This is a genomic window from Arthrobacter bambusae, from assembly GCF_030812595.1.
Taxonomy (GTDB): domain Bacteria; phylum Actinomycetota; class Actinomycetes; order Actinomycetales; family Micrococcaceae; genus Arthrobacter; species Arthrobacter bambusae_B.
In genome coordinates this window covers 57,672-115,342 of the sequence record NZ_JAUSSZ010000005.1, presented here as the reverse complement: position 1 = coordinate 115,342, position 57,671 = coordinate 57,672, and the positions used below count along the sequence as shown (strand labels likewise).

Genomic DNA, 57,671 nt, shown 5'->3' with positions numbered 1-57,671 from the left:
CTGCAGACCGCGAAGTTGCTCCTGGACGAAGCCGCGGCACGTGGCGAGATCGTGGAGCAGGCTGGTTCCTGGATGTTGTCCGGACCGATCCGCATGGACGGTTCGCAAGCGCTCGAGCTGACCCGCCACCGGCTTGAGGGCTATTCCGTGCCACAGCGGCAGGTGGTGGACCTCTTGGCGGTGGGGGAGCCGATACCCCTGGCGGTCCTCGAACAACTAGTCCAAAAGCGGGCGATCGAAGCGCTGCGGGCTGACGGAACGATCCGTGTCCAGAAGGACAACCAGGAGGCGGCGACCCTCAGTCACGCCATCGAGGGGAGGTTGGCCCGGCAACAGCTCGGACCTGCAAGGATCCTCGAACTCCACCGGAGCATCTACGCGGCGTCCTCACCCGCTGGTGATGACTCGCTCTGGACGTTGTTCCGTCGCGTGGACCTCGAACAGGCAAGCGGCTTGACGGTGCCCGACGCCGATCTTTTGGCGGTGGCCGTTGCCGCAAACGACGTTCACGACCACCGGAGGGCGCGGCGGTCCGCGGAGGCGGTGAGGACGCCGGAACTCGGACTGGCCGCAGGTGTGGAGCTGGCACGCGCCCTTTACCAGACAAGGGATTTCCCGGGGGCCGTGACGATCCTGAAGGGTTTGGTGGCAAACACTCCCGACGTCCTGAGTTTGGACTTCGCCCACGCCGTGTGGCTTCTGCTGCAAGCGCTCTTGCCGACAGCTCCCGGAGCCAGCGGGCTGCAGGCGGTCCTCCAGGATGCCCGACGACGGCTGGAGGATGCCGCCGTCGGCATCGCGCCGGGCGAGGCCGCCTATTCCGGCTATGCCGCCGTCCGTGACGAACTGGATGTCCTCCAGCTTTATCTGGATGCCCAGAATGGCAGCTGGCCTTCAGCCAGCGGTGAGCTGTTCCAGAGGCTTTGCCATAGCCAGTTGGTCGATCCCGGATCGCCTAGCGAACGCCATCCAATGCCGCCTACCCAGGCCGGCGTGCTGTTGATGGCGCTCGTCTCCCAAGGGCTGGCCGTCAGCGGACGGTTCGCGGACGCCGTCGCCCTCTCGACCCTGGCCCTCGAGGCCTTGGGGCGGCTGCCACGGTGCCCTGTGGACTTCCACTCCGCTGTCTTGACGATCCACGGGTCCAATCTGATCTGGCGCGGGCAATGGGGTGGCCCGGAGATGTTCTGCGCCGGCAGTTCCAGCTACAGCAACCGGATGAGCTATTTCGGTGGGTCTGCGCATCTCTACAGGGCGCTCGTGCTTGCCAGGCAGGGGAGCCTGGAACTGGCGTGTGAGCAGTTCCGCCAGGCCAAGGCCCGGCTGGATGAGGCCGACCCCGACGGGCTCCTGCCACCGGCTCTCGGAGGACTTGCTGCGGCTGCCTGGTTGCTGGGCGATGTCAACCAAGTACGTCGCGCCTTGGCGGCCTACGATTCCCGGGCCAGCAGCGGGAACTACCTTGCCTCGCAGCTCGCCGAGAGCTACTCGTCCGCCGCCCGGTCAGTGCTGCTTGGCACGGAACACTCGCACCGGAAACTGCTCCAGCTTGCCGGTTCTGCGGCCAAGAAGGGACACCGGGCGCTCGAAATGTTGAATCTCGGCCTGGCCGCCCGTACCGGAAGCAGGGGATACCGGCAGTTGGGCGCGGGGGTGTCGGAGCTGGTGTGGAGTGTCGAGTCAGGCATGCCGTCGGGAGAGGAAGCGGGACAGGAAATGGGAACAGGACAGCTAAGCACCAGTGAGCCTCAGCAGGCGTTTGACCAGGAGGAAGCTTTCGCTTTTGACGAGCCCCGCCCGGTGGGTCCGGAGCCCGCGTCCTCGGCCCTTCCCGGCGTCGTCAAGCTTTCCCAGCGTGAACGCGAGGTGACTGCGTTGGTGGCCTCCGGGCTGAGCAGCGCCGAGGTGGCTGCTCGGCTGGGCATCGCAGTGAACACCGTCAACGCCCACCTGCAGAGGGTGTATGGCAAGCTCGGAGTTTCGCGCCGGCAGAAGCTTTCCGAACTATGGGACGAACTGGCGAAGCCGGAGGAGGAGTAGGGCCGGCGGCCAGCGGATGAAGGCAGGCACGCGGATTGGTGGGACAATTACTAGGTGACACCGCCACTCGCGGCGGTCAGCCTCTGGCGAGTGCCATGCAGCCCTGACAACATGCAGCCCTCACAACACGTAGTCCTCACAAGGAGCACCCGTTTTGACAATGGTTTCCACCCCCGCGTGGGGAGATGCCCAGGTTTCCGCACTCGATGACGATGAAGTCCGTCGTATCCGCAACGACTTCCCCGTTCTTGAGCAGGAAATCAATGGCAAACCGCTGATCTACCTTGACTCGGGAGCCACCTCGCAGAACCCCCGGAGCGTGCTCGAGGCCGAGCAGGAATTCTATGAGCAGCGGAACTCCGCCGTCCATCGCGGAGCGCACCACCTTGCGGTCGAGGCCACCGACGCTTTCGAAGACGCTCGTGCCACGGTGGCGCGTTTTGTGGGCGTGCAGGACGATGAGCTGGTCTGGACGGCCAACGCCACAGCAGGACTGAACCTCCTGGCCTATTCGTTCTCGAATGCCAGCGTGGACCGGGCAGCCGGGGGCGCGGAGCGATTTGCCCTGAAGCCGGGCGACGAAGTGCTTGTCACCGAAATGGAACACCATGCCAACCTGATCCCTTGGCAGGAACTGTGCCGGCGGACCGGGGCGACACTCAAGTACATTCCCCTTGACGACGCCGGCGCGCTGCGGCTCGAGGAGGCGGCACGCCTCATGACCTCGCGCACCAGGATCCTGGCCTTCACCCATACTTCCAATGTGCTGGGCAACATCAACCCCGTGGACGTGTTGGTCCGGATGGCACGCGAAGTAGGCGCCTTGGTGGTCCTTGACGCTTGCCAGTCCGCGCCGCACCTGCCCTTGGACTTCAAGGCCCTGGACGTGGACTTCGCCGTATTCTCAGGCCACAAAATGCTCGGGCCCACGGGGATCGGCGCGGTCTACGGACGCCGCGAACTGCTCAATGCCATGCCGCCGTTCCTGACCGGCGGTTCCATGATCACCACGGTGACCATGGAAGAAGCCCGATACCTGCCCGCACCCCAGCGTTTCGAGGCCGGAACCCCGCCTATTTCGCAGGCGGTGGCGCTCGCTGCCGCAGTAAACTACCTCAGCGAAACGGGAATGCGCAGGATCGCCCTTCGTGAGGCCGAGCTCGGCCAAAGGCTGGTCACGGGCCTCAGCGCCATTGACGGCGTCCGTGTGCTGGGACCCGGGCCGGGGGAAGAACGGACGGGCCTTGCCGCATTCGACGTTGCCGGAGTGCACGCGCACGACGTCGGGCAGTACCTCGACAATCTAGGCATAGCTGTCCGGGTGGGTCACCACTGCGCCCAGCCCTTGCACCGCAGGCTGGGCCTAAGCGCTTCCACCCGGGCCAGTACGTACCTGTACACCACTTCAGAGGAGGTCGACCTGCTGGTTGAGGCCGTTGCCCAGGTCAGGCCCTACTTCGGGGTAACGGCTTCTGGAGCCGCATCATGAGCGGCCTTGACTCCTTGTACCAACAGTTGATCCTGGAGCACTCCAGGGCCCGCACCGGCGCAGACCTTGCCAGCCTTCCGGACGTCGCGACAGGCGAGCCTGCTACGGGACAAGGCCTCACGGGACAGAGCCACCAGCTCAATCCCGTTTGCGGGGACGAGATCACCCTCCGGCTGAGCCTGGGCACCGCCGGGGACGGACAGGCCGTCACGGAAATCCACTGGGACGGTGAGGGCTGTGCCATTTCGATGGCGTCGGCGTCCATCCTCAGTGAAATGGCGCCGGGTATGTCGCCGCTGTCCTTTCGCCACATGATCGATCACTTCCGGGAATTGATGCGTTCGCGGGGCAAGTTGGAAGCGGATGAGGAACTGCTCCAGGACGCTGCCGCCCTTGCCGGAGTCGCCAAATATCCTGCCCGGGTAAAGTGCGCGATGCTTGCGTGGGTTGCCGCGGAGGACGCCTTGCACCAGGCCGAGGCGAGCCAAACGGCGTTCCGGGCTCTCTAGTGCGGGTAGGGCGAGGTCGAGTAGCGACCACTCTATTTTGGGCACGGGGCCGGACTTAGCCTCGAAGCATGATCACCTTGGAGAGCAGGCGCGAATGGCGCCGGAGCCAGCATCGGGTCCGCCGGGCGGAATTCGTGGTTGTGGGATTGTTGTTCGTCCTCGTCGCCGCGACAATTCTCGCCGCGGTCGCGGGACTGATGCAGTAAGGCCGAATGCTCCACCGCAGCCATGCTGCGGCGTTCACGGCTGTCTATATGAAGTTGGAAAAGGTACCAGGCAAATAGTACGAGGCAATTAGTACCAGGCAAATAGTACGAGGCAATTAGTACGAGGCAATAGCGCGAGGCAAATAAAAGAAAGCTCGGACCCGGAAATCCGGGCCGAGCTTTTTTTGTACCGTTGGCCTGGTCATCGCATCATTTGGGTACCGCTGCGATGAGAACCGAAATCGACATGATACCGAGAATTGCCCAAACAAAGATCAAAGACCAGTTCTTCGCTTGGGCTTTCCTGTGGGCCCCATGCCACACTCGTTCCATACTATTCGCGTCCATAGCAGCAAGGTATTCCTGCCGATACCGCCCAAACAGCGTGCCGACCACCCTACTTGGACGGCTCATTACTCCATTGGAAATATCGGCTACTCGTATCATTCCCACCATGGCATTTCCTGGGTGTCCGCGTACAAAACCCGGAGAAGCGCAACGGTTCGGAGTCTCAAGGGAAGAACGATAGGCTGTTCCAGCGCATCCGGAAGTGCTTAGGCGCCTGGCCAAGGCAGCCGCTGCGCACCTGTTAGGGAAGGACCGAGTGTTGAAGATTCTGGTGCAAGGCGACCTGGGCCAGGTGGCCTACCACGTAGGTGACGAGGCAATGGCAATCGCAGCGGCCGATGAACTTCGGGCCCGTTTGCACGCCGGAATCGTCCTCCTCACCCGGGACCCGGAACAGACCCGGGAACTTTACGGCATGGACGCGATAGACACCTTGGTGTTCCCTTGGCCGCCAGCGGAGCGGAGCAGGCACTTGGAACTCGTCCGCAGGGCGGCTCGCGGCGACCGGACCGCCTTAGCCGCAGAAGATTCCGTGTGGCGGGTCATCGACGAAGTGAAGTCGGCCGACGGCGTGCTGATCGCGGGCGGCGGCAACATGAATTCATTGTATGGATGGTTGCTCTATGAACGCGCGGCGTTGGGCCTCATCGCAAAGGAACTGGGCAAGCCCTTGGTTGTGAGCGGCCAGACCTTCGGTCCCACGCTGCTGCCGCAGGACCAGCACATTCTTCACGAGCTCTTGGATTACGCCGCATTGGTGGGCGCGCGGGAGCCATCGTCTTATGCGCTGGGCTTCCAGATGGGCCTGGATTCAGGGAAATTGACGAGGGTCCTGGACGATGCCAGCTTCCTTGCCCCGCACGGGCCGGCCGATGTGAAAGGTCCAGGCGCGGAGGAATTCGAGTTTCCCACCGGACCTTACATTGCGGCGACCTTTGGTCCCGAATCCTGGCGGGACGGCACCCGCAGCCTAGCGAAGCTGGGAGAAGTGTTGGACCGGGCCGTGGAGCTGACAGGGCTTCCCGTGTATTTGGTCCCGCACGTGGGTCCTCTTGGCCAAGATGGCCAGGGCGGTGACCACGAGTCCCATGAGACAGTTCTGGCACACTCCCGGAGCGGTCGGATTCGACTGTGCCCGGTACTTCCGGCTCCCGCAGCCGCGGCATTGACCGTGGGAGCAGAACTGGTGCTGACAAATCGCTACCACCCTGTGGTCTTCGGCCTTGCGGCCGGCGTGCCCGTCGTTGCGCTCGCGAATGACTTCTACTCGGACGTGAGACTGCACGGAGCCATGGACAACTGGGGCGTGCAGGACTGGGCCTTACCGCTGAGCAGCCTCGACATCGGCGGTTTCGACCTTGCCATCGCCGAGGCGTGGGCGAGGCGCACGGAGTTCCGGGAACACCTTGAATCGCTGCGTCCCCGGATACGCGCCGTTCACGAGAACTGGTGGGACGCCGTCGCAAGCATCTTCTCGGCGGCTGGGGCCGAAGCAGCGAAGGGGCTGGAAGACGTCGTGACGCTAGGGTCGGACTCGGAGTGGGCCAAGCAGGCCAAGGGGCAACGGCTCCAGTTCCGTGCCCTGAGCGGCGGAATCGCCCGCCTATGGACGGAGTGGGACGATGTCCGCTCGCAACGCGATCTGCTGTTGCATGAAAGGAATGAAGCGCTGGACGAAAGGGAACGAATCGTGCAATCACGATCATTCAAAGCTGCTTCCGTGTTGCGTAAAGGCGCAAGCGTGCTGCGCCGTGTTTCGGGAGGTCGTCGATGAACGCCCAAGCCCGCGTCGCCGTCGTCGTACGCACCAAGAACCGGCCTGTCCTCCTGCGCCGGGCGCTCGAAGACATCTTTGACCAGTCCTTCGAGGACGTTGCGGTGGTCGTCGTTAACGATGGCGGTGATCCTGTTCCCGTGGATGCGCTCGCGAGGACCTGGGACCACCTTCCCGCCGGCAAGCTGACGATCCTGCACCACGAGGCCAGCAAGGGCATGGAGGCAGCGTCCAACGCGGGGATCTACGCCACGGACTCGGAATTCATCTCCATTCATGACGACGACGATCGCTGGCACAGGGACTTCCTGAAGAAGACTGTGGGCTTCCTCGACGAGTCGCCGCAGGCCCAGGGAGTAGCTGTCCGCACGGATATCGTCTACGAGGAAATCCGTGGCGGAGTCATCGAGCAGACCGGCTCCCACGGGTTTGAGCACGAACTTCGTGCGATCACCCTGTCCGACATGCTTCGCAGCAACCGGGTGGTGCCGATTTCCTTCCTCTACCGCCGTTCCATCCTCGAACGGATCGGCAATTACAACGAAGCGCTGGACGCCGTAGGAGACTGGGAGTTCAACCTCCGTTTCCTCTCGGTATCCCCGATCGAATTGCTGGACGGCGAGCCCCTCGCCTATTGGTGCCATCGACCGGCAGAGCGCGGCGACATGGGAAACAGCGTCATAGCCGGTGCCGATGACCACCAAAAGTTCGACCGCTATGTGCGTGATGTCTATCTTCGCGAAGAGGCCGGCAAATCCGGATACGGAACCTTGCTCTATTTAGCCCAGATGCACGCCCAGCAAGAGGGAGCGATCCACGAGTTGCGCGGGCTGGCCGAGCGGATCAATTCGAGCGTGGATGAGCTCGGGCGACGGCTGGGGTCCTTGGAGGAAACCGTCCTGAACAGGACAAGTTTTTCCGACCTTGCGAGAAGGCCGGCCCGGCTGACCGGCAGGATCCTCCGGCTCCTGCGGGGCAAGCGGTAACAGCCGGCTCCTCGCCGAACGACCCGGTGCGATGAACATGTGGGACCAGGTGGGTCAGGCGCTGGTAAAGACGTCAGGCACGCCATCGCCGTCGTCGTCCCTTTGCTCCTCTCGCGCCAAGCGGCGGTAGTGCCGGTTACGGGCTTTAAGCACGACGGCGGCGAGCACCGCCGCGGCGAGGGAACCGGCGAGGATGGCCACTTTCGCGTGGTCATCGTGCTGGGAGCCGGTACCGAAGCCGAGCTCGGAAATCAGGAGGGAGACGGTGAAACCGACGCCCGCCAGCATGGCCAGCCCCGCGACGTCGATCCACGCGAGTCCGTCGTCCAGCCGTGCGCGGGTGGTCTTTGTGACAAGGAATGTGGTGCCGAAGACTCCGGCGGCCTTGCCTGCAACGAGGGCCAGGACAATGCCCAGAGCCACCGGATCGCGCAGCGCAGCTCCCAGGCCCTCCGCGCCACCCAGAGCCACGCCTGCGGAGAAGAACGCGAAGACAGGCACCGCAAAGCCGGCAGAGAAAGGACGCAAGCGGTGTTCGAAGCTTTCGGCGAGCCCGGCCGCCGGCTCACCCTTCTTGCCGGAAGCCGCGACCGGCACGGCAAATCCGAGCAGGACCCCGGCCACGGTGGCGTGGATTCCCGAGGCATGGACGAAGGCCCAGGTGGCTGCGGCCAAGGGGAGTAGCAGGTACCACTTCCGGACGCGCCTCTGGACAAGGAGCGTAAAGAGGGCGAGGGGCACGGCCGCGGCCAGCAGCATGAAGGGCTCAAGGCCGCTCGAGTAGAAGAACGCGATGATGCCGATTGCAATCAAGTCATCCACCACTGCGAGGGTCAGGAGGAAGGTCCGCAAGGCCGCAGGCAAATGTGTGTTGATGACCGCGAGCACGGCCAAAGCGAAGGCGATGTCAGTGGCCGTTGGGATCGCCCAGCCCTTGAGTGTCTCCGCGCCCGGGCCGAGGTTGATCACGATGTAGATGAGCGCGGGGAGGAGCACCCCGCCCACTGCTGCCGCCACCGGGACAATCGCCTTTGCGGGCTGCCGCAGTTCCCCCGCCACGAATTCACGCTTGAGTTCGAGCCCCGCGATGAAGAAGAAAACGGCCAGGAGCCCATCGGAGGCCCAATGACCCAGGCTCAGTTCCAGATGCCAGGGAGCGTAGCCGATCTTGACCTCGCGCAGCGCGAAGTAGCCACGGGCAAGGGGTGAATTTGCCCAGACGAGCGCGGCCACCGTGGCGGCGAGCAAGAGCGCGCCACCAACGGTTTCGGTGCGCAGGATGGCCAGGATCCGTTGGTACTCGGGGAAGCTGGAGCGGCTGAAAACCCTGGACGGGGCAGCGGGTTGCCGGCGGTTCGCCATGTGGCTCCTTGGGAAGCTGAGGGTCGACAAAACTGTTGCCGACCAGACTTCCCGGCGCACCTGTATTCCATTTTAGCGGGCGTTACGTGAGCAGGGCCGTGATCCCGATGACTGCAGTCGCGAGTCCCAGCACCATCGAGATGGTGACCAGCACGACGTGGACCGTGAGGAATTTCGTGGCTTTCCCCTCGGCGTCGCGGGCACGCGGGTCTGCCATGACGCGGCGCAGGAACTGCGGCCAAACAATCAGGGACCACGCCCCCGCGACGATCAGCACAATCGACAGCCCGGCAGCCAGCTTCACGCTAGTGGCTTTCGAGCCAGGCCTGGGCCTGCTGGGACTGGATGTTCAAAGCCTTGCCAACCATCGGTTCGGCCGCGTCGGCGATCTTGCCACCGAGGAACGGAACCGACGAGGTGACGGCACCTTCGAGGTCGACGCGGGTGTTCCCGCCGTCCGCCACCAGGTTCTGCACTGCGGTCACATCAAGCGGAGCGCCCGAGATCTTCAAGGAGATGTTGCTGGTCCGGGAGCCATCGGCCGCTGGGGCGTCCCATTTTTCGGTTTGGGTGACGGTGAGCTTCTCGCCCACGAACTTGCGGGCGATCTCCGGGAGGCGCGTGGTGGGCAGCGTGCGGACCGTGATGGTGGTGAAAGCGCCAGCGACATCACCCTCGATCTGGAATGATTCCAACGTGCCGCCGACATACTCGCTCGTGTGACGCAGGAAGTCTTCGTCGATAAAAGTGGCGACTACGCGGTCGACGCCGTAGGGCAGGGTGGTGGATGCGTTCAGGGCCATGGGGGTCCTCCGTGAATATCTCGGTTGAAAGCTCTTGCGGCTCCCAAACATCCTACGGTGTGCTCGGGGTAGGCTAGGAACGCCCCGGGATTCGAGAGAATTTCGGGTTTTCGTGCTGCTTTCCCCTATCCGACGTCCCTCTTCCGAGGAGTGCCATCAATGAGCCCCAAAGGCCAACCGTCAGCGGTCAACTCCGGAACCAGCCCTGCCGGCACCGTCCCAGCCCTTGATGGTCTTCGGCGTGCCCTGGGTGAGGACCGGACGTTCGCACGGGTCAGGCCCGAGGCTTCGCGGCCCTTCAGCGAACGCAGCAGCGACTACCAGATCAGCGCCCCCGCCGGCTTGAGGGCGGCACTGCTAGCGGACATGGCCGACGGCCTCGCCTCCCAAAATCTTGAAGCCAGCGCCGTGGTGTTGGCAGTGACGGCGACCGGCCGCGAAGCCGAGGACCTTACCGCGGCCTTGGCCGCCTATCTCCCGGCGGACTCGGTGGCTGCCTTCCCCAGCTGGGAAACCCTGCCGCATGAAAGGCTTTCCCCGCGCTCGGACACGGTGGGCCGCAGGCTCTCGGTCCTTCGCCGCCTGGCCCACCCGGAGAGCTCGACGGCGGGTCCCTTGCGGGTGGTCGTGGCGCCAGTCCGCGCAGTGGTCCAGCCGGTCGTGGCAGGCCTGGGGGAACTGGTCCCCGTGACGTTGCGCGTGGGGCAGGAAATGCCCTTCAGCGACGTGGTACGCCGCCTTGCCGATGCCGCCTATTCGCGCGTGGACATGGTGACCCACCGCGGCGAATTCGCCGTCAGGGGCGGTATTTTGGACGTTTTCCCTCCTACCGAGGACCACCCGATCAGGGTGGAATTCTTCGGGGACGAGGTGGATCAGATGCGGTGGTTTGCGGTGGCGGACCAGCGTTCGCTCTCCGGACCGGCCGTGCACCACCCGAGCGAATTGCACGCCCCGCCTTGCAGGGAGATCCTCATCACGCCGTCGGTCATGTCACGGGCGGCCAAGCTCAAGGCTGACATGCCTGCCGCCGCGGACATGCTGGAAAAGATCGCCGGTGGCATCGCCGTCGAGGGCATGGAGTCCCTTGCCCCGGTCCTGGTGGACGCCATGGTGCCTTTCGTAAACCAGTTGCCGGCCGGTTCGATCGGCGTTGTCATTGAGCCGGAGAAGGTCCGCACGCGCGCGCATGACCTCGCGGCCACCAACGAGGAGTTCCTCGAGGCGGCCTGGTCAACGGCGTCCGACGGCGGAACGGTGCCTTTGGCATTGAACACAGCTCTGGCTTCGCATGCGGCCGCCAGCCTCCATGAGGCCAGCTTCCAGTCCCTGACGGACACCCGGAGCGCGGCGCTGAACCACGGTGTCTCTTGGTGGTCCATCACCTCGTTGGCCACGGACGAAGAACTGGTCCTTGATATCGACGTCTTGAACCTGCAGGCCCGTGAACCGCGCGGCTACCAAGGCGACGTTGCGGAGATGCTCGACTTCATCGGCTCCCACGTGCGTGACCAATGGCGCATCGTGGTGGCCACGGACGGACCCGGGCCCGCCCAGCGCCTCGCCGAGTTGTTCCATGATGCCGACATCCCGTGCTCCCGGGTGGATTCCCTGGACCATGAACCGCAGGCCGGCATCATCGAGGTGACCACTGCCGCCGTCGGACGCGGTTTTGTCCTGGACGGACTCAAGCTGGGGCTGCTCACAGAAGCGGACCTCCTGGGACGCACGTCGGCGGGGTCCACGAAGGACATGCGGCGCATGCCCTCCAAGCGGCGCAACGCGGTGGACCCCCTCCAGTTGCACGCGGGCGACTTCGTGGTCCACGAACAGCACGGGATCGGGAAGTTCGTGGAGCTGATCCAGCGCAAGGTGGCTGGCTCCTCTGCCGGTCCCTCCGGGGGAGACGCCGGCCTTCGGGAGTACCTCGTCCTCGAGTACGCGGCGTCCAAGCGCGGTGCCCCCGGCGACCGGCTTTTCGTACCCACTGACCAGCTCGACCAGGTGACCCGCTACGTCGGGGGCGACACGCCCTCGTTGAGCAAGATGGGCGGAGCCGACTGGGCGAGCACCAAGTCCAAGGCCCGCAAGGCCGTCAAGGAAATCGCGGGGGAGCTCATCAGGCTGTATTCGGCGCGTATGGCCTCGCGCGGGCACGCCTTCGCTCCGGACACCCCGTGGCAGCGGGAACTTGAGGAAGCTTTCCCGTATGTGGAGACGCCGGACCAGCTCACCACTATCAACGAAGTCAAAGCCGACATGGAGCGCGAGATTCCCATGGACCGGCTGGTCTCCGGCGACGTCGGCTACGGAAAGACCGAAATCGCGGTCCGGGCTGCATTCAAGGCCGTCCAGGATGGCAAACAGGTCGCGGTACTGGTTCCCACCACGCTGCTGGCACAGCAGCACTATGAGACGTTTACCGAGCGCTTCTCCGGATTCCCCTTGCGGGTCAAGCCGCTGTCACGGTTCCAAGGTGCGAAGGAAGCCAAAGAGACCATGGAGGGAGTCAAGAGCGGCTCCGTGGATGTGGTCATCGGCACGCACCGGCTGCTGTCGAAGGACTTCGAGTTCAAGGATCTCGGTTTGGTGATCGTCGATGAAGAGCAGCGCTTCGGTGTGGAGCACAAGGAAGCCCTCAAAAAGATGCGCACCAACGTGGACGTCCTGGCCATGAGCGCCACTCCCATCCCGCGCACCTTGGAAATGTCCCTCACGGGGATCCGCGAAACGTCCACGCTGGCCACGCCTCCCGAGGAACGGCACCCCGTGCTGACGTATGTCGGGCCGTTCACCAACAAGCAGACCTCCGCGGCGATCCGGCGCGAACTCATGCGCGAGGGCCAGGTGTTCTTCGTCCACAACCGAGTGTCCTCCATTGAGCGCATCGCCGCCCAGATCCGGGAACTCGTCCCCGAAGCCCGCGTTGAGGTGGCTCATGGGCAAATGTCCGAGAGCCGCCTGGAAAAGATCATCGTGGACTTCTGGGAGAAGCGCTTCGACGTCCTGGTCTGTACCACCATCATTGAGACCGGCCTGGATATTTCCAATGCCAACACCCTGATTGTGGACGGCGCGGACAAGTACGGCCTCTCCCAGCTCCACCAGCTGCGCGGCCGCGTGGGTCGTGGCCGCGAACGCGCCTATGCCTACTTCCTGTATCCATCCGAGAAGCCCTTGGGCGAAGTGGCGCTCGAACGGCTCAAAGCCGTGGCAACCCACAACGAGCTCGGGGCGGGAATGCAGTTGGCCATGAAGGACCTCGAAATCCGCGGCGCAGGCAACCTCTTGGGCGGGGAACAGTCCGGGCACATCCAAGGCGTCGGATTCGACCTGTACATCCGTTTGGTGGGTGAAGCCGTGGCTGAATACCGCGGCGAGGCCGAGGAGAAGGCAGCCGAGATGAAGATCGAGCTGCCCGTCAATGCCCACTTGCCGCATGACTATGTACCGGGCGAACGCCTGCGGCTGGAGGCCTACCGGAAACTGGCCGCCGCCATCACCAACGAGGCGATCGACGAAGTGTTGGCCGAACTCGTGGACCGCTACGGTGAGCCGCCGCTGCCGGCCCAAAACCTCATTGCCGTGGCCCGCTTCAGGGTGGGCGCCCGCGAAGCCGGGCTGTCCGACGTCGCGCTCCAAGGCAACTTCATCCGGTTCTCGCCCGCCCAACTGCCCGAATCCAAGGTCATACGGCTCAACCGGATGTACCCGGGCTCGCAGATCAAGCCTGCCCTCGACGCCGTGCTCATCCCCAAGCCCAAGACGGCGAGGATCGGCGGCCGCGACCTGCAGGACGCCGAGATCCTGGAATGGGCCAACACCGTGATCGAGGCTGTATTTTCGGCTTCGCCGGGTTCGCCGGGTTCGCCGCGAACGGCTGGCTGAACCGATGATGGGAGGACATCACGCCGCGTCGGGAGCCGCGGCGTGGATAGCTATTGCTTCAACCGGCCCGTACGCCTTGGGCTGGTACCCGCTGGACGCCACCGGAATCCTCATCGGTGCGATGACGACGGCGGGAACCGCACTCGTGTGCGATTGGGACCACCGCGCGAGCACCATCGCCCACTCGCTGCCGCCGCTGTCCAACGTAATCGCCGTCGGGATCGAGAAGGCCAGCGGGGGACACCGGCAGGGAACCCATTCACTGTTGGGCGCCTCGGCGTTCGTGGTGCTCGCCGCCATGGCTGCCCAGTTCCAGCTGGATACCCCGGTAGGCCGTTTGTCTGTCGGGGCGGGGCTGTTGTGCATGTTCATGGTCAACCTCGCCGCCAAAGCCCTCAAGCTGTTCCCGAAATCGGGGTGGATCTCCAATTGGGTGTTCGCTCTCGCTATCGCCGGGCTGGTCACATGGTTTGCTCCGCACCAATGGAGCTGGCTGCCCTTGGCCATGCTCACCGGCGTCGTAGTCCACATCGTCGGCGACATGATCACCACCGGGGGAGTGCCGCTGCTGTGGCCCATCGTCATCAAGCCGCCGAAGTTCTGGCGCAAGCTGCCCCTGGTCAGCGGGATCTGGCGGTCCAACGGTGCGTTTTCCATCCCCTTGCTGGGCAAGGCCGGTTCGCGGCGGGAGTGGCTGGTCCTGACTCCCGTGAGCGGCTACGCCATGGTTGGGCTCGGCCTGGCGGCGTGGGCGTTGCTCCGAAACAAGTGGCCGGCACTCCTGGCCCTCGTGGTCGGGTTGGGTGGTTGACGGTGGAATCTAGAACTTCGACTGGCCACCTGTGCTGACGGTTCCCACCGCGTTGCCTGCCTTGTCCGCTGCGCCCGGTGCCGGAGTGTAAACCGGAGTAGCCGGTGATAGGCCAGTTCCCGCCGCACCACCCGAGCCGTCGGTGTTGAAGGTGATGACCAAGGTTCCCGTGGACTGGGTCCAGGCCATGGTCGCCGCGAAGGTCCGCGCCGCGGTGCCTGTGTTGTAGGGGGCATTGAGGGAGACGCTGCCAAATGCGGGTGCCGTGCAGCTCGGGCTGAAGAATGTCAGTACGTTGCCCGTGCTGATGCTTGCAGTGCCTGCGACGCTCTGGGTGGCGGAGGTGGAATTCCAGGCACTGCACAGGGTGTGTGCGTCCATGTCCGTCGAAAAGACGATGGAGAGGGTGTCTCCTTTATCGGCTGTCTTTGCCGTGCCGCCGTTGGCCATCGTGACGGCGCTGACCGTCGGGGCTGTTGTGTCGATCGTGACCGTCTGGGTCTGGGAGTCGCTGGGGTTCCCTGCGACGTCCGTCGCGGAGTAGTAGACCGTGTGCGTGCCTTCGCCGCTGACGGCCACCGCTGCGGTGGCCGCGTTGACGGTGGCCGGCGCGAGGTTGTCCACGTGGTAGGTAATGGAAGCAATGCCCGAACCGCCAACGTCAGTCGCGCTGAGGTTTACTGTCACCGTGCTGGTCCTGTTGTAGCCCAAGGAATTTGGCGTTGGCGAGATTGAGGCAACTCCCACCACAGGCTTTGTAGTATCGATCTTGACCGCCTGGGTCTGCGTATTACTCGTGTTCCCTGCGACATCCGTGGCCGTGTAGGAGACCGAATGAGTGCCGTCGCCCGTGACGCTCACCGCGGCGGTGGCCGCATATACGGTCACCGTACTGCCGCCGTCCACCGTGTACTGGATGTTCGCGACGCCGGATCCGCCGGCGTTGTCCACGGCACTGAGGTTCACGGTTACCGGACTGGTGTTGTTGTAGCCTGCGCCGTTAGGCGTTGGCGAGACGGAGGTGACGCTGATGGTCGGTGGTGTCGAATCACTGTTGACGCCACCGCTCCGTGCGCTCTCCGCGCCTGTCCAGAGGGAAATGACGGGGGTGACTGTGTAGTACCAGGTCCCGGCAGGGAGGTTTTGCTCCACGCAGCTGAGAGTGGACACCGTCCCTGTGCAGCCTCCTCCAGCGGCGATCTTGGTGCCGCCCGAAGCAGTCGAGTAGCGGGCCACGGTGTAGCCCGCTACTGCGTGTCCGCCCGGCGTGGCGACGGCCGCCCAGCTGACCGTGGCATTTGTACCGTTCAGCGAAGCCACCGGAGAGCCGCCCTGCGGCATGGCGTCCGCTTTTGCAGCCCCGAAATTGCTGCTGCTCAGCGTCTGCCAGAAGGCGTTGGCCGCCGGACCGCCCCAGGAGATGAAGAGCACCGCCAGGAGCGTCCATGAGACGCGGCGGCGGAGTGTGTGCCTGTTGCCACGGCTTGCAGCGTGCTTGGGCTTGTTCATTTGCGGACCGCCATCGTCACTGGAATTTGGAATACGGCGCCTTGGCAGCTGGATTGTGAAGCCGTCGACATGGACGCCGCAGCTGGCAAGGTGATCAGAATGGAGGAATTCGCCGGTATGGATACCGTCGGCGTCAAAGGAGCGGCCGGGGCGTTGAACGTCACGCCCGTGGTGGTGCACAGCGGGTGGGAGGCATCCGCGGTGGCGGTTCCGTTCGCGGTGAAACTGTACACCTGGACCGCGAAGGCATTCGGGTTGCTCGCGCGGACAATTACGTCAGCTGTACTGCCCGGAACCAGGGTGGTTGCCGGACTGTCACCGGCGATGAAGGCGTCCACGGTCACCGTCTGCATGGTGGCGCTGGTGGCCGAGCCGCTGCCGATCCCGAAGGTGGACCAATAGGCGTAGGCCGTCCCGACTCCCAGCACCAAGCTGAATACGGCAGCCGTCGCGACTGCTTTGGCTGCCGCCAAGGAGCCGGTCTTCATCCACCTGTTCGCTCTCATGTCAATTGACCGCATTTCAGTTGCCCTGTCCCGTTCCGGAGTAGGAAAGCTGGAGGGTTGCGCCTTTGCAACCGTCCTGGTTAAGCGACGTGTCCAACATCCTTATCTGCGGCCACCGAGCTGCCGGAATTCCGCTCCCGGAAAGCGATGAATTGCCCGGCGGGGCAGAGATCGGATAGCTGCCGCTGAATTGGGTCACTGCGTAGTCCGAAGGATTGCACGGCCGGTTGTTAGCTACGGCCTGGGCGGTCCTGGTGATTCCCGTGATGGAAACTGTCAGGCCCGTGACGTTGAGACTGGAATTGCCCGGATTCGTCAATTGAAGATTAATCGGTACTGCGTTGCCCGGTGCCAGAAACCCGGTGGGGTCACCTGAGATGGTGAACGGTTGGTGCTGGCCGGCGGTCACCGTCAAGGAGACGACGACGGCGGCGGACTGCAACGTCCCGCTGGTGCCCTTGACGCTCAGGGCGTAGGTCCCAAGAGGTGTGGCGGAGGTCGTGGACACGTCGAGGTTCGCTGGAGCGGATCCTGGCCCGGCAGTGACGACTGTGGGCGAAAACGATGCTGTGGCACCTGCCGGCAGCCCCGAGATTGTCAGGGAGACGTTGCCAACAAACCCGCCCGAGGGCTGGACCACGACGTTATAGCTTGCCGTTGTTCCCTGGGTGACCGACGTGCTGGTTGGGGCAAGCTGCAAGGTGATGCCCTTTGGCGGGTTTTGGTTGCCATTACTACCGGCTGCGAGCACTACGCCCGAGGTGAGGGTTACCAAGAGAAGGCCAACGAGAAGTATTTTGGCCCCCGCACGGACGATGCGAAGCGGCGAGTGGAATAACTCCTGGATGCTCTGCACCGGTTCCTCCTTGGGGTTTGGCCTGCGTGGTCTTTACGGGGTGGTTCTCTACTGCGTGTTCTGTACGGCAGGGTGCACAAACTGGTGGGCCCGTGACGGGCCCACCAGTTGGTGACTAGCGGCTGGCGTAGGAGAGGTTGACAGTCGCGCCCTTGCAGGCGTCCTGGTTCGTGCCGGCCTTATCGTTGAACGCGATCGTCGCACCGCTCCAGCCGTCGACGCCCGTGCCGCTGGCCACCTCGTGGCCGACGGGCATCACTCCGCCGAGGAGCGTGTAGTCGCTCGAATCGCAGGTACCGGCAACACCGGCAGCCTTGGTCACGCTTGCGATGGTGGCCGTCACGTCAGTAACGTAGACCGGGCTCGTGTTCGGGTTGTTGAAATTGCCGCTCAGAGTCTGGGGTGCACCGCCAGGCTGCAGACCGGTGACGACGCTGGTTTGCACGGCCGTGATGGTGGTGTTTGTCCCTGTTGCTCCGGAGCCGGAACCGCTACCGGTGTTGGTCCAGTAGGCGTAGGCGGCTCCGCCGCTTGCTGCCACGAGGACAATTGTTGCTGCGGCCGCGTAGACTTTTCCTTTTTTGCTCAATTTGCGCATGAGTGAGACTCCTTTTTGAAATGGTTTTCCCCAGAACAGGCGACAGCCGCAATGAATTCGAAATTTCCAACCCTTGCTTCGATTGCCCATTCAATCGATGACCAAATGCTGACACGGGCGATGTTTAGCTAACAACGAGTGGAGTTACCTGTTTTTCCCATTCAAGACGAGTGGTACTACTTGGTTTGCGAACCGGCTCGGTCACCACTTACGACTGTTTGTGGCGGAAAAACGACGGCGACACGCCCAACTTGGGGGCGTGTTCGCCGCCGTTCGCGTTCAAAGTTGGTCAAAAGTTGTGGTGGCTTAAATGAAAAGTGGCCCCGGACCGAAGTCCGGGGCCACAGCTTTGCAGTTGCTTTCTTAGCTTTCGCCGGCCGAGTTGGAGCGGCCAAGGATGGTCTGCGGAATCCAGAAGGCGAGGCCGAAGAGGACCAGGCAGATGGCCATCGGCCAAGTGTTCTCCAACGTCAGGTAAGTCAGGGAGTAGATGGCGCCGAGGAACAGGACCATGCTGATCACAAAGAGCAGAATGCTCTGGCCCAAAGGGTTCTCTTTTTCGACGGGCTGGCTGGCGTTCTGGGACATGGTTTCCTCCTCGGCCCCGGGGGGCTCAAAAACTATGGCGGCTGCCGGGAAATTCAGTACGCGGATGAACCCTGTTCACCCTTGACGATGGCAATTCCGGAGCTCGCACCGATACGTGTTGCACCAGCAGCAATCATAACCTGTGCATCAGCCAGGGAGCGTACTCCACCGGAGGCCTTGACACCGAGGTCCGGGCCCACTGTCTTGCGCATGAGGGCCACGTCTTCCACCGTGGCGCCGCCGCCATTGAAACCAGTTGAGGTCTTGACGAAGTCCGCCCCGGCCTCGACGGCGGCCTCGCAAGCCAGGACCTTCTGCTCGTCAGTCAGCAGGGCAGTCTCGATGATTACCTTCAGGATGGCTCCGCCAGCGTGGACCGCGTCCGCTACGGCCGTTATGTCATCCACCAACGCGCCCTTGTCCCCGGCACGTGCCGCGGCGATGTTGATCACCATGTCGATTTCGTCCGCACCGTCCAGCACGGCGCCGCGTGCTTCGAAAGCCTTGACGTCGCTGGGAGTGGCGCCGAGCGGGAAGCCGACAACCGAGCAGGTGAGCACTCCTGAACCTTTGAGGGCCGTCGTGACGGTCTTGACCCAGATCGGATTGACGCAGACCGACTTGAACTTGTATTCGGCCGCCTCCGCGCAGATCTGGCGCACCTCGGCTTCGCTGGCCTCTGGCTTGAGGAGCGTGTGGTCGATGTATGAAGCGATGCTTGCGCTATTGTCCAGTGCAGTGGAGGCTTCGTTGCTCATGGAGGTCCTTCCGTGGCGGGCCCGGTGTGCCGCAAGGGTCGCGGCTCGTCAAATGACCATCTTGCCACACTGCCTGCGGCCGCGGAGGCTCCCTCAGGGGGCTGTGCGGGCCCGGGCATGGACCCGCACAGCCGCTTTCGCGCCGGCCATCCGGTTCAGGCCGCGGCGACGGCGGAGCGTGCGGAACGCAGGGACGGTTTGGGACGGGACGTGCGGAGCCTGGCGTCTTCCACAAGCCGTGCAGCGCAGTGCGCGGCTGCGGTATGCGAGGAGAAGATGAGCCCAAGGCGCATGTCGTCCCGGGAGGCGGCGTCGCCGATCGCCCAGATGCCCGGTACCGAAGTGGCGAAGTCCCGCCCCACCCTGATGCCGCCGTCGGGAGCTGTTTGCAGGCCGGCACTTTCAGCGAGCTCGTTGCGGGGCAGCCGTTCCTCGGCGAGCACCACAAGATCGCCATTCATGCTGCTCCCGTCCTCGAAGAGGATCCCGGTAGCCGGCAGGACCGAACCGGCGACCGACGGCATGACGGCGGTTGGACGCAAGGTGGTGCGAATGGGCCGGACTCCGCGGGCGCGCAGCACGGCCTCGGCCTGGCCGGCGGCCGGACCGGTGCCCACCAAAATCCCCAGCGGGCGGCGGCCCAGAACGCGGGAGATGTCCTGGACCGCGGTGCCGATCTGCTCCGCGTCGTCGATCGTGGAGTAACTCAGGCTGCGCGCTCAGCCTTGGACCGGCGGGTACATGGGGGAGGAGCCAGTGGCAATGACCAATTGATCGTAGGTAAATTCGAGGCCCTCGCTGGTGGTGACGGTGCGGGCCTGGGCATCGATGAAGCTCGCGGCCTGGCCGAAACGCACGGAGACATGGGGGAGGGCTGCGAGCTCAAGGAGCGAATCGGGGCATTCGTCGCGGTTGCTTAGCACGGTGATGCTGCCGTGGAACGTTGCTTTTCCAGGCTGTCGCGTGGTGGTGTCGCCGGCCAGGTGGCGGACCAGGGCCTGGGCTGCGGGCCCGGCTCCTGCGATAACGATGTGGACTGAAGCTGCGGACGGGGTGGTGGACATGGTGGGTCCCTTCGCTGAACTGGGCTGTGGTGGATGTGCCCGTGTCCAGCGTAGGCGCGCGGTTTTTCGGTGGTGTTTCCCCGCTGTTGCCGTTTGGCGGTGACCCGTTCCCTGATGGTTACCAACCGGTAATGAGGTGGGTCACACGGGGTGGGCGGGGCCGGAATCTGTCCATGCCGCGGAGTTATCGCTTGGGAGGCGCCGTTGAGTTACGGACTACCAGCCCGGGATTGAGTCGCTCGTCCGCGATGGGAGCATCGGGATTGTTGAGCCGTTCCATGGCTACGGCTCCGGCGACGCTTCCCAGTTCCATCGCGTGCAGGTCGACCGAGGTCAGGTCGATGCCGTGGAGCCGGCCGATCCGCGAATTGTCGTAGCCCACCAGCGACAGGTCCCGGGGAATGGCCAGGCCCCTGGCGTAGGCGGCTTCGCGTGCCGCCAACGCGAATTCGTCGTTGTGGGTGAAGATGGCTGTCGGGCGATCCGTGGCGTCCAGCAGTTCAGCTGCAGCGCGTTGCCCGGCGTCTTGCGTGAAGTCATCGGCCGATACGGTCCAGGGAACAAGGCTCGCACCGCGCATTGTCTTTTCGTAGCTTTTTCGGCGGACCGTGTGGCCTTCGTAGTCGGGCCCGGCAAGGTGGGCGATCCGGGTGTGTCCCAGCCCGAGCAGGTGTTCAGTGGCGGCTCGGGCGCCGGCATCGTCGTCGGAGTAGATGCTGTCCACGCCGGCTACTGCCCGCGCGACGCTGACGATCGGGACGATTTGGGCCAGCTCCCGCACTCGTTCGTCCGGGTCGAGCAGGGTTGCGGCGATGATAATCCCCACCCGTGCCTCGATCAGCGATTCCACGGCCCCCGGATCCACGCCGTCGATCGACTGGGAGACGCTCAGGATGAGTCGGTTGCGGGCCTGGGGGAGTGACATCCTCACGCCGCTGAGGATGTCCGCATAGACCTCGTTGTGGATGTCCATCAGGTAGAGTCCGACGGCGGAGCGATGCTTGCGTGCCAGTTCTGCGGCGGCCGCGTTGGGCCGGTAACCGAGGCGTTTCGCGGCGTCGAATATGGCCTGCTTGGTCTGGCCGCTGACACCAGGAGCATCGCGGAATGCGAAAGACACGAGCGTGCGGGAGACGCCGACTTCACGAGCCACATCGTTTTGCGTTGCGGGACGGAACTGCCGGTCAAGACCCATGGGTTCATCTTCCCACGGCGAAGCAGTCGCAATCGAGTCATTTGTTAGTTTGACCTTACATTTATCTCTTTCGCGCGTTAGTCTAGTGTTCACAGCGGGTGCATGACCCGCATCACAAGACAAAGGAGTCCTGATGTCTGCTACCCAAAGCCACAGGGGAGTCGGCAGCGCAGTGGCGCTTCCTCCACTGACCAACGGCCCGCATCGTCAGCGCCTTGGCATGGTCGCCCTGATCGCCACCTTCGGTGGGCTGCTGTTCGGCTATGACACTGGTGTCATCAACGGGGCGCTCAGGCCAATGACGGCCGAACTCGACCTCACCCCGTTCACCGAGGGAATCGTTGCAAGCTCTCTTGTCTTCGCCGCGGCGATCGGCGCGCTCTCGGGCGGCCGTGTCTCGGATGGGTGGGGGCGTCGCAAGACCATCATTCTGCTGGCGGTGCTGTTCTTCGTCGGCACCTTGGTGTGCGTGTTCACTCCGAATTTCGGGGTGCTCGTCGTCGGCCGTATACTGCTCGGTCTCGCGGTAGGTGGCGCGTCGGCGGTGGTCCCGGTGTTCCTGGCTGAGATGGCCCCATATGAGGTCCGCGGTTCCTTGGCCGGCCGCAATGAGCTCATGATCGTCGTCGGCCAGCTGGCGGCCTTCGTCGTCAACGCCGTCATCGGCATCGTGTGGGGTGACGTTCCGGGTGTGTGGCGGATCATGCTTACCGTCTGTGCGTTGCCGGCGATCGCGCTGTTCTTCGGTATGCTCCGTGTGCCTGAGTCGCCGCGCTGGCTCGTGGAAAAGGGCCGGCACGATGAGGCCCTCGCCGTGCTGCGTTCCGTCCGCTCCGAGGACCGCGCGATCGCGGAGCTTAGTGAGGTCGAGAACGTCGCGAAGGAGGAGCAGGAGAGCCAGCAGATCGGTTGGCGAGCGGTGTTCAGCAACAAGAACCTGTTCCGTATCCTGCTTGTTGGCATCGGCCTGGGAGTCGCCCAACAGCTGACCGGCATCAACTCGATCATGTATTACGGCCAGACGGTGCTCGTCGAGTCTGGCTTCAATGAGAGCGGCGCGCTCATCGCGAACATCGCGCCCGGCGTGATCGCCGTGGTCGGCGGCATCATCGCCTTATCGCTCATGGACCGGATCGACCGTCGCAAGACCTTCATCCTCGGTCTCTCACTGACCACCAGCTGCCACCTGCTCATCGGGTTCGCGTCAATGATATTGCCCGTGGGCAACCCGATCCGCCCGTTTGTGATCCTCTTCCTGGTGGTTGCCTTTGTCGGGTCCATGCAGACGTTCTTGAACGTCGCGGTGTGGGTCTACCTGTCTGAGGTCTTTCCTCTGCACATGCGCGGCTTCGGCACCGGCGTCTCGATCTTCTTCCTCTGGGTCGTCAACGGCTTCCTTTCGCTGTTCTTCCCGTCGCTGGTCGCGGGAGTCGGGATCACAGGTACCTTTTTCCTCTTCGCCGTGGTCGGGGCGCTGGCCCTGGCCTTCGTCGTCAAACAGGTCCCCGAAACCCGTGGCCGCACCCTGGAAGCACTCGAGGAAGACGTCACCACCGGTGCTATCTACCTGGTCCGCGGGAACCCGAGCTAGACCCGGAGCCGGTAGCCCCGCTTGACCACGGTTTCCACGAGGGTCGCGTCCGGCAGCGAGGACCGCAAACGGCTCACCGTCATGTCCAGGGCGTGGACCGAGCCACGCAATTCCAGAAGGTCGGAAAGCGCCTCGCGGGACAGCACGGCGCCCCCGGCACCCAAAAGCGCTCGCAGGAGAAGCAGCGGAGCCGGGGCCAGTTCCACCGCTGAACCGTCGATCCTCAAGCAGCGGCCGCGCAGCTCGATGTTCCCTGCGGGAGTGTCGAGCCGGCGCACATGGTTCAGGGCCAGGTGTTCGGTGACGAGGCGGATCAGCGCGCCCATGCGGTAACGGTCCGGGATGAGCGGGGCGAGTCCGGCGTCGATGAGCGGCTGTGCGGTAACAGGTCCGACGGCGGCAACGGTCACCTGGGTCTTGAGGGCCTCGAGCAGCTGGAGGTACAGGCCCATCTCGTGGGCCGTGCTCCACATGGCGTCCACGGCGGGCGCGCTCGTGAAGGTGAGCACATCCAAGTCTCCACTGCAGGCGGCTTCGATGAGGCGCGGAAGCTTGTCTTCGCCGTCGGGCCTTACCCAGCGGTAGGGCGTGACGGTGAGGACCGTCGCGCCGGACATCCGGAGGCGCTCCAGCTGGCGGACGTCGGTGTAGCCATGCAACTGCACGGCGACGGTTTTCCCGCGGACGCCTTCCTGAAGGAGCAGGTCCACCAATGTGGCGGTGGTTTCGTCACTGCTGATCCCGACGTCGGCAAGGCCGGCCGCGCGGACCGCACCGCGGGCTTTCGGACCCCGCACGAACATGCGGCAGGCTGCGAGGACGTCGAGAAGTTGCTCGCCGATGCCGAAGGAGTCCGCGGCTTCGCACCAGCGGCGCATGCCGTAGGCGGTGGTGGCGATGCAGATATCGGGCTTGGCCGCGATGATGGTTTTCGTGTCCTCAATGAGCGTGATGTCTTCCTGGACCGGCGCGATCTTCAACGCGGGGGCGTGCAGCACGGAAGCACCGCGCCTTTCGAGCGCCTCGATTAAGTCGCGTGAACGCCGGTGTGAAGTCACTCCGATGCGGAAACCGTCCAGGGGCGCATCGTCGTTTGGTCCAGGGGTGGCCAATGGCGAGCCTGCATCGAGGGAATCAAGTGCATTCAACGTAGTCATTTGTGTTCTTTCAGGCTTCAAAGAGGGAAGCTGCGAGGCGGTCGAGGTCTGCGGTGGCTTCGGCGTGGGCGCGGTTGCATTCGGCTACCCGCACCACCTCGCCGATGACAAGGACGGCCGGGTTGGCGCAGCTTGCAGCTGCGGTTTCGATGGTACCGAGTTCGGCGATGGTGGTTCGCTGTCCGGGGCGGTAGCCGCGTTCAACGACCGCCACGGGCGTTGCGTGATCCATCCCGGCCCGCCGGAGCCCGGCGGCGAGTTGGGGGAGGGTGCCGATGCCCATGAGGACCACGATTGTCCCGCCGAGCCCGGCCAAGTGCAAATGCTCCTTCTCGGTCAGTGGTGCGTGGCCTGAGACAACCGTGAACATGTGGCTGACCTCGCGGTGCGTGACAGGAATGCCGGCGGCCGCCGGGACCGAGATGGCGCTCGTAACACCCGGGATGACGCGGACCGGGATGCCCGTCCGCACGCAAGCGCTGACTTCTTCGCCGCCCCGGCCGAAGACATAGGGGTCGCCTCCTTTGAGCCGAACCACGTTCTTGCCCGTCAGTGCGGCGTCGACCATGAGTTTTTCGATGTCGCGTTGGGCGACCTTGTGATGCCCGGGGCTCTTGCCGACGTCCACCAGTTCAGCGGAAGTGAGGTGCGCCAGCTCCGCCTGAGGGGCGAGCCTGTCGTAGAAGACGACGTCGGCGTCCCGCAGCGCAGTGAGCGCGCCCACGGTCAGCAGCTCGAGGCTGCCGGGACCGCCGCCGACGAGGGTGACGTGGCCCGACTCGCCCGCAGCAGGTTCACTGGCGATGGGGATCCCTGCTTCCCGGCAGCGATCGAGCAGGGGCTCCCAGCCACGCTGGCCGTCGTCGACTGCCGCGACCAGGAAGGGACGTTCGGGCAGAGGACCGTCAGTGTCGGCTCCATCCGGGGTGCTGAGCCGGTACACGGCGGCGCCGGCGGCTTCGTAGCGCCGGACGGCCTGCCGTGCGGCGTGGGCCGAGCCTGTGACCAGAACGTCGCGGCCTGTGAGGTCGATGGTGAGCTGCATGGGTTGCTCCTTAGTCCTGGCTGCGAACAGGGATCGTGCTGGCGATGAGCACACGGCCCTTTTCTTCGTTGGTGGCGGGGCGGATCTGCCCGCGTTCGGGGACGAAGGTGATGGCGTCGTCTTGTTGCTCGGGGGCGTTGACGAAGGAACGGAAGCGGCGCAGGCGTTCGGGGTCTTTGAGGGTCTCGGCCCATTCGTCCTGGTAGGTGTCGATGTGGCGGGCCATGGCGGACTCGAGTTCGTTGGCGATGCCGAGGGAGTCGTTCACCACGACGTCCTGGACGTGTTGGAGGCCGCCGTCGAGTTCTTCCTGCCAGCGTGCGGTGCGTTGGAGCCGGTCGGCCGTGCGGATGTAGTACATGAGGTACCGGTCGATGTATTTGATCAGGGTGTCATCGTCCAGGTCCTGGGCGAGGAGCTGGGCATGGGCGGGCAGGAAGCCGCCGTTGCCGCCGACGTAGAGGTTCCAGCCTTTGTCGGTGGCGATGACGCCAACGTCCTTGCCGCGCGCCTCGGCGCATTCGCGGGCACAGCCGGAGACGCCCATTTTGAGTTTGTGCGGGCTGCGCAGGCCGCGGTAGCGCAGCTCCAGGTTGATGGCCATGGCCACCGAGTCCTGGACGCCGTAGCGGCACCAGGTGGAGCCCACGCAGCTCTTCACGGTGCGCAGGCTCTTGCCGTAGGCCTGGCCTGACTCGAAGCCGGCGTCGACGAGTTCCTTCCAGATGTCCGGGAGCTGCTCGAGGCGGGCACCGAACATGTCGATGCGCTGCCCGCCGGTGATCTTCGTGTACAGCCCATACTTCTCTGCAACCGCGGCGATCACCCCCAAACCCTTCGGGGTGATCTCACCGCCGGCGATCCGGGGGACCACAGAGTAGGTGCCGTCCTTCTGCATGTTGGCCAAGGCGCGGTCGTTCGTGTCCTGCAGGGTGCCGCGGCCGGCGCCGAGGACGTATTCGCTGTTCTGGGAAGCGAGGATCGAGGCGATGACCGGCTTGCAGATGTCGCAGCCGGCGCCCTTGCCGTATTTGGCCAGGATGTCTTCGAATGAGGTCAGTTCCAGGACGCGGATCGCGTCGAAGAGTTCCTGGCGGGAGAGCTCGAAGTGTTCGCACAGTGCCTTGGAGACCTCGATGCCGGACTTCTTCAGTTCGCCTTCGAGGAGCTTCTTGAGCATCGGCACGCAGGATCCGCACTGGGTTCCGGCCCGGGAACAGGCCTTCAGTTCGCCGAGTTCCTGGACGGGCGCGTTGCCTTCGCAGGTGCCGCAGCCTTTGATCGCGTCGCGGATGGACCCGGCGGCCACGTTGTTGCAGGAGCACAGGATCGCGTCGTCGGGCAGTTCGGTTTCGGGGGCTTCCCCGCCGCCGGCGGCGGTGAGGTAGGCGCCGGGTTCGGCGGGCAGCTCCCGGCCCAGTAGCGGGCGCAGGCTCATGTACGGGGTGGCGTCGCCAACGAAGATGCCGCCCAGGAGGGTCTTGGCGTCATCGGTGGTGACGATTTTCTGGTAGACGCCGCGGGCCGGGTCGGCGTAGACGATTTCCAGGGAGTGCTCAGTTGTGGCGAACGCGTCGCCGAAGCTGGCCACGTCCACGCCGGAGAGCTTGAGCTTGGTGGCCGTGTCGAAGCCGGGGAATGTCGCTTGCCCGCCGTGCAGGCGGTCGGCCACGATCTCGGCCATCGTGTTCGCCGGCGCCACCAGCCCCAGGCACATGCCCTCGAAGTTCGCCACCTCACCGATGGCCCAAATGCCCGGGACCGCGGTGGCGCAGTGGTCGTTGATGACTACGCCACCCTTCTTGCCCAGTTGGAACAGCGGCTCTCCTCCTTCGCCGGCACGGAACAGCTCATCGCGGGGCCGGATGCCGATGGAGGCTATGACCATGTCAGCGGGGATGATGCGGCCGTCCTTCATGAGGACACCGGTGACCTGGCCGTCGTCGTCGGACAAAACTTCGGCGGGGTAGGTTCCGGTAAGAACCTCGAGTCCCTTGGCCGTGACGAGCCGGCCCAGTGCCTGGCCCGCGCCTTCATCCAGTTGGGCATTCATGAGCCAGCGTGAACCATTGATGACGGTGGCCTGCGCGCCCAGCTCCATGGTGCCGGCCGCTGCTTCCAAGCCGAGGAGGCCGCCACCGATGGTCACGGTTTTGACGGTCCGGCCGAGCTTTTCGGTGAGCTGGGCGATGGCTTTGTTGATGGCCCAGACGTCGTCGAGCGTGCGGTAGACATGGGCGAGTTCGCCGCCGGGGAAGGGTAGCTGCGCCGCGTCAGAGCCGGTCGCCACCACCAGGTGGTCGTAGAAGTAGCTGTTGCCGGCCGCGGTTTCCACGGACTTGGCCCCGGGGTTGATCTTGACCACGCGCTCGCCTGTGCGCAGGTCCAGCGCATCGTGCTCCCACATGGACATGTCGCCCAAGGTGAGGTTGCAGTCCACATCGGTCAGCGCCTTGCTCAGGGTGACCCGGTCATACGGAACGTGATCTTCCTCTGCCAGGACCGTGACGTGCCAGCCCTCAAGGCCGCGGGTATGCATGGCATCGGCAAAACGGTGGGCCGCAGGGCCTCCGCCGGCAACAACAATACGGCGCTGGTTTTCTGGGGTGGAAGTGTGTCCGGTCACTGGTGGCCTTTCGCATACGCCGCAGAACGTACTCCGCAACTTGTCACTTCAGGCTACGGACGGGCAGTTTCTCCTCAGTTTCCCTTTTGTTTCGTGGTCTTAACTTCTGGGTCACGGTTGGATGTCGGGACGAGTGAGGTCTCTTTTACTCCCCGGACACATTGACAGCGTTCCGGTGAAACACTCCCCGCCTACGTTGAGGGTATGGCTGCTTGGCGGCCAGCGCCTGGACGGAACGGACAGCACCCGTCCGGCCGCAGGCATACTGAGAGGGGTTGACATGACTGTCATTCTGGAGCGGAAAGAACAACGTGTGCGCGAGTCGACGGCGTCCGGCTGGCACCGCGTATGCCCGCTGGACGAGCTGGAGCCGGCTTGGGGCGAGGCAGCCTTGATCGAGGGTGTGCAGGTGGCGCTTTTCCGCGTCGACGCCGAAAATGTCTACGCAGTGGCCCAACAGGACCCGGCAACGTTGGCCAACGTCATGGCCCGCGGCATCACCGGTTCCCGCGGATCACGCCCCACCATCGCTTCGCCGTTGCACAAAGAGGTCTACGACCTGCAGACCGGTGAGTGCTATTCCAACCCCGGGCTTCGGCTTCCGGCCTTCAGGACCCGCATGGTTGACGGCTTCATCGAAGTTGAGGTTTAGCTCAGAGTCCCAGCGCTTCGCGGACATCGGCGAGGATCTGGTCCAAAGTGCTCCGAGCATCGTGTCGGGTTTCTGCGAGTTCCGCCGCGGAACCGACCGACTTGATGACCTCCAGGTAGCACTTGAGCTTCGGCTCGGTGCCGCTAGGCCGGATGATGACGCGGCTCAGGTCCTTGGTCAGGTAGAGGAGGCCATCCGTTGGGGGCAGTTGTTCGCTTCCCTCGGCCAAGTCCACGAATGTCTCGATGGCGGAACCGCCAAAGGACTCCGGCGGATCGGCCCGAAGGCGGTTCATCATGGCGTCCAGCAAACCAAGGTCCGCCACCCGGATGCTGAGCTGGTCGCTCGCATGTAGTCCGTGCACCAGGTAGATCTCGTCCAAGGTGTCGAAGATCGTTTTTCCTTCGGCCTTGGCCGCCGCCGCTAGTTCGGCGATGAGCAAGGAGGCGGAAATGCCATCCTTATCCCGGACGAGTTCGGGCGCGACGCAGTAACCCAAGGCTTCCTCGTAGCCGTACACGAGTCCCGGCACGCGGGAAATCCACTTGAATCCCGTCAAGGTTTCCTCATGGGAAAATCCAGCCGCCGTCGCGATCCGCGCGAGCAAGCGTGACGAGACGATCGAATTGGCAAAAACGCCCCGGTTCGCGTCGCTAAGCCGGGCGTCGACGGCGTGCCTGGCCACGACGTGTGCGCCCAGCAGGGCGCCTACTTCGTCGCCGCGCAACATCCGCCAAGCACCCGTGTCCGGGTCCTTCGCCGCAACCGCCGCGCGATCGGCGTCGGGGTCGTTGGCCAGCACGAGGTCCGCGTCCAAGCGCGCCGCTGCCGCCAAAGCCAGATCCAGGGCCCCGGGCTCCTCCGGGTTCGGGAAGCTGACCGTGGGAAAGTCCGGATCCGGTGCGGCTTGCTCTTCCACGAGGGAGACGTCCGTGAAGCCCGCCGCATTGAGTACCGACACCGCAGTCTCGCCACCCACGCCGTGCATGGGGGTCAAGACGATCTTCAGCTCCCGGGCCGGGAAGTTCCCGACGTCGGCCAGCCCGGCCATCGCAGCTTCATACTCGTCGGTGATGGAAGAGGGCAGCTCGGTCCAGCCGGATTCGGCTAGTTCAATGGAATCCAAGGGGCCCACGGCTTCGATGCTCGCGGCGATCTGCGAATCGTAGGGCGCCACGATCTGGGATCCTTGGCCGCTTTCCTCGACGGCCCGGCCGCCCAGGTACACCTTGTATCCGTTGTCCTGCGGCGGGTTGTGGCTCGCTGTGACCATGACGCCGCCGTCGCAATCGAGGGAACGGACCGCATAAGCGAGCAGCGGGGTGGGAAGCGCAGAAGGCATCAGGAACGTTTCGATCCCCGCGGCCGTAAAGATGGCAGCGGACTCGCGTGCGAAGACGTCTGAGTTGTGCCTCGCGTCATAGCCGACGACGGCGCGCGGCCGCCTTCCGGCGGCAGCCGCCTCAACGGCGTCCTTGAGGAAGGCCGCCAAGCCTGCGGCTGCCCGCCGCACCACGACGCGGTTCATCCTGTTGGGACCGGGGCCGAGGGCCGCTCGAAGTCCCGCGGTACCGAACTGCAGCGTTCCACTGAAGCTGTCTTCAAGCTGTTGACGGGCTGCGGCAACGCCGTTGGAGGCGAGTTCGATCAGTTCGGACAGGGCTGCAGCAGTGACCGGGTCCGGGTCCTGGGCAGCCCACTCGGCGGCGTCGGATATCAGCTTTTCAAATGCGGCATCGCTCGATGTCATAGTGACAAAGCTATCGTCAAAGACAATGAATGCCGAGGTCGATGGCTATGGCAAGAGTCACAGTACGGCCACTCCGGCAGCGTCAGGGGTGCTGCCGGAGTGGCCACGCGTAGGATTTTGCTCAATCATTCGAATGGACAAACTGCGGGAGTCCGGAATCTGGCGGCCGCAGGCTGCGATGGACGAAATGATTGAGCAGAATCCGACGGCGGGTTCGCTATTTGCTCTTCGTGGGCCGGGTCCGCGCAAGGGCTGTGACGCCCGCGGCCAAGCCGATCAAACCGGCAGCGAGTCCGAACCAGCCCGCCGTGGATCCTGCGTCGCTGGATGCCGTCGATGCCGCAGCCGACGGACCCGGGGTCGCGGACGGGGAGGACGTGGAGGATGCGGCTGTGTCACTGGCCGTAGTCACGAACGAGGGAGCCGGGTGTTCCGGTTCCGGCTGGCCTTCAACGGTCTTCTCGTCCCACTTCACCACTGTGCCGTCGGTGTAGCTCTGGGTTGCGGGCAAGGTGATGGTGGTGCCGGCGTCGGGCAGGGCACCCACGGAGATCGAGAACGCCTGGTATTCGTTCTGCCCGATCTGGTGGGCGGCGTCCGCGGTCCAGACGACCGAAGTGATCGCCTTGGTCACGGTTGCCCCTGCGACCGTGATGGGTTTGGGCAGCGTGGTGGTGACAAGCTCGGCCGTCCAGCCCTCGACCGGTTTCACGGATACCGCGTTGAAGGGAGTGTCGGTGGGGAGTGAGACTTCGAGCTTGTTGGTCTTGGCCGTCGCGGACTCGTTGGGGACGTTGAACGTCAGATGGGTGTAGCCGCCCGCTGCCGGGTCGTCGGGGTCTACGTTGACGTGTGCCGAGGCGGCCGAGACGCCGAAGGCAAGCAGCCCGGCAGCCATTGCGGCGGCGCAGGCGGTTTTGAGGGTACGGCGGTGGGAGGTCTTCATGGCAATGGTGCCCTTTCACAAAGGAAAAGCGGGAGGGGACCGGGACGGACGTAGCTCCGGACCGGTGAATGCAGCGAATCGCCGCCTATGCCTGCCCGTCTGTGAAAGGGGAGGGTTTCAGGCGGCGGACACCAGGGCAGGCGGACCACGCCGGGAAGGAAGCCGAAGGCCGGTCAGACCTCGAGGACGCACATCGGGGATCGGGCAGGGGACGGGCGTCTGAAGTGGTTGGATCGCTGTCGGAGCAGGGAGCTGGATCAACGGGCGCAGCCAGGCCGCCAGCGCCCATAATGCTTGTTCGCCCCGTGCGAGCACCAGCGCCGTGCCCAAGGTTGCAACGGTGTGCGCCGCGAGCATTTGCCAGTCGCTTGCCGCCACGTGGGTTGAGGCGGCGCTTAGGGTATCCGCGGCTGGCACAAATACGACATGTCCTGCATGCCCGGACTGCAGGCGAGACGCAGAGGAAGCCCCGGACAGGGCGCAGAACGCCCAGTGAAGGCAAAGCTGCCCGGCCCCCAGCAGCCCCGCGAGGACCGGCACCGAAAGCCGGTAGCGCGTCAGGATTGCGACGGGGAGGATTGTCAGCGCACAGAGTGCCGTCAGAATGGCGGGTGCAGGCAGGTTACCGCCGCCGGCCAGGTGGCCGCCCGCAGCCAAGCCCAGAATGATCGAACCGATCAGGCTGGTGCGCAAGAACCGGAACGGCGCGGATGTCATGATCGACGGTCCTTTCCGGTTCGGGGTCGTGGCGGAGAATCACTGAAATTCTACTGTGCAACGAACTCCGGAAGAGCCGGGGAGCCTTGACTCCCCGGCTGCTCGATCAAAGCTTCGCGATGATGTCCGCCAGGAGGCGCGAGATGCGTGCACCCGCGGTCTGGCCTGCCTCGATGACTTCCTGGTGGCTCAGGGGTACCGGGCTGATGCCCGCGGCCAGGTTGGTCACCAGGGAGATGCCGAAGACCTCCATGCCTGCGTGCCGGCCTGCGATTGCCTCCAAAGCGGTGGACATGCCCACCAAGTCCGCGCCGATTCGCTTGGCGTACTGGACCTCGGCCGGAGTTTCGTAGTGCGGGCCGGTGAATTGGGCGTAGACGCCTTGGTCGAGCGTGGGATCCACTTCGCGCGCCAGGTCACGGATGCGGGAGGAATAGAGGTCCGTGAGGTCGACGAACGTGGCTCCTTCAAGGGGAGAAGCCGCAGTCAGGTTGATGTGGTCGCTGATCAACACGGGAGTGCCGGGAGTCCACGCTTCGTTCAGGCCACCGCAGCCGTTGGTCACCACCAGGGTCTTGCATCCCGCCGCCGCAGCCGTGCGCACACCGTGGACCACTGCGCGAACGCCTTTGCCTTCGTAGTAGTGGGTACGCGCTCCCAGGACGAGGGCGCGCTTGCCCTCCTTCGTCAGGACCGAGCGGATGGTGCCCACATGCCCCTCAACGGCAGGGGCGTGGAATCCCGGAACTTCCGACGCCGTGAGGGTCGCCGTCGTTTCGCCTATGAGATCCGCAGCCGCGCCCCAGCCTGAGCCGAGTACGAGCGCGACGTCGTGGGATTCGACGCCGGTCTCCGCCGCGATGTAGTCGGCCGCAGCTTCGGCGGCCTCGAATGGGTCTGTGTTCATCAGCTCTGTGTTACTCACTGGTACAAACTACAGTGCCGCGCGCACGGTTGAACAGGGCGCGATGGTTCGCGGTAAACGGTCTCTTCGGGCGTTCTCAGGTGGGGCTTAGTGGCAGCTCGGCCGGCATTAAGTGAGAATGGAACATTGTGACCATGCATCCTGACTTCAGCTCACCACGAATCGCGATCCTGGGCGGAGGTCCAGGCGGATATGAAGCGGCAATGGTCGCGGCGTCCTTGGGAGCGCGGGTGACCCTCATCGAGCGTGCCGGGCTCGGCGGCTCTGCCGTCCTCACCGACGTCGTACCTTCCAAAACCCTGATCGCGACGGCGGATCTGATGACCCGCGTCGGCGAGGCGGGGGAGCTGGGAGTCAAGTTCGCCGTCGACGGAAGCGATGTGGCGCCGGGAATGCGCGCCGATCTGGGCCACATCAACGATCGCCTCCTCCACCTCGCCCGGGAGCAGTCGGACGATATCCGGGTGGGCCTGGAGCGCCTTGGCGTGGAGATCCTGATGGGTTCCGGAAAGCTCCTGGACAACCACACCATCGAGGTCATCACCTTGGACGGCGTCAAGACGATTACGGCCGACGCTATTCTTCTCGCCGTCGGCGCCCACCCCCGGGAACTGCCCACGGCAAAGCCCGACGGTGAGCGCATCCTGAACTGGGCCCAGATCTACAACCTTGAGGAACTTCCGGAAGACCTGATCGTCGTCGGCTCCGGCGTCACGGGGGCCGAATTCGCGTCAGCCTACAACGGCCTTGGCTCGAACGTCACGCTGATTTCGAGCCGCGACCAGGTGCTGCCCGGTTCGGACTCGGACGCGGCCCAGGTCCTTGAGGGTGTCTTCAAGCGCCGCGGTGTGCGCGTTCTGTCCCGTTCACGCGCGGAGGCCGTTGAACGGACCGAGGCCGGCGTTCAGGTCACCCTGGGCGACGGTTCGGTGGTGACGGGCAGCCACTGCCTCTTGTGCGTGGGTTCCATTCCCAACACCGCCGGAATCGGGCTGGAAGAGGCAGGTGTCGCCGTCACGGAGTCCGGCCACATCAAGGTCGACGGCGTTTCGCGCACCACCGCGCCGAACATCTACGCCGCCGGCGACTGCACGGGAACCCTGGCCCTCGCCTCGGTCGCGGCCATGCAGGGCCGCATTGCCATTGCGCACTTCCTGGGCGATGCCGTCATGCCGATCAAGCTCCACCAAGTCGCATCCAACATCTTCACTTCGCCGGAAATCGCCTCCGTGGGCGTCTCCGAGGCGGACCTCGAATCCGGCAAGTACCAGGGCGACGTCGTCATGCTCTCCCTGCTGAGCAACGCCCGCGCCAAGATGCGCAACTCCAAGGACGGCTTCGTCAAGATCATCGCGCGCAAGGGTTCGGGCACCGTGATCGGCGGCGTCGTCGTCGGACCGAACGCCTCCGAACTCATCTTCCCGATTGCCGTTGCGGTGAAACAGAAACTGCACGTCGACGACCTCGCAAGCACGTTCACCGTGTACCCCTCGCTGACCGGTTCCATTTCGGAAGCGGCGCGACGCTTGCACGTGCACATGTAGGTCGTGGGCCCGCAGCCTCGACTTTCGACACGCAAAATGCCTCACGACACGCGAATTCGCGTGTCGTGAGGCATTTTGCGTCGCGTGAAACAGAATGCTACGCCGCAACCCCCTGGAAGTGCCGCTCAATAAGTGCCTTGATGTCCCCATGGCATCCTCCGCACCCAGTCCCCGCGCGGGTTGCCTTGGAAACCTCCGGCACGGAAGAGCAGCCATCCAGCACGGCTTCCTCGATGCCCGCACCGCTGACCCCTGCGCAGCGGCATACCGTGCGTTGCGGGTCATTGTGTGAAGCAGAAGAATCGAGCTGGTCCGGTCCGTCGAGGCGCAGCAGGAGTGAACGGTCAGCCGGCAGTTCGGAGCCACGTTCGAACAGCATCACGAGTTCCGCGGCCGTGCGCGGCATCCCCACCGTGACGAGTCCTTCGAGCACGCCGCCGCGCGTCGTCATTTTGACGTAGCGGCCGTGTTCGGGATCGGCCCACTGGGCAACCTGGCGGCGAGGCATCCCCTCGGAGACACCGGCGGACAGCAACTCGTCATCCCACGGTTCGGCGCTGTTGTCGCCGGCGACCGCCAGATTGATGTCGCGTGCCTTCAACACCACGACGGCGGCCTTCTCCCGCGGCAGCGGCTCCAAGCTCTCCGCCGCGTCCTGGCCGTGCTCGGCAAGAAGGCCCAGGTACTCGGCGAGCCACTCGGCTTGGCGCCAGCCTGGACCCACCAGCCCGGAAGGACCCGGTGCCGTGCGGCATTCGACGCACCCGGCATCAGCGCAGCGGACTTCGGCACAGTCGCCGATCGCGAACATGTGCCGCTCATGGTGGGTCCGCAGGCGGTGATCCACCAGGATCCCGGTGGCCGCAGGCAGCCCGCAGCCTTCGGCCAGTTCGATCCGTGGGCGAACACCGCAGGACAGGACTAGAAGGTCGCCTTCGATCCTCGAGCCATCGTCGAGCACCAAGGCCGAGAACATCCCGTCCCGTCCTAAGTGTTCGACGGCCGTGGATCGGGCGTTGCCTACTACAGTGATTCCGCTGTTGCGCAAACTGGCCGCAAGAACCGCTCCACCGCCGCGGTCGATATTTCGGCCCAGCGGGAAGGAACCGCTATGCACCACCGTGGCCTGTGCGCCTTCTTCAGCTGCGGCCAAAGCCGTTTCGATGCCAAGGACACCGCCGCCGAGGACGATCACGCGTTTGCCAGCAATCACGGCGTCGCGAAGTTGGGCGGCGTCGCGGAGGTCGCGAAGGGCGGTCACGCCCGGCGGGAGTACCGGGTGTGAAGGATCGGGGTTGATACCAGTGAGGTTCGGGATGACTGGCCGCGAGCCGGTGGCGAACACCAGGCGGTCATAGCCGGGCGTGGTTCCGTCCGAAAGGACCACCTGCTGGCGGGCGCGGTCGATGCGTTTGACGGTGACGCCCAGCCGGACCTCGACGCCGGCGGACGCCAAATCGCTGGCGTCCGCCATCGCGAGCGCCCCCGCGGTGGTGCGCCCCACGCCGAGTTCCGCCACCATGACGCGGTTGTACGCGGGGTCGACTTCCTGCCCGACGACGAGCAGCTGCACAAGGCCGCTGCGCACAGCGGGCACCAACCCGTCCACCAACCGGGCCGCCACCGGACCAAACCCGACCACCACAATTCGTTCGCTCACGATGCCTCCTTGACCTGCACAATCGATGTGCCCTGCACAGCCAACTCCGGTTCGACCTCTGGTAGTGCCGCCTTCCGGACCCGGACCCTGCTGGACTTGAACTCCGGCATTCCCGAAATAGGGTCCGTGACCGCCTCAGTGAGTCGGTTAGCGCTGCCCGGTCCCGGGAAATGGAAAGGCAGGAAGACGGTGTCCGTGCGGATCGCTGTGCTCAGCTCCACCCTGCACAGGACCTCTCCGCGCTCGTTGGAGACCCTGACGAATTCGCCAGCGGAGATGTCCCTGGCGGCCGCCGTCGAGGGGTGGAGCTGCAGGAGCGGCTCCGGCTGTGCGGCGGCGAGTTCAGGCACGCGGCGGGTCTGGGCGCCCGATTGGTAGTGTTCCAGCAACCGCCCGGTGACGAGCGTGAGCGGTTCGGGATCAGAGCCGACGACGGCGGAGTGCCGGGACCGCTTTTGCGGCGCCACCGGGACCATCACCGCGCGTCCACCGGGGTGCGCGAAGCTGTCGAGGAAGAGTCGCGGCGTTCCCGAACTGCCGGTGGGGTAGGGCCAGTAGGCGGCTTCCCCGCGATCCAACATGGCATAGTCGATCCCGGCGTAGTCAGCCAAGCCGCCGGCCGAGGCGAGCCGGAGTTCCTCGAAGACGGTCTCGGGATCGTCGCTGAACGTGGATGGAGCGTCGAGCAGGTCGGCGAGACGGGCCATGAGCCACAATTCGCTGCGGACGCCCGGGGGAGGGGTAAGTGCCTTCCGACGCCGGAGCACGCGGCCCTCGAGGTTGGTGAGCGTGCCTTCTTCCTCGGCCCACTGGGTGACCGGGAGGACCAGGTCCGCCTCCAGGGCGGTCTCCGACATGAAGAAGTCGCAGACCACCAGGAAGTCCAGGCTGCGCAGGCCCTCGATCACCGCGCCGGCGTCAGGGGCCGAGACCGCAACATTGGCTCCGTGCACGAAGAGGCAACGGACGCCGTCGGGCTGTCCCAAGGACTTCAACAGCTCAACTGCCGGGAGGCCGGGGCCGGGGATGCGGGTTTCGTCCACGCCCCATACTTTGGCGACATGGGCGCGGGCTGCGGGATCGGTGATCTTGCGGTAGCCGGGGAGCTGGTCCGCCTTCTGGCCGTGCTCGCGGCCACCCTGGCCGTTGCCTTGGCCAGTCAGTGTGCCGTAGCCGCTGCGGGATGATCCCGGCAGGCCGAGGAGGAGACTCAGGTTGATCGCGGCCGTAGCGGTGTCCGTGCCGTCGACGTGCTGCTCCACTCCGCGGCCGGTCAGGATGTAGCTGCCGCCGCGCCGCGCGCCGTCGGCGAGGCGCCGGGCGGTGTCCCTGATGAGCGTGGCAGGCACGCCGGTGATCGACTGGACCCGCTCCGGCCAGAAAGCGGAAAGGCTACGGATGATTGCCGGGTATCCGGTGGTGCGGTCCTGGAGGTATTCGGTGTCGGCAAGCCCTTCGTGGACTACTACGTGGGAGATTCCCAACAGCAGGGCGAGGTCCGTTCCCGGGGTTGGCTGCACGTGGATCCCGCCGCCGTCGCCGGTGAATGCTGCGGTGGCGGAGCGGCGCGGATCGGCCACGATCAACCCTCCGGAATCCCGCGCGCCCTGCAGGTGCTGGACGAACGGCGGCATGGTCTCGGCAACATTGGAGCCGAGAAGGAAGATGACGCTTGCCGAATCAAGGTCCTCGACGGGGAAAGGGAGGCCCCGGTCCACCCCGAACGCGCGGTTGCCCGCCGCCGCGGCGGAGGACATGCAGAAACGTCCGTTGTAGTCGATACGCGAGGTTCCCAGCGCCAAGCGGGCGAACTTGCCCAACTGGTAGGCCTTCTCATTGGTGAGTCCGCCGCCGCCGAACACGCCGACGGCGTCGGCACCGTATTGCTCGCGGGTCTGCTTGACTGCTCCGGTGACCAGCATGAGCGCCTGCTCCCAGGTGACCGGCCGGTGGACGCCGTCGGACCCCTTGAGCATGGGCTCGGTGACGCGTCCGGTGTGGTTCAACAACGACGGCGACGTCCAGCCTTTGCGGCACAGCCCGCCCCGGTTGGTGGGGAAGTCACGGCCGGACACGTCCAGTGGCGGAAGTGGCTGAGTCGTGGGCGCTGCCGGGGTCAGGGTCATGGCGCACTGCAGCGCGCAATATGGGCAGTGGGTGTCGGCGCCGTTGGACATCTTAGATGTGTCCCATCGCGTTGCGGTTGGCCTTCCGGAGATAGCAGACCCAGCAGACAATGAGCATCAGTACGTAGGCGCCGACGAAGCCATAGAACGCAGGCGTGTACGAGCCGGAAGAGCTGGACGCGTTGAGCACCTGGGGGATGACGAATCCGCCGTAGGCGCCGATCGCCGAGATCAGGCCGAGCGAGGAAGACGCGAGGCGTGCGGTGCTGGCGGTGCTGGCCCCCGAGCGCGCGGCCCTGCTGGACGTGGCAAAGATGACCGGAATCATGCGGTAGGTAGCGCCGTTTCCAAAGCCGCTTGCCGTGAAGAGGAACAGGAACAGCACCAGGAACAGCCAGAAGTTCTTGAGCGGAAGGGTCCAGATCATCGTCAGGGTGATGATCGCCATCGCTGCGAACGCCGTGACGGTCATCCGGGCTCCGCCCATGCGGTCGGCCATCCGTCCACCGTAGGGACGGGCGAGGGAACCGACCAACGGTCCGAGGAAGGCGAGCGAGAGGACAACCGCACCGAGGTGCACGGAGGAGAAAGCCGGGAAGTAGTCCTTGATCAGCTTGGGGAAGACTCCGGAGAAACCGATGAACGAGCCGAAGGTGCCGATGTACAGGAACGCCATGATCCACAGGTGCGGTTCCTTGAGCGCGGCGATGGAGCCTGCAACATCACCCTTGGCGCTCGTGAGGTTGTTCATGTACTTCCAGGCGCCGAACGCGGCGACCAGGATGAGCGGAATCCAGATGAGGCCGGCCATGGACAGGTTGACGGTTCCGGCGGCCAGGACGGTGACGGCGATCGGGACGATGAGCTGCGCGACGGCGGCACCGAGGTTTCCGCCCGCGGCGTTCAGGCCCAGCGCCCAGCCCTTTTCACGGGCCGGGTAGAAGAAGGTGATGTTTGCCATCGAACTGGCGAAGTTGCCGCCGCCGAAGCCTGCGAGGCCCGCTACAAGCAGCATGACGGCGAACGGGGTCCCCGGGTTCGAGACACACACGGCGAGGCCCGCCGTCGGGATCAGCAGGAGGAGGGCTGAGACGATGGTCCAGTTGCGACCCCCGAACCGCGGAACCATGAAGGTGTAAGGGATGCGCAGCGTGGCACCGACCAGGCTGGGGATCGAAATGAGCCAGAAGATCTGGTTGGTATCGAACTTGAAGCCTGCCGCGGGGAGCTGGACGACGACAATCGACCAGAGTTGCCAGACGACGAAGCCGAGGAACTCGGCAAAGATGGACCAGTACAGATTGCGCTTGGCGATGGAACGGCCGGCGGCTTCCCACTGCTCCTTGTTCTCTGCATCCCAGTTGGCAATCCAGCGGCCAGGACGGTGTTCGAGTTCGGGGGCGAGGGCGGTGGGCGCCCCCTCGTTGGTGAGGATGGCGGTGTTTCGGTCAACAGTCACGGAGTGCCTCCTTTGTGGGGACGTTGTACTTCCACGGTAGGGAGGGCGCGTTTCGCGGACCGTCGCGATGTGTAAACGTGCTGTGACATTCACCTATCTGCGGGTGTCACCGGTGCGTGAGGCGATGGTGGGGATATGTGGCGTGGACCACAGTGTGGGACTTTTGAAGATGTCCGCATACTGGACAAATTGTCCATTTGCTGGATGTCGGGAACTATTATTGAACTCTCAATTATTTTTTGCCGGCAGGCCCAGCAACGCCCGGCCGGCGTGAACGAAAGCAACCACTACATGTCTTCCATTGCTGAATCCAAGGAAAGCGAGTCAGTCAAGCCGGTCAACTCGCGGGGACGGGTGATCTTCGCCAGCCTCATTGGAACGTCCATCGAGTTCTACGATTTCTACGTTTACGCCACGGCTGCCGTCCTCGTCTTTCCCAAGCTGTTCTTCCCGTCCGCTGACGAGACCACCCAGCTGCTGAGCTCCTTCGCAGTGTTCGGTGTCGCCTTCATCGCGCGGCCACTTGGCTCGATCGTTTTCGGCCACTTCGGTGACAAGTTCGGTCGTAAGGGAACCCTGGTTGCGTCCCTCCTGACCATGGGCATTGCCACGTTCCTGATCGGTTGCCTCCCCACCGCGCAGGTACCGGGCTGGACCTTCCTGGCCCCCACGTTGCTCGTAGTCCTGCGCTTCGCCCAGGGATTGGCCCTCGGTGGTGAGTGGAGCGGTGCCGCGCTGCTCGCAACGGAAAACGCGCCGGCCAACAAGCGCGCCATCTATGGAACCTTCCCGCAGATGGGCGCTCCGATCGGCTTCATCCTGGCGAACATCATCTTCCTGGTCTTCAGCTACACCCTGACTCCCGATGCCTTCGCTGCTTGGGGCTGGCGCGTGCCGTTCCTGCTCAGCGCCGTCATGGTGATCCTCGGCCTCTACGTGCGCCTCAAGCTCATTGAAACTCCCGCGTTCACCAAGGTGCTCGAGTCGAATGAAGTGGCCAAACTGCCCATCGGACGCGTGTTCAAGAAGAGCTGGCGCCCGCTGATCCTCGGTACCTTCATCATGCTCGCGACGTACGTGCTGTTCTACCTGATGACCACGTTCACGCTGACCTACGGCACCAAACCCACTTTGGCGGGCGCGAAGGCCGCAGCGGTGAAGGCCGGAAAACCCATGACCGACGCGGCCGCCGCGGCGTTCGTCCCGGGCTTGGGCTTCAGCCGCAACGACTTCCTCTGGATGCTGATTGCCGGCGTCGTCTTCTTCGGTATTTTCACACTGGTCGCCGGTCCGCTCGCCGAAAAGTACGGCCGCCGCAAGATGCTCCTGGCCGTGACCGCCGGAATCCTGGTGTTCGGCTTGCTCTTCGTACCGCTGTTCAGTGGCGGCTTCGTGGGGACCATGGCGCTGCTGATCCTCGGATTCTCGCTGATGGGCCTCACCTTCGGCCCCATGGGTGCGCTCCTTCCGGAACTGTTCCCCACCAATGTCCGCTACACCGGATCCGCCGTCAGCTACAACATGTCCAGCATCCTCGGTGCGGCCGTGGCTCCGTTCATCGCGGTCTGGCTCTGGGAATCGGCCAAGGGAAGCACAGTCCTGGTTGGCGTCTACCTCAGCGCCATGGCAGTCCTGACGCTCGTGGCACTGTTCCTGTCCAGGGAAACCAAGGACGCGGACTACGAGAACAACGTCGCCTGACCCTGTAAGAGACTCGCTTTAAAACGGCTCCGGCCCCGCACAATGCGTGCGGGGCCGGAGTCGTTTAGGCAGTGGGGACTAGTCTTCGATCGTCGCGATGACTGCGCCTGCGGAGACGGTTTCGCCTGCTTTGGCCACCAAGCCGTGAATGGTGCCGGCCTTGTGGGCGGTGAGGGGTTGTTCCATCTTCATGGCTTCGAGGACCACGATCAGATCGCCTTCTGCAACTACATCGCCGGCGGCTACCGCCACCTTGACAATGGTTCCCTGCATTGGCGAAGTGAGGGCGTCGCCGCCCGTTACAGCGGCTGTAGCGCCCGCGGAGCGTGAACGCTTCTTGACTTTCGCACCCTTGGCGCCCGCGCTGGCTACCGAGGAAACCGAGCCGAGGGTCGCGGGAAGGACGACTTCGAGACGCTTGCCGCCGACCTCGACGACGACGCGCTGGCGCTCACCGGCGTCGGCAGCTTCTGCTCCGGTTCCGGTAGGCGTCCACGCCGGGATGTTGTTGATGAACTCGGTCTCGATCCAGCGGGTGTGCACCTGGAACGGGCCTTCGGCCGGAGCGAACGCCGGATCGGTCACCACTGCGAGGTCGAAAGGAATGACGGTGGGGATGCCCTCGACCACCATTTCCTCGAGGGCACGGCGGGAACGCTGGAGGGCCTGTTCGCGGGTGGCGCCGGTGACGACCAGCTTGGACAGCATGGAATCGAAGTTCCCGCTGATGACATCGCCCTGCTCGACGCCGGAGTCGACGCGGACGCCCGGGCCCGTCGGGTTCTTCAAAGTGCTGATGGTTCCCGGCGCGGGCATGAAGTTGCGGCCAGGGTCTTCTCCGGTGATGCGGAACTCAAAGGAGTGGCCCCGCACCTCGGGGTCGCCATAGCCGAGCTTCTCGCCCCGGGCGATGCGGAACTGCTCACGGACCAGGTCGATGCCGGTGACTTCCTCCGAAACGCAGTGCTCCACCTGAAGGCGGGTGTTGACCTCGAGGAAGGAGATGATGCCGTCCTGGCCCACCAGGAATTCGCACGTTCCCGCGCCCAGGTAGCCGGCTTCCTTCAGGATGGCCTTGGAGGACTCGTACAGCCGCTCGTTCTGCTCGGGAGTCAGGAACGGCGCCGGGGCTTCCTCGACGAGTTTCTGGTTGCGGCGCTGGAGGGAACAGTCGCGGGTGGAAACCACAACGACGTTTCCGTAGGCATCCGCAAGGCACTGGGTCTCGACGTGGCGCGGGGAATCCAGGAAGCGCTCAATGAAGCACTCGCCGCGGCCGAAGGCTGCGATGGCCTCGCGCACGGCGGACTCGAAAAGCTCAGGGATTTCCTCGATGGTGCGGGCAACCTTGATCCCGCGGCCGCCGCCACCGTAGGCAGCCTTGATGGCGATCGGGAGTCCGAATTCCTTCGCGAAGGCCAGGATCTCGTCAGCGGACTCCACAGGATCTGCCGTGCCGGGAACCAGGGGAGCGCCTACCTTTTCGGCGATGTGGCGTGCCTGAACCTTGTCGCCCAATGCGGAGATGGCTTGCGGGGACGGGCCGATCCAGGTGATGCCGGCGTCGATGACCTTCTCGGCGAACTGCGCGTTTTCCGCGAGGAAGCCATAACCGGGGTGGATGGCATCGGCACCCGAGTGCTTCGCGACCTCGATCAACTTGTCCATCACGAGGTACGACTCGGCGGCGGTGTTGCCGCCCAGCGCATAGGCCTCATCTGCCAGCCGGACGTGCAGGGCGTCGCGGTCGGGGTCTGCATAGACGGCCACGGAGGCGATGCCTTCGTCCCGGGCCGCACGGATAATGCGGACCGCGATTTCGCCTCGGTTGGCGATCAAGACCTTGGTGAGAGGGCTGGAAATGGGCTGCGCCGGATTTGCTGACAAGTTGACTCCTTCTGTCCTTCAGGGAGCCTAGCGTGATTTTGAGGGTTCCGCCCATATTGATGGGGGATTCCGTGTGTAAGACGGCCAGTCTTTGTAGGGTTGCTACAAAGCCCGGAAATCGGCTATTGGGCCGGAAACCCGGACCGCCTTTCTTCGCTGCTCACTCTGAGCCGTTTTGGATCCAGAGCTCGGTGATTCCGATGTTCGCTTGCCCCAGCAGATCGCGGAGGGTGGAGATGGAGAGCCCGACGACGGCGTGCGGGTCGCCGTCGACCTTCCGGATGAAGGCACCGCCCAGGCCGTCGATCGTGAACGAACCCGCACAGTGCAAGGGCTCGCCCGTGGCGATGTAGGCGTCAATGTCCTTCTCGCTCATCTCCGCAAAGTGGACTTCTGCGCTGGAGACCGCTCCGACTGTGGCGCCCGTGCCATCGGCCGCCCCGCCGTCCTCCGAGCCCGCTGCGGTTTCGCGGCAATCCACGAGCCAGTGCCCTGTGTGGAGTACGCCCTTGGAGCCGCTCATGCGCAGCATCCGTTCCTTGGCCACGTCCACCGTGTACGGCTTCCCGTGCGATTCGCCGTCGAATTCGAACACGGAATCGCAGCCGATCACGAGGGCCCCCTCGGCGTCGGGCAGGGACGCGACTGCCTCGGCTTTGGCGCGGGCGAGCAGGAGGGCTGTGTCATGCGCGTCGGTCACCCCATACCGGGCTTGCACTGCGTCCTCGTCGACGTCGGAGACGAGGACCTCGTGGTGGATGCCGGCCTCCGTGAGGAGCTTGGTGCGGGCGGGGGACTGGGAAGCCAGGATCAATCGGGTCACGGCACAAGCGTAGTACGCAACGCCACTCCGGACGCCCAGTCACTTGTGGCGGTTCCTGGCCGGACGCCCGGTCATTTGTGGCGGTTCCTGGCTGGACGCCATTCGTTTATCCGACAGTCCCCCCAGTCCCCGATCGGCCGGGACGACCGGCCAAAGGTGAGCGGGCGTTTGGGGAAAGCGGGCGACAGGTGAGCGGGCGTTTGGGGAAAGCGGGCGAGAGGTGAGCGGGCGTTTGGGGAAAGTGCGGTTTAAGTGAGCGGGCGTCGGTTCCGGACACAGAACCGACGCCCGTCCTTCCGCCGAGGCGACCGAACGCCTAGTGGACCAGTTCCTTGGCCCCGCTTCCCGCCGTCGTGCGCTGGAGGTTGGCGCCCTCGACGTCGACGTCGGGCAGGATCCGGGACAGCCAGCGAGGCAGCCACCAGGCCTTCTCGCCCAACAGGTACATCACGGCCGGAACGATCGTCATCCGCACCACGAACGCATCGACGAGCACGCCGAACGCCATTGCGAAACCGAGCGGCCGGACCATGGTCAAATGGCTGAAAATGAAGCCGGAGAATACGCTGACCATGATGATGGCAGCGGCCGTGACCACAGCTGCGGCATGGCTGAAGCCGCTTCGGACCGCCTGCTTCGCGCTCTCGCCGTGCATGAACGATTCGCGCATGCCCGAGGTGATGAACACCTGGTAGTCCATGGCCAGGCCGAACAACACGCCAATCAGGATGATCGGCAGGAAGCTCAGCACGGCTCCGGGATTGGCGACGTCGAACACGGATCCCAGCCAGCCCCACTGGTACACGGCCACTACGGCTCCAAAGGCTGCCGCGAGGGAGAGCAGGAAGCCGCCGGTGGCGAGCAGCGGCACGACGATCGAGCGGAACACCAGCAGCAGGAGGACCAGGGAGAGCCCGACGACGATAGCCAAGTACGGCGGCAACGCGGCACCGAGCTTCGCGGAAACGTCGATATTGCCGGCTGTCTGCCCCGTCAGACCAATGGTGGCGCCGGTGGCCCGCTGGATGTCGGAACCCTTCGCCCGCAGCTCCGAGACCACTTGGACGGTGCTGGCACTCGCGGGCCCGTCCTTGGGGATGACCTGGAAAACGGCCGTGCGGTAATCCTGGCTGAGGGCGACCGGCACGGCTGCCACGACGTTGTCTACGCTGCGCAGTTTGTCCGCGACGTCGAACTGCTTGGTCTTGGCCTGTTCTTCGCTGAGACCGGACGGGAAGGTGCCGACGACGACGATTGGACCGGTCATGCCTTCGCCGAAGCTCGTGCGGGTGAGGTCATATGCCTTGAAAGCTTGCGAGTCGACCGGTTCCGAACCGCCGTCGGGCAAAGCGAGGCGCAACTGGGAAGCCGGGAGGGCCAGCACCCCGAGCAGTACCACGCCGGCCAGCAGCGAGACGACCGGATGCCGGGTCACCAGCCCGCCCCAACCACGGCTGCTTCGCCGCTGGTCCTCGACGCGGTCCGCGAAGGCATGGTCCGGCTCGGCGTTGTGGCGCTCTGCCTTCGCCCAGGCGCGCTTCGAGATCAGTTTGCGGCCCACCAGCGAGAGGACTGCCGGGGTCAGGGTCAGGGAGACGACGACGGCGACCGCCACCGTCGCTGCCGCCGACAGGCCCATGACCGCCAGGAACGGGAGCCCCGGAACCACCAGTGCGGCAAGCGCGATGACGACAGTGAGGCCTGCGAAGAGAACGGCATTACCTGACGTGCCCGTGGCAAGAGCTACTGATTCCTCCGCGTCCATCCCCGAAAGCAATTGCCCGCGGTGGCGGTTGACGATGAAGAGCGAGTAGTCGATTCCGACGGCGAGACCCAGCATGAGTGCGAGCATCGGCGAGATGGAACTCATGTCAATGACCCCGGTAAGGGCGAACGTTCCGCCGACGCCGACGGCCACCCCGACGATCGCCATCAGGAGCGGCAAGCCCGCGGCAACGAGCGTTCCCAGCATCACGATGAGGGCGATCGCCGCGACCGCGATGCCGATGATCTCCGCGACACCAAAGATCTGCGAGACATCCTCGGTGATTTCCTTGCTGGCCAGGGCCGTTACACCTGCCGAGGAGACTCCGTGGACAATGTCCTGGACTTGCTGCCGGACCGCGGGGGTCAAGCCGTTGATCGAGGTCTTGAACTGGACCTGGGCGATCGCCGCTTTACCGTCTTCGGAGACGAAACGCATGCCTTGGGACGCTGTCACCTGGCGCTTGGCCAACGCAAGGGCGGCGGCGCCGTCCGCGGCCTGCTTCTGACCGGCGTCGAGCTTCTGCCGACCCGCTGCCAGCTCGGCCTTTTGCGTGGCAAGTTGGGCCTCGATGGCCGCGGCTGGCATCCCTGCAGCTGTCATTTGCTGCTCCGCGGCCTTGAGTTGGGCATCGCCTGCATCGAGCGTGGCACGGGCCTTGTCCAGCTCGGCCTGCCCGGCGGCCGCCCTCTGTTCCCCGGCAGCAAGATCGGACGGCGCCTTGTCCAAGGCGGCTTGGGTTGTGAAGGGGTTGACCGTGGATTGCACATCCGGCAGTTTTTCCAACTGGGCGAGGGCAGACGCGATGGCGTCCTTGCCGGCTTGGTTGAATCCGGCGTCGCCGGCTTCGAAAACGATCCCCGCGGAACCACCCGCGGAGGCGGGAAGGTCCTTCTTGAGTTTGTCCAGCATTTGCTGGGTCTCGGTACCGGGGATCTGGAAGTTGTTGGACATGGTGCCGTGGAAGGCGGCAGCGGAGCCGCCAACGGCCACGAGCACGGCCAGCCAGAGGGAGATCACCAGCCAGCGGTGACGGTAAGAGAACTTGCCAAGGCGGTAGAGCAGGAGTGCCATTTCGGAACCGATCTGTGTGGTTATGCCGAGGGGTTGAAGCCTGAACCGAGCAGGCCAATAGCGTTGATGAGGTGTTGCCGGAGGGATGCCAATGATTCGGCGGAGAGATCCGATCCGCGGTCTTCGAACCAGATGGTCATGGCCGCTTTTCCGCAGGAGACGATGGACCCGGCGAGGGCGCGCAGATAGAGTTCATCGGCGTCCGGGCCCAGGCGGTGCCGGGCGGCGTCGATGATCTGGTTGGTGCAGTGGTCCCAGGCTTCGAGTTCGGAACGGGCCAAGGTCCGGTTGTCCTGCGTGAGGCTGAAAAGTTCAGCCATCGGCGCGACTGTCATGGGGTCCGCCAGTGCCATGAGGGCGGCCTGTGCGGATTCGAGGATGGGTTCGTTGGCCGGCCGCAGGCGGAACTGTTCCAGTGCGTTGTCCAGGAACCCTTCGGTGACTGAAGCCAAAGAGGCTTCGAGGCTCGGGAAATAGTTGAAGAAGGTGCGGCGGGACACGCCGGCTTCTTCCGCGATGTCCTCCACGGTGAAATTGCCGATTCCCTTGCTTCGCAGCACGGAAAGAGCCGCGTCGGCGATGGCTCGGCGCGTAGCCAGTTTGTTCTGTTCGCGGCGCGAGGGCAGAACGCTTTCGGAAGTGGTCACCCACTTACACTAGGTGCAAGTTTGCACTCTGAGCAAGTTAAATGTGCGCGGGGGCTATTGCTGGAGCGATTCTTGGGGCGCTTGCGCGGATTGCGATGCCTGTCGCGCTGCGGCGCTGGTCAGGTAGATCGACTGGCCGGTGGCGCCGGGCTCGCCCTCGGCGAGGGGGATGGCGAACACAGCAGTCCCGTAGGCGCACACTTCGGTCCAATTGCCGCCCATTTCGGATGTGTCGAAGCGCATGGCCACGATGGCGTTGGCGCCGCGCTGCTGCGCTTCGGTGACCATTCGGGCCATGACTTCCTGGCGGCTTTCATACAGGGCCTTGGTCATTTCGGGCAGTTCGCCACCGCCGAGTGACCGGAATCCGGCCATGACCTGCGCGCCGATATCCCGTGAGCGCACGGTGAGGCCCATGACTTCGCCAAAGACAGCGTCGATCCTGTGGCCCGGAATCTTGTTCGAGGTGACGATCAGCATGGACAGAGCCTATCCAGAATCCCCTGCCCCGCCCCGTTAAACGGACAAATCCCCGGGAGTTTCCGGGGATTTGTCCGTACGGCGGTGAGCTCTGCCTTTAGGCCTTGGCGCCTGCGAGTTCGCGAGTCTGCCCGGAGGCCTCCGCAGGCTCTGTCTCGGCCGCGAATGCGGTTCCCTTTCGCGGGGCGTTGTAGAGGGATTCGTCAAGGATTCCCTGCCGTTTGGCGACGATGGCGGGAACCAGCGCCTGTCCTGCGACATTGACGGCGGTGCGGCCCATATCCAGGATGGGGTCGATCGCCAGGAGGAGCCCGACGCCGGCGAGCGGCAGCCCCAGCGTGGACAGGGTGAGCGTGAGCATGACGACGGCGCCCGTGGTACCCGCCGTTGCCGCGGAACCCAGGACCGAAACCACAACGATCAGCAGGTATTGGCTGAAGTCCAGGTTGATGCCGAAGAACTGGGCAACGAAGATCGCGGCGACGGCCGGGTAGATGGCGGCGCAGCCGTCCATTTTCGTGGTGGCGCCGAGCGGCACGGCGAAGGACGCGTAACCCTGGGGAACGCCGAGGTTGCGCTCAGCTACGCGTTGCGTGAGCGGGAGCGTGCCAATCGAGGAACGCGAGACGAAAGCCAGCTGGGCCGCAGGCCACACGCCCGAGTAGTACTGCTTGATCGAGAGCCCGTGGGACTTGACCAAGACGGGGTAGACCACGAACAGCACCAAAACGAGGCCCGCGTAGATGGCCACGGTGAACTTGCCGAGCGAGCCGATAGTGTCCCAGCCGTACACCGCTACGGCGTTGCCGATCAGGCCGATGGTACCCACCGGAGCGATGCGGATGATCCACCAGAGAACCTTCTGGATCACTGCCAGGGCAGACGCATTGAGGTTCAGGAACGGTTCGGCCTGCTTGCCGACCTTGAGGGCGGCGACGCCGACCGCGATGGCGATCACCAGGATTTGGAGCACGTTGAAGCTGATCGAGGTGCTGGCGACACCGTCAGTGACGCTGGTGCTCGCGCCGATGCCCAGGAAGTTCTTCGGGAAGAGGCCGGTAAGGAACGCCCACCAATCGCCGGTCTTTCCGGCGTACTCGGCCTTCTTGGTGATGCCGGTGCCGGAGCCCGGCTGCAAAAGCACTCCGAGTCCAATGCCGATCGTCACGGCTATGAGCGAGGTGATGGCGAACCAGAGCAGGGTGTTCCACGCCAATTTCGCCGCGTTGGACACTTGGCGGAGGTTCGCGATGGAGCTCACAACGGCGGTGAAGATCAACGGCACGACGGCGGTCTGCAGCAGCGAGACATAGCTTGAGCCGATGGTCTGCAGGGTGGCCCCGAGCCCGTTGGGAGCCTTCGTGGTGCTACCGGTGGCTTTGGCCAGGAGGCCGAGTGCCAGGCCGATGACCAAGGCCGCGATGATCTGGACACCGAAGGATGTTGTCCACTTGGGAAGCCGGGACGCAGTCTTTCCGGCGGAAGTCGAAGTGTTGGATGAATTGCTCACCGGAACAAACTAGGTGGCTCGCAAATACCATGAAAAGCAAATGTTGAGAAATGTTACGCGCGAAAATCCACCCAACTCACCCAGACACCCCGGAATCCAGCGCCACGCCGCGCTTTTATGAAGTTATTCCCGCCGGCAATGTGGGAAATGTCTCTTGAATACCAGCGCGCTTTGCAGTGGTGCGTGCGCCGAACGCCGACGCCCAGAGGGCGGGCATCCGGCAGCGTGCGTCTAAGCGACGAAGGAGCGAGCACGCCAAGGATGTCCGCCCGCCGGGCGGAACCCGGGGCGGTCGCGAGACAAGCTACCCCAGCAACGCCCGGCGCAGCGTGTCCAGGCCGACGGATCCGATGTTGAGCGCGTCCGTGTGGAAAGACTTGAGGTCGAAGCCGTCGCGGCGCTGGAGTTCGGTGCGGATCTCTTCCCACAGCCGCTGCCCTACTTTGTAGGACGGAGCCTGGCCCGGCCAGCCGAGGTAGCGGGTGAATTCGAACTGGAGCTGGCCCGCGCTGATGGGCAGGTTGGCCTTGAGGAACTCGAAGCCCTTGTCCGAGGTCCAGGTACCGCTGCCCCAACGTTCTGGAACGTTCAGCTCGAGGTGGACGCCGATGTCGAACACCACACGGGCCGCCCGCATGCGCTGCATGTCCAGCATGCCCATGTGGTCGCCCGGGTCCTTGAGGTAGCCAAGCTCCAGCATGAGCTTTTCGGCATAGAGTGCCCAGCCTTCGCCGTGCCCGGACACCCAGCACACGTTCCGTCGCCAGCTGTTGAGGAGCTCGCGGCGGTAGACGGCGGTGGCTACCTGGAGATGGTGGCCGGGTACGCCTTCGTGGAACACCGTGGTGGTTTCGGCCCACGTGGTGAAGGTGTCCTCGCCGGCGGGGACGGACCACCACATGCGGCCGGGCCGGGAGAAGTCGTCGGAGGGACCCGTGTAGTAGATCCCGCCTTCGTCCGTGGGTGCGATGCGGCATTCGAGCGTCTTCATGATGTCCGGGATGTCGAAGTGGACGTCGGCCAGTTCCGATACTGCGCGGTCGGAGAGCTCCTGCATCCAGGCCTTGAGGGCATCCGTGCCTTTGATTTGCCGCTTGGGATCGTTGTCGAGGATTGCTTTGGCTTCCTGGATGGACGCCCCGGCCTTGATTTGCTCGGCCACCCGTTCCTGTTCCGCGATGAGCCTGTCGAGTTCCTGCACGCCCCACGCGTACGTTTCCTCCAGGTCCACTGTTGCACCGAGGAAGGAACGCGAGGCCAGTGCGTAGCGTTCGCGGCCTACGGCGTCCTTTTCGGGGGCAAAGGGCAGAAGTTCAGCTTCGAGGAAGGCGGCGAGGCGCAAGTAGGCGGAACGCGCGACGGCGGCACCGGCGTCGAGCTTTTCCTGCAGTTCCGCCGGCAGCGGCTGGCCGTCGATGGAGGCTTCGGCGGCGAGCTTGGCGAAAAAGCCGTCCTCGGCCGCGTATTTGCTGGTCTGTTCGATGACGATCTTGACTTGGCGGACCGCGGAGACTTTCCCTGCTTCCTTGGCCGATCGAAGGGAAGCGATGTACCCGTCCACCGCGTCCGCAACGTTGGCCGCGCGGCCGGCGATGTGCTCCCAGTGTTCCGCCGTGTCGGTGGGCATGAGGTCGAAGATCGAGCGGATCGTTTGGGCCGGTGACTCGATATTGTTCAGCTCCGCGGCGTCCCATCCGGACTCATGGATCTCAAGCGCCAAGCCGAGCCGTTCCCGCATTGCGTCCAGGGTGACGACGTCGGAGGCGTCGGTGGGTTCGAGTGCGGCAAGCTCGTCGAGGGTGTGGCGCGCGGCCTTGGCGAATGCCTCCGCGCCCGCAGGCGAGAAATCCTGGTAGTCGGTTTCGTGTCCGGGCAGCCCGAGGGTGGTGGCGAGGCTTGGGTTGAGGGCAAGGAGGGTGTCCGTGTAGGCGTCGGCGACCGCGTCGATGGCAGTCTGGAGGCGTGCCGGAGCTGTGTTAGGAGTAGTCACTCCACGAGCCTAGCGGCGGGGTGCCCCTTATGAAAGGGTTGCTGAATACTATCCCCGGCTGCGCCGCCACGCACCCGGACCCGGGGTGGGGTCGAGGCGCAGTTGCTGGCGTCGCAGCCAGTGCCGTGTGCTCTGTTGTGGAGCTTCGGTTACCGCCGGGGTGCCGAGGGAGGCAACCACGGCGGTCACCGCGGCGAGCTCTTCCGGCGTCGGGTCTCCCTTGACCACCGAAAGCAACGGTGCGTCTGTCCCCGGACCCGCGGATGCCGGGTTGTTCTCTTCGGTGCTCACAGCGGGATGTTTCCGTGCTTCTTGGTGGGCAGGCTGGCACGCTTGTCGCGAAGGGCGCGGAGGCCCTTGATGATCTGCAAGCGGGTCTCCGACGGTGCGATGACGGCGTCGACGTAGCCAAGCTCGGCAGCCTGGTAGGGGTTGAGGAGCTCTTCCTCGTACTGGCGGATGATCTCGGCGCGCTTGCCTTCGACGTCGCCACCAGCCTCGGAGACGGCGGCAAGATCGCGGCGGTACAGGATGTTGACTGCACCTTGGGCGCCCATGACGCCGATTTGTGCTGTCGGCCAGGCCAGGTTGAGGTCGGCCCCAAGCTTCTTGGAACCCATCACGATGTACGCTCCGCCGTAGGCCTTGCGGGTGATGACCGTCAGCTTGGGCACGGTCGCCTCGGCGTAGGCGTAAAGCAGCTTGGCTCCGCGGCGGATGATGCCCTGGAATTCCTGGTCCTTGCCGGGCAGGAAGCCGGGGACGTCCACCAAAGTGATGATGGGAACGTTGAAGGCATCGCAATGACGGACAAAGCGGGCGGCCTTTTCCGAGGCGGAAATGTCCAGCGTGCCGGCGAACTGCATGGGCTGGTTGGCCACGATCCCCACCGTGTGGCCCTCAACCCGGCCATAGCCGATGATCACGTTGGGGGCGTAGAGCGACTGCATCTCCAGGAAGTGGGCGTCGTCCACGATCTGCTCGATAACCTTGCGCATGTCGTAGGGCTGGTTGGCCGAGTCCGGGATGAGCGTGTCCAGGGCGAGATCGTCGTCGTCGAGCTCGAGTTCTTGCTCGTGCTCCAGGACGGGGGCCTCCGACAGGTTGTTGGACGGCAGGAAGTCAAGGAGTTCGCGGACGAACTCGATGGCGTCGGCTTCGTCGCTGGCGAGGTAGGTGGAGGTGCCGGTGGTGGCGTTGTGCTGGCGCGCGCCGCCGAGGGTTTCCATGTCCACGTCTTCGCCGGTGACGGTCTTGATGACGTCGGGGCCGGTGATGAACATGTGGGAGGTCTTGTCCACCATCACCACGTAGTCGGTCAGGGCGGGGGAGTACGCGGCGCCGCCGGCGCACGGGCCCATGATGAGGGAAATCTGGGGGACGACGCCGGAAGAGTGGACGTTGTTGCGGAAGATGTCGGCGAACATGGCCAAGGAGGCGACGCCTTCCTGGATACGCGCACCGCCACCGTCGTTGATGCCCACCATAGGGCAGCCGTTGCGGAGCGCGAATTCCTGGACCTTGACGATCTTCTCGCCGTTGACCTGGCTCAGGGAGCCACCGTAGACGCTGAATTCCTGGCTGTAGACGGCCACCAAGCGGCCGTCGACGGTGCCATAGCCTGAGACAACGCCATCGCCGAGGGGCTTCTTCTTCTCCATGCCGAATGCGGTGGAGCGGTGGACGGCCAAGGCGTCGAACTCCACGAAGGAGTCTTCATCGAGGAGCATGTCGATGCGTTCGCGGGCGGTGTTCTTGCCGCGGGCATGCTGCTTCTCAATGGCTTCGGGGCCGGAAGGTTGTTCTGCACGGGCCTGGCGGTCGCGGAAGTCGGCAATCTTTCCCGCTGTCGTTGTCAGATCGTGGCTCATCAAATGTCTCCGGCTCTGTAGCTGATTTACGCTGGCACTGCTTCGTTAGGCATGCGCTCTTAAGTAGCATCCGTACAAAGTGCGGGCCCTGTTGGCTAGTCTAATGACGCAAAAGTCACAGACCGCTGTAGAAACCCTACAATTTTCCGACTTCAAGTCGAGCATCCAGCAATGTTACTCGCCAGTAACATGCTTGGGCTACAGTGTGTTCATGACCTCAAGCAACGATGCTTCTGCAAGCCCTGTCCTTCCCTACCAGGGACGCGGATCACTGAAGGGCCGCACCCTCCTGATGTCCGGCGGCAGTCGCGGCATCGGCCTGGCAGTCGCCACCCGCGCGGCCCGCGACGGCGCCAACATCGTCATCATGGCCAAGACCGGGGAGCCCCATCCCAAGCTGCAAGGAACGGTCTTCACGGCTGCCGAGCAACTGGAAGCCGCCGGCGGCCAGGCGCTGCCCCTCGTAGGGGATGTCCGCAACGACGGCGACGTTGCCGCTGCGGTTGACGCCGCCGTCGAACGCTTCGGCGGAATCGACGTCGTGATCAACAACGCCTCGGCGATAGATCTCTCCCGCACTGACGAGATCGACATGAAACGCTATGACCTCATGCAGGACATCAACGTCCGCGGCACTTTCCTGCTCTCCAAGCTCGCGCTTCCGTCGCTTCGGAAAGCCGCGCAGGACGGGCGTGGCGCACATATCCTGACGCTCTCGCCGCCTCTGAACCTTGACCCGAAGTGGGCCGGCATGCACCTGGCGTACACCATGGCCAAATACGGCATGAGCCTCACCACGCTGGGCCTGGCCGAAGAGCTTAAGAACGACGGCGTGGCGGTCAACTCGCTGTGGCCCTGCACGTTGATCGACACTGCCGCGATCCGAAATATGCCTGGCGGGGCACAAATCGTCCAAGCCGCGAGGACTTCGGAAATCATGGCCGACGCTGCCCACGCCGTCCTGACCGGGGCGCACCTGGGCCCGGACCCGGACCGTCCGGCAAGTAATACCGGCAACTTCTACACGGACGAACAAGTGCTGAGGGCTGCGGGTGTTTCGGACTTCAGGCCATACAGTCTGGGTGTCCCCGAGGAGAAGCTGGTGCCGGATATCTTCCTCTAAGCGGACAACTTCTTCCCGCACCAGCCTGGCTGGATAGGATTCTGTCTATGGATGTCGAACAGCCTGCCAGCAGCGAACCACACGCCCCGCGCTTGGGCCTGGACCGCGATGCCCTGCTTCACCCCGACTTCCTCGCAGCCACCGGTATTTCGCAACTGAAGATCGTGGAGACCACCGGCTCCACCAACGCTGACCTGCTGCGCGCCGTCACCACCGAGCCCAAGGAATGGGCCGACCTCGCAGTCCTCACTGCCGAGCACCAGACGGCGGCGCGGGGCCGTCTGGAGCGTCACTGGGAATCTCCCGCCCGTTCGGCGATTTCCGTTTCGATCGTCCTGCGTCCCGTCAATTCACAGGGCCTGCCCGTCCCGACCCAGAGTTACTCCTGGCTCTCGCTCTTGGGCGCGCTGGCCCTGCACGAAACACTCCTGGAAACGGCCGGCCTGCCTGCCGAGATCAAATGGCCCAACGACGTCCTCGTCCGGGGCAAGAAGATTGCCGGCATCCTGGCACAGATGGGGCCGATGAGCGACGGAACGGTTCCGGCCGTCGTCCTTGGTACCGGCCTCAACGTGACGCTCGGCGAGGACGAACTGCCCGTCCCCACGGCAACCTCCCTCATCCTTGAAGGTGCCTCGACCACGGACCGCACCGTTCTTCTGCGGAACTATCTGGCCCGCTTCGCCGCGCTCTACCGCAGTTTCTGCAACGCCGACGGCGATCCCACCGCGGGATTGGCCGGCGGGTCCTCCCTGCACAAGCGGGTGGAAGCCGTCATGGTGACCTTGGGACGCGAAGTGAAAGCGCATTTGCCAGGCGACCACGAATTGGTGGGGCATGCGTCCAGGCTGGATGAGTATGGTTCCCTCTTGGTGGTGGACCACGGTGGCCGCGAGCACGTCGTGACCGCCGGCGACGTCGTCCATCTGCGGACTACCGAAAGCGGTTATGCGTAAAGAGCTCCTGCGTGGGGAGCAAGTCATCATGATCACGCGGCAGCAGCCCAGGATGCTCTTTGGTCCCGTCCTGGCATTCATACTCGTTCCCGCCGCCGCGGCGTTCGCCTGCGCCTGGATAGTCAAAGGCGGCCCGGGCAAGCTGCTACCGCTCATCACGAGCGACTGGACGCAATGGCTGGTGGCCGCGTGCTTGGCCATAGTTGCGATCGTGCTGCTGGGCTACAGCCTCCCGCGATTCGTCCGATGGCGTGCCGTACGGTACATCCTGACGAGCGGACGGATAGTTGCCCGCTTCGGAATGCTTCGGCGGGGCGACTGGCAGGTGCCATTGGCCGCTGTACGCAGCGTGGGGATCGAGCAATCGCTGCTCCAACGGATATTGCGCTCGGGGAATATATCCTTGGATACCGGGCACCCCGGCTCGGCCGTCCTCGCGGACGTTCCGGAAGTCGGCAAGTTTCGGAGTTTCATCCTGGATGCGATGGCCGAGCTTCCGACGAGTGCCGTGTTCGGTCCCGGCGCGGTCCCGGGGCCCGGCGATGATGGCGATTTTGCCGGACCGATTGACTACTCGGATTCCGCGTTGCCCTGGGAAATGAGAGAAGGTGGAAGAGATGAGCGTTGACGAGCAGGAGCCTGAGTACATGGACCACGGGCCGGACGCCGTGCCCGAGCCTTCCGTGGACCAAGCAGCGACGGGGGACCTCCCTGTGGTGTCCCCGCCTACCGACGCCCAGTCAGCAGACCGGGAGGCCATCAAGGCCCTTGAAACAAGGCTCTTGGGCGGCGAGCGCAAACTGCGGCGACGCGAAGTGTCGGCGGCCGCGGGGGTCTCGCTTCTGTCTGCCCGCAAACTGTGGCGGGCGCTGGGTTTCCCCAACTTCGGCGACCAGGATGTTGCGTTCACCGAGCGCGACCTCTCGGCGCTATCGACGATCCTTGACCTCGTCCGCGCCGGGAAGCTCACCGAGGAAGCTGCCATTTCCGTGACGCGCGCCATCGGCCAGATGACCGATCGCATGGTGGTGTGGCAAATCGAGGCACTGATCGAAGACATGGTGGTGCAACAAGGGATTCCCGATGCCGTTGCCCGCAAGCGGTTGGTCAATGAACTGCCCAACCTCGTGGATGCCATGGAAGAGATCCTGCTGTACTCCTGGCGCCGCCAGATGAACGCCGGTGTACAGCGGCTGGCCGTTCGTGCCGAGGCCGGTTTGCAGGCCAGCGAGGCCGGGCGCGAGGGCGACGAAGATGATGCCCCTTTGCCCTTGGCGCGCGCCGTGGGCTTTGCCGACCTCGTGTCCTACACAAGCCTGTCACGCCGCATGAACGAGAAAACCCTGGCCCAATTGGTCCAGCGCTTCGAGAACAAGTGCGCGGAGATCATCTCCGTCGGCGGCGGACGCCTCGTCAAGACGGTCGGCGACGAAGTCCTCTACATCGCCGAAACGCCGGCCGCGGGTGCTGAGATCTCCTTGGCGCTCGCCGAGGCCTTTACGGAAGACGAAATCTTGCCGGAAGCCCGCGTGGCCATGGTCTGGGGACGCATCCTTTCCCGTCTCGGCGATATTTACGGCCCCACCGTCAACCTGGCGGCCCGCCTCACTGCCCTGGCTGAACCCGGCACCGTCCTGGTGGACGAGATGACGGCAGCAGCGCTCGGCCAGGACGAACGCTTCGTCTTGGTCCCTCAGAAGGCCGAGAACGTTCGCGGCTTCGGGGAAATCCTCCCTGTCCGGCTTGCCCGCGGCCTGGGCAAGGGACTGGTCCTCGACTGATCCCTCCGGACACGATCCCTTGGAGTTGGCTCTCGGATCGTGGCATAGTCGTCTCCGCAGCCCAAGAGTCCACTTGGCAACCGTGCCTTCCATCGAGGACAAGAATGAATTCACAGTCCACACCGACCGCCCCTGAGCCGGGATTCACCTTGAGCTATGGGTACGGGACAGATCGTGGGCTCAGCCGGGAACTCAACGAAGATTCGCTCATCGCGGAGGATCCGGTCTTCGCGGTGGCTGACGGCATGGGCGGGCATGAGGCGGGGGAGATCGCCAGCGCATTGTGCGTACGTACCCTTGGCCGCATGCCGCAATTGGCGGCGGGTGTCCGATCGGCAACCGCGGTCGCGCTGCAAAAATGCATCCTTGCCGCCGACTCCCAGATCCGGAATGCCACCGGTGGACGTGCCGGAACCACGCTGTCCGGAGTCGTCGTCGCCGAGTACATGGGCGTCCCGTATTGGCTCGTCACGAACATCGGCGATTCGCGGACGTATCGCTTGAGCGGGGGCGATTTCAGGCAGATCAGCGTGGACCATTCGGAAGTCCAGGAACTCGTGGAAGCCGGCAGGATC

General features: G+C 64.5%; 46 protein-coding genes and 1 pseudogene (2 of these 47 cut by a window edge). 17 read left to right on the top strand and 30 right to left on the bottom strand.

The features are described from left to right. The 6 genes from J2S96_RS08915 to J2S96_RS08890 form a co-directional block, all read left to right on the top strand. Positions 1-2,040, top strand: partial view of a helix-turn-helix transcriptional regulator gene (locus J2S96_RS08915; RefSeq protein ID WP_306861977.1) — the 3' portion only. Its footprint begins 618 nt before the window's first position; 2,040 of the gene's 2,658 nt are visible here — the last part of the coding sequence; its start codon lies beyond the left edge, outside the window; the stop codon is at positions 2,038-2,040. Between the two features lie 154 nt (positions 2,041-2,194). Then, entirely contained in the window at positions 2,195-3,529 is a 1,335-nt protein-coding gene (locus tag J2S96_RS08910) for a cysteine desulfurase (protein ID WP_306861975.1), read from the top strand. Next, positions 3,526-4,038, top strand: coding sequence for a Fe-S cluster assembly sulfur transfer protein SufU (sufU, locus tag J2S96_RS08905; RefSeq protein WP_306861973.1), 513 nt, complete (start codon positions 3,526-3,528; stop codon positions 4,036-4,038). The genes J2S96_RS08910 and sufU overlap by 4 nt, the downstream gene beginning before the upstream one ends. A gap of 68 nt (positions 4,039-4,106) precedes the next feature. Then, on the top strand, positions 4,107-4,244 hold the full coding sequence (locus tag J2S96_RS08900) for a hypothetical protein (RefSeq protein ID WP_306861971.1): 138 nt from the start codon (positions 4,107-4,109) through the stop codon (positions 4,242-4,244). A gap of 604 nt (positions 4,245-4,848) precedes the next feature. Continuing rightward, the gene (locus J2S96_RS08895) at positions 4,849-6,366 is read left to right on the top strand and encodes a polysaccharide pyruvyl transferase family protein (RefSeq protein ID WP_306861970.1); all 1,518 of its coding nucleotides are present in this window, start codon (positions 4,849-4,851) and stop codon (positions 6,364-6,366) included. Then, positions 6,363-7,352: a glycosyltransferase family 2 protein gene (locus J2S96_RS08890; RefSeq protein WP_306861968.1), complete on the top strand. Its 990-nt coding sequence runs from the start codon at positions 6,363-6,365 to the stop codon at positions 7,350-7,352. Before J2S96_RS08895 ends, J2S96_RS08890 begins: the two co-directional genes overlap by 4 nt. 54 nt (positions 7,353-7,406) lie before the next feature. Here J2S96_RS08890 and nhaA read toward each other — a convergent pair whose 3' ends face one another. From nhaA to J2S96_RS08875, 3 genes are all read right to left on the bottom strand, one after another. Then, positions 7,407-8,714 (bottom strand): Na+/H+ antiporter NhaA, encoded by a 1,308-nt coding sequence (nhaA, locus tag J2S96_RS08885; protein WP_306861965.1) that lies wholly within the window; start codon positions 8,712-8,714, stop codon positions 7,407-7,409. Between the two features lie 82 nt (positions 8,715-8,796). Next, positions 8,797-9,018 (bottom strand): SCO4848 family membrane protein, encoded by a 222-nt coding sequence (locus J2S96_RS08880; RefSeq protein WP_306861963.1) that lies wholly within the window; start codon positions 9,016-9,018, stop codon positions 8,797-8,799. Between the two features lies 1 nt (position 9,019). Beyond that, entirely contained in the window at positions 9,020-9,517 is a 498-nt protein-coding gene (locus J2S96_RS08875) for a DUF2505 domain-containing protein (RefSeq protein ID WP_306861961.1), read from the bottom strand. Between the two features lie 159 nt (positions 9,518-9,676). Between J2S96_RS08875 and mfd the strand changes: the two genes are divergently transcribed. Then, complete coding sequence (mfd, locus tag J2S96_RS08870; RefSeq protein WP_306861960.1) at positions 9,677-13,405, top strand: transcription-repair coupling factor; 3,729 nt, start codon at positions 9,677-9,679, stop codon at positions 13,403-13,405. Positions 13,406-13,409: 4 nt separating this feature from the next. Beyond that, entirely contained in the window at positions 13,410-14,216 is an 807-nt protein-coding gene (locus J2S96_RS08865; protein WP_306861958.1) for a metal-dependent hydrolase, read from the top strand. A gap of 9 nt (positions 14,217-14,225) precedes the next feature. On the opposite strand, the gene J2S96_RS08860 is transcribed toward J2S96_RS08865, so the two are convergent. The 8 genes and pseudogenes from J2S96_RS08860 to J2S96_RS08825 all read right to left on the bottom strand — a co-directional run bounded on the left by J2S96_RS08860 (position 14,226) and on the right by J2S96_RS08825 (position 21,290). Then, positions 14,226-15,725, bottom strand: a complete 1,500-nt coding sequence (locus J2S96_RS08860) for an OmpL47-type beta-barrel domain-containing protein (RefSeq protein WP_306861956.1) — start codon at positions 15,723-15,725, stop codon at positions 14,226-14,228. Then, positions 15,722-16,231 (bottom strand): hypothetical protein, encoded by a 510-nt coding sequence (locus J2S96_RS08855; RefSeq protein ID WP_306861954.1) that lies wholly within the window; start codon positions 16,229-16,231, stop codon positions 15,722-15,724. Before J2S96_RS08855 ends, J2S96_RS08860 begins: the two co-directional genes overlap by 4 nt. Positions 16,232-16,247: 16 nt before the next feature. Continuing rightward, positions 16,248-17,087, bottom strand: coding sequence for a COG1470 family protein (locus tag J2S96_RS08850; RefSeq protein WP_306861952.1), 840 nt, complete (start codon positions 17,085-17,087; stop codon positions 16,248-16,250). Between the two features lie 115 nt (positions 17,088-17,202). Further along, a complete protein-coding gene (locus J2S96_RS08845) occupies positions 17,203-17,685 on the bottom strand; it encodes a hypothetical protein (RefSeq protein ID WP_306861950.1) in 483 nt (160 codons plus the stop codon). Positions 17,686-18,048: 363 nt separating this feature from the next. After that, positions 18,049-18,273 (bottom strand): hypothetical protein, encoded by a 225-nt coding sequence (locus J2S96_RS08840; RefSeq protein WP_306861948.1) that lies wholly within the window; start codon positions 18,271-18,273, stop codon positions 18,049-18,051. 53 nt (positions 18,274-18,326) lie between these two features. Continuing rightward, positions 18,327-19,031 carry a deoxyribose-phosphate aldolase gene (gene deoC, locus J2S96_RS08835; protein WP_306861946.1) on the bottom strand — a complete coding sequence of 235 codons (705 nt, stop codon included), beginning with the start codon at positions 19,029-19,031 and terminating at the stop codon, positions 18,327-18,329. Positions 19,032-19,186: 155 nt separating this feature from the next. Then, a pseudogene (locus J2S96_RS08830) lies at positions 19,187-20,095 on the bottom strand (FAD-dependent oxidoreductase). A 184-nt stretch (positions 20,096-20,279) separates the two neighbouring features. Beyond that, positions 20,280-21,290 (bottom strand): LacI family DNA-binding transcriptional regulator, encoded by a 1,011-nt coding sequence (locus tag J2S96_RS08825; RefSeq protein WP_306861944.1) that lies wholly within the window; start codon positions 21,288-21,290, stop codon positions 20,280-20,282. Between the two features lie 133 nt (positions 21,291-21,423). Here J2S96_RS08825 and J2S96_RS08820 point away from each other — a divergent pair, with 133 nt between their 5' ends. Then, positions 21,424-22,881 (top strand): sugar porter family MFS transporter, encoded by a 1,458-nt coding sequence (locus J2S96_RS08820; protein ID WP_306861942.1) that lies wholly within the window; start codon positions 21,424-21,426, stop codon positions 22,879-22,881. Here the strand turns inward: J2S96_RS08820 and J2S96_RS08815 are convergent. From J2S96_RS08815 to nirB, 3 genes are read right to left on the bottom strand one after another with little or no spacing between them, the layout of a single operon-like run. Next, positions 22,878-24,038, bottom strand: a complete 1,161-nt coding sequence (locus J2S96_RS08815; RefSeq protein WP_306861940.1) for a uroporphyrinogen-III synthase — start codon at positions 24,036-24,038, stop codon at positions 22,878-22,880. The two genes, J2S96_RS08820 and J2S96_RS08815, sit on opposite strands and share 4 nt — an antisense overlap. A gap of 10 nt (positions 24,039-24,048) precedes the next feature. Continuing rightward, the gene (gene cobA / locus J2S96_RS08810; RefSeq protein WP_306861938.1) at positions 24,049-25,083 is read right to left on the bottom strand and encodes a uroporphyrinogen-III C-methyltransferase; all 1,035 of its coding nucleotides are present in this window, start codon (positions 25,081-25,083) and stop codon (positions 24,049-24,051) included. Positions 25,084-25,093: 10 nt separating this feature from the next. Continuing rightward, positions 25,094-27,709, bottom strand: coding sequence for a nitrite reductase large subunit NirB (gene nirB / locus J2S96_RS08805; RefSeq protein ID WP_306861936.1), 2,616 nt, complete (start codon positions 27,707-27,709; stop codon positions 25,094-25,096). 280 nt (positions 27,710-27,989) lie between these two features. Between nirB and nirD the strand changes: the two genes are divergently transcribed. After that, entirely contained in the window at positions 27,990-28,361 is a 372-nt protein-coding gene (gene nirD, locus J2S96_RS08800; protein ID WP_306861934.1) for a nitrite reductase small subunit NirD, read from the top strand. 1 nt (position 28,362) lies between these two features. On the opposite strand, the gene J2S96_RS08795 is transcribed toward nirD, so the two are convergent. The 4 genes from J2S96_RS08795 to J2S96_RS08780 all read right to left on the bottom strand — a co-directional run bounded on the left by J2S96_RS08795 (position 28,363) and on the right by J2S96_RS08780 (position 32,681). Continuing rightward, the gene (locus J2S96_RS08795) at positions 28,363-30,111 is read right to left on the bottom strand and encodes a phospho-sugar mutase (protein ID WP_306861932.1); all 1,749 of its coding nucleotides are present in this window, start codon (positions 30,109-30,111) and stop codon (positions 28,363-28,365) included. Positions 30,112-30,328: 217 nt separating this feature from the next. Beyond that, positions 30,329-31,057, bottom strand: a complete 729-nt coding sequence (locus tag J2S96_RS08790) for a YcnI family copper-binding membrane protein (RefSeq protein WP_306861929.1) — start codon at positions 31,055-31,057, stop codon at positions 30,329-30,331. A 117-nt stretch (positions 31,058-31,174) separates the two neighbouring features. Next, entirely contained in the window at positions 31,175-31,774 is a 600-nt protein-coding gene (locus tag J2S96_RS08785; RefSeq protein ID WP_306861927.1) for a hypothetical protein, read from the bottom strand. A gap of 106 nt (positions 31,775-31,880) precedes the next feature. After that, a complete protein-coding gene (locus J2S96_RS08780) occupies positions 31,881-32,681 on the bottom strand; it encodes a purine-nucleoside phosphorylase (RefSeq protein WP_306861925.1) in 801 nt (266 codons plus the stop codon). Positions 32,682-32,827: 146 nt separating this feature from the next. Here J2S96_RS08780 and J2S96_RS08775 point away from each other — a divergent pair, with 146 nt between their 5' ends. Next, positions 32,828-34,243: an NAD(P)H-quinone dehydrogenase gene (locus J2S96_RS08775; protein WP_306861923.1), complete on the top strand. Its 1,416-nt coding sequence runs from the start codon at positions 32,828-32,830 to the stop codon at positions 34,241-34,243. Positions 34,244-34,340: 97 nt separating this feature from the next. On the opposite strand, the gene J2S96_RS08770 is transcribed toward J2S96_RS08775, so the two are convergent. Genes J2S96_RS08770 through J2S96_RS08760 form a run of 3 tightly spaced genes read right to left on the bottom strand, consistent with a single transcriptional unit; the run spans position 34,341 to position 39,488 of the window. Then, positions 34,341-35,903 (bottom strand): FAD-dependent oxidoreductase, encoded by a 1,563-nt coding sequence (locus J2S96_RS08770; RefSeq protein WP_306861921.1) that lies wholly within the window; start codon positions 35,901-35,903, stop codon positions 34,341-34,343. Next, positions 35,900-38,080, bottom strand: coding sequence for a molybdopterin oxidoreductase family protein (locus J2S96_RS08765; RefSeq protein ID WP_306861919.1), 2,181 nt, complete (start codon positions 38,078-38,080; stop codon positions 35,900-35,902). Before J2S96_RS08765 ends, J2S96_RS08770 begins: the two co-directional genes overlap by 4 nt. A gap of 1 nt (position 38,081) precedes the next feature. Beyond that, complete coding sequence (locus tag J2S96_RS08760) at positions 38,082-39,488, bottom strand: MFS transporter (protein WP_370873052.1); 1,407 nt, start codon at positions 39,486-39,488, stop codon at positions 38,082-38,084. Between the two features lie 291 nt (positions 39,489-39,779). Here J2S96_RS08760 and J2S96_RS08755 point away from each other — a divergent pair, with 291 nt between their 5' ends. Beyond that, positions 39,780-41,189 (top strand): MFS transporter, encoded by a 1,410-nt coding sequence (locus J2S96_RS08755; RefSeq protein WP_306861916.1) that lies wholly within the window; start codon positions 39,780-39,782, stop codon positions 41,187-41,189. Positions 41,190-41,267: 78 nt separating this feature from the next. Here J2S96_RS08755 and J2S96_RS08750 read toward each other — a convergent pair whose 3' ends face one another. The 9 genes from J2S96_RS08750 to J2S96_RS08710 all read right to left on the bottom strand — a co-directional run bounded on the left by J2S96_RS08750 (position 41,268) and on the right by J2S96_RS08710 (position 53,236). Continuing rightward, entirely contained in the window at positions 41,268-43,076 is a 1,809-nt protein-coding gene (locus J2S96_RS08750; RefSeq protein ID WP_306861914.1) for an acetyl/propionyl/methylcrotonyl-CoA carboxylase subunit alpha, read from the bottom strand. Positions 43,077-43,236: 160 nt separating this feature from the next. Next, entirely contained in the window at positions 43,237-43,899 is a 663-nt protein-coding gene (locus J2S96_RS08745; protein ID WP_306861911.1) for a Maf family protein, read from the bottom strand. A gap of 316 nt (positions 43,900-44,215) precedes the next feature. Next, entirely contained in the window at positions 44,216-46,738 is a 2,523-nt protein-coding gene (locus J2S96_RS08740) for an MMPL family transporter (RefSeq protein ID WP_306861909.1), read from the bottom strand. A 20-nt stretch (positions 46,739-46,758) separates the two neighbouring features. After that, positions 46,759-47,385 (bottom strand): TetR/AcrR family transcriptional regulator, encoded by a 627-nt coding sequence (locus J2S96_RS08735; RefSeq protein WP_306861907.1) that lies wholly within the window; start codon positions 47,383-47,385, stop codon positions 46,759-46,761. 54 nt (positions 47,386-47,439) lie between these two features. Further along, positions 47,440-47,865, bottom strand: coding sequence for a YbjQ family protein (locus tag J2S96_RS08730; RefSeq protein WP_306861903.1), 426 nt, complete (start codon positions 47,863-47,865; stop codon positions 47,440-47,442). A 97-nt stretch (positions 47,866-47,962) separates the two neighbouring features. After that, the gene (locus J2S96_RS08725) at positions 47,963-49,375 is read right to left on the bottom strand and encodes a dicarboxylate/amino acid:cation symporter (protein WP_306861901.1); all 1,413 of its coding nucleotides are present in this window, start codon (positions 49,373-49,375) and stop codon (positions 47,963-47,965) included. A gap of 304 nt (positions 49,376-49,679) precedes the next feature. Continuing rightward, positions 49,680-51,365, bottom strand: coding sequence for a DUF885 domain-containing protein (locus tag J2S96_RS08720; protein ID WP_306861899.1), 1,686 nt, complete (start codon positions 51,363-51,365; stop codon positions 49,680-49,682). Positions 51,366-51,413: 48 nt separating this feature from the next. Next, a complete protein-coding gene (locus J2S96_RS08715; RefSeq protein ID WP_306861896.1) occupies positions 51,414-51,656 on the bottom strand; it encodes an acyl-CoA carboxylase subunit epsilon in 243 nt (80 codons plus the stop codon). Then, entirely contained in the window at positions 51,653-53,236 is a 1,584-nt protein-coding gene (locus J2S96_RS08710) for an acyl-CoA carboxylase subunit beta (protein WP_306861894.1), read from the bottom strand. Before J2S96_RS08710 ends, J2S96_RS08715 begins: the two co-directional genes overlap by 4 nt. Before the next feature lie 211 nt (positions 53,237-53,447). Here J2S96_RS08710 and J2S96_RS08705 point away from each other — a divergent pair, with 211 nt between their 5' ends. The 5 genes from J2S96_RS08705 to J2S96_RS08685 all read left to right on the top strand — a co-directional run. Next, a complete protein-coding gene (locus tag J2S96_RS08705) occupies positions 53,448-54,359 on the top strand; it encodes an SDR family oxidoreductase (protein ID WP_306861892.1) in 912 nt (303 codons plus the stop codon). Between the two features lie 47 nt (positions 54,360-54,406). Next, positions 54,407-55,315 carry a biotin--[acetyl-CoA-carboxylase] ligase gene (locus tag J2S96_RS08700; RefSeq protein WP_306861889.1) on the top strand — a complete coding sequence of 303 codons (909 nt, stop codon included), beginning with the start codon at positions 54,407-54,409 and terminating at the stop codon, positions 55,313-55,315. Continuing rightward, a complete protein-coding gene (locus tag J2S96_RS08695; protein WP_306861887.1) occupies positions 55,308-55,943 on the top strand; it encodes a PH domain-containing protein in 636 nt (211 codons plus the stop codon). The genes J2S96_RS08700 and J2S96_RS08695 overlap by 8 nt, the downstream gene beginning before the upstream one ends. After that, a complete protein-coding gene (locus J2S96_RS08690; protein ID WP_306861886.1) occupies positions 55,933-57,096 on the top strand; it encodes an adenylate/guanylate cyclase domain-containing protein in 1,164 nt (387 codons plus the stop codon). The genes J2S96_RS08695 and J2S96_RS08690 overlap by 11 nt, the downstream gene beginning before the upstream one ends. 104 nt (positions 57,097-57,200) lie before the next feature. Continuing rightward, positions 57,201-57,671, top strand: the 5' portion of a protein-coding gene (locus tag J2S96_RS08685) for a PP2C family protein-serine/threonine phosphatase (protein ID WP_306861884.1). 327 nt of this gene lie beyond the right edge of the window; only the first 471 of its 798 coding nucleotides appear in the window; it begins with the start codon at positions 57,201-57,203; the stop codon falls past the right edge of the window.

What these genes read in the sequence shown, in the direction of transcription:
- sufU (WP_306861973.1), top strand. Translation starts at nt 3,526, where the DNA reads ATGAGCGGCCTTGACTCCTTGTACCAACAGTTGATCCTGGAGCACTCC.
- J2S96_RS08900 (WP_306861971.1), top strand. Translation starts at nt 4,107, where the DNA reads ATGATCACCTTGGAGAGCAGGCGCGAATGGCGCCGGAGCCAGCATCGG.
- J2S96_RS08890 (WP_306861968.1), top strand. Translation starts at nt 6,363, where the DNA reads ATGAACGCCCAAGCCCGCGTCGCCGTCGTCGTACGCACCAAGAACCGG.
- nhaA (WP_306861965.1), bottom strand. Translation starts at nt 8,714, where the DNA reads ATGGCGAACCGCCGGCAACCCGCTGCCCCGTCCAGGGTTTTCAGCCGC.
- J2S96_RS08875 (WP_306861961.1), bottom strand. Translation starts at nt 9,517, where the DNA reads ATGGCCCTGAACGCATCCACCACCCTGCCCTACGGCGTCGACCGCGTA.
- mfd (WP_306861960.1), top strand. Translation starts at nt 9,677, where the DNA reads ATGAGCCCCAAAGGCCAACCGTCAGCGGTCAACTCCGGAACCAGCCCT.
- J2S96_RS08865 (WP_306861958.1), top strand. Translation starts at nt 13,410, where the DNA reads ATGATGGGAGGACATCACGCCGCGTCGGGAGCCGCGGCGTGGATAGCT.
- J2S96_RS08860 (WP_306861956.1), bottom strand. Translation starts at nt 15,725, where the DNA reads ATGAACAAGCCCAAGCACGCTGCAAGCCGTGGCAACAGGCACACACTC.
- J2S96_RS08855 (WP_306861954.1), bottom strand. Translation starts at nt 16,231, where the DNA reads ATGAGAGCGAACAGGTGGATGAAGACCGGCTCCTTGGCGGCAGCCAAA.
- J2S96_RS08845 (WP_306861950.1), bottom strand. Translation starts at nt 17,685, where the DNA reads ATGCGCAAATTGAGCAAAAAAGGAAAAGTCTACGCGGCCGCAGCAACA.
- J2S96_RS08840 (WP_306861948.1), bottom strand. Translation starts at nt 18,273, where the DNA reads ATGTCCCAGAACGCCAGCCAGCCCGTCGAAAAAGAGAACCCTTTGGGC.
- deoC (WP_306861946.1), bottom strand. Translation starts at nt 19,031, where the DNA reads ATGAGCAACGAAGCCTCCACTGCACTGGACAATAGCGCAAGCATCGCT.
- J2S96_RS08825 (WP_306861944.1), bottom strand. Translation starts at nt 21,290, where the DNA reads ATGGGTCTTGACCGGCAGTTCCGTCCCGCAACGCAAAACGATGTGGCT.
- J2S96_RS08820 (WP_306861942.1), top strand. Translation starts at nt 21,424, where the DNA reads ATGTCTGCTACCCAAAGCCACAGGGGAGTCGGCAGCGCAGTGGCGCTT.
- J2S96_RS08815 (WP_306861940.1), bottom strand. Translation starts at nt 24,038, where the DNA reads ATGACTACGTTGAATGCACTTGATTCCCTCGATGCAGGCTCGCCATTG.
- cobA (WP_306861938.1), bottom strand. Translation starts at nt 25,083, where the DNA reads ATGCAGCTCACCATCGACCTCACAGGCCGCGACGTTCTGGTCACAGGC.
- nirD (WP_306861934.1), top strand. Translation starts at nt 27,990, where the DNA reads ATGACTGTCATTCTGGAGCGGAAAGAACAACGTGTGCGCGAGTCGACG.
- J2S96_RS08795 (WP_306861932.1), bottom strand. Translation starts at nt 30,111, where the DNA reads ATGACATCGAGCGATGCCGCATTTGAAAAGCTGATATCCGACGCCGCC.
- J2S96_RS08790 (WP_306861929.1), bottom strand. Translation starts at nt 31,057, where the DNA reads ATGAAGACCTCCCACCGCCGTACCCTCAAAACCGCCTGCGCCGCCGCA.
- J2S96_RS08785 (WP_306861927.1), bottom strand. Translation starts at nt 31,774, where the DNA reads ATGACATCCGCGCCGTTCCGGTTCTTGCGCACCAGCCTGATCGGTTCG.
- J2S96_RS08780 (WP_306861925.1), bottom strand. Translation starts at nt 32,681, where the DNA reads ATGAACACAGACCCATTCGAGGCCGCCGAAGCTGCGGCCGACTACATC.
- J2S96_RS08765 (WP_306861919.1), bottom strand. Translation starts at nt 38,080, where the DNA reads ATGTCCAACGGCGCCGACACCCACTGCCCATATTGCGCGCTGCAGTGC.
- J2S96_RS08755 (WP_306861916.1), top strand. Translation starts at nt 39,780, where the DNA reads ATGTCTTCCATTGCTGAATCCAAGGAAAGCGAGTCAGTCAAGCCGGTC.
- J2S96_RS08740 (WP_306861909.1), bottom strand. Translation starts at nt 46,738, where the DNA reads ATGGCACTCCTGCTCTACCGCCTTGGCAAGTTCTCTTACCGTCACCGC.
- J2S96_RS08730 (WP_306861903.1), bottom strand. Translation starts at nt 47,865, where the DNA reads ATGCTGATCGTCACCTCGAACAAGATTCCGGGCCACAGGATCGACGCT.
- J2S96_RS08710 (WP_306861894.1), bottom strand. Translation starts at nt 53,236, where the DNA reads ATGAGCCACGATCTGACAACGACAGCGGGAAAGATTGCCGACTTCCGC.
- J2S96_RS08705 (WP_306861892.1), top strand. Translation starts at nt 53,448, where the DNA reads ATGACCTCAAGCAACGATGCTTCTGCAAGCCCTGTCCTTCCCTACCAG.
- J2S96_RS08700 (WP_306861889.1), top strand. Translation starts at nt 54,407, where the DNA reads ATGGATGTCGAACAGCCTGCCAGCAGCGAACCACACGCCCCGCGCTTG.
- J2S96_RS08695 (WP_306861887.1), top strand. Translation starts at nt 55,308, where the DNA reads ATGCGTAAAGAGCTCCTGCGTGGGGAGCAAGTCATCATGATCACGCGG.
- J2S96_RS08690 (WP_306861886.1), top strand. Translation starts at nt 55,933, where the DNA reads ATGAGCGTTGACGAGCAGGAGCCTGAGTACATGGACCACGGGCCGGAC.